Origin of the sequence: Bradyrhizobium sp. WSM1417 (assembly GCF_000515415.1) — a bacterium.
Lineage (GTDB): Bacteria > Pseudomonadota > Alphaproteobacteria > Rhizobiales > Xanthobacteraceae > Bradyrhizobium.
Window position 1 is genome coordinate 4,516,445 of sequence record NZ_KI911783.1, and the last position, 51,506, is coordinate 4,567,950.

66 protein-coding genes and 1 pseudogene (1 of these 67 cut by a window edge) are annotated in these 51,506 nt (G+C 64.2%); 37 read left to right on the forward strand and 30 right to left on the reverse strand.

The features are described 5' to 3' along the window. Window positions 1–107: the end of an ABC-F family ATP-binding cassette domain-containing protein gene (locus BRA1417_RS0121610; RefSeq protein ID WP_018456346.1), read on the forward strand. 1,516 nt of this gene lie to the left of the window's left edge; the window shows 107 of its 1,623 coding nt (coding positions 1,517–1,623); its start codon lies off the left edge, out of view; its stop codon occupies window positions 105–107. Here the strand turns inward: BRA1417_RS0121610 and BRA1417_RS0121615 are convergent. Next, the gene (locus BRA1417_RS0121615; RefSeq protein ID WP_027517608.1) at window positions 104–1,099 is read right to left on the reverse strand and encodes a glycerophosphodiester phosphodiesterase family protein; all 996 of its coding nucleotides are present in this window, start codon (window positions 1,097–1,099) and stop codon (window positions 104–106) included. The two genes, BRA1417_RS0121610 and BRA1417_RS0121615, sit on opposite strands and share 4 nt — an antisense overlap. Window positions 1,100–1,248: 149 nt before the next feature. Between BRA1417_RS0121615 and BRA1417_RS0121620 the strand changes: the two genes are divergently transcribed. Then, window positions 1,249–2,142, forward strand: a complete 894-nt coding sequence (locus tag BRA1417_RS0121620) for an MBL fold metallo-hydrolase (protein ID WP_027517609.1) — start codon at window positions 1,249–1,251, stop codon at window positions 2,140–2,142. On the opposite strand, the gene BRA1417_RS0121625 is transcribed toward BRA1417_RS0121620, so the two are convergent. Together BRA1417_RS0121625 and BRA1417_RS0121630 are read right to left on the reverse strand one after the other, a co-directional pair. Beyond that, the gene (locus BRA1417_RS0121625) at window positions 2,139–3,191 is read right to left on the reverse strand and encodes a type II asparaginase (protein WP_051448491.1); all 1,053 of its coding nucleotides are present in this window, start codon (window positions 3,189–3,191) and stop codon (window positions 2,139–2,141) included. The two genes, BRA1417_RS0121620 and BRA1417_RS0121625, sit on opposite strands and share 4 nt — an antisense overlap. A 286-nt stretch (window positions 3,192–3,477) precedes the next feature. Next, window positions 3,478–3,726 carry a hypothetical protein gene (locus BRA1417_RS0121630; RefSeq protein WP_035968710.1) on the reverse strand — a complete coding sequence of 83 codons (249 nt, stop codon included), beginning with the start codon at window positions 3,724–3,726 and terminating at the stop codon, window positions 3,478–3,480. Between the two features lie 203 nt (window positions 3,727–3,929). On the opposite strand from BRA1417_RS0121630, the gene BRA1417_RS0121635 reads away from it, so the two are divergent. Beyond that, entirely contained in the window at window positions 3,930–4,400 is a 471-nt protein-coding gene (locus BRA1417_RS0121635) for a cupin domain-containing protein (RefSeq protein ID WP_027517612.1), read from the forward strand. A 14-nt stretch (window positions 4,401–4,414) separates the two neighbouring features. Here the strand turns inward: BRA1417_RS0121635 and BRA1417_RS0121640 are convergent, their stop codons facing one another. Continuing rightward, on the reverse strand, window positions 4,415–4,978 hold the full coding sequence (locus BRA1417_RS0121640; RefSeq protein WP_027517613.1) for a TetR/AcrR family transcriptional regulator: 564 nt from the start codon (window positions 4,976–4,978) through the stop codon (window positions 4,415–4,417). Window positions 4,979–5,079: 101 nt separating this feature from the next. Between BRA1417_RS0121640 and BRA1417_RS0121645 the strand changes: the two genes are divergently transcribed. Next, window positions 5,080–5,451 (forward strand): nuclear transport factor 2 family protein, encoded by a 372-nt coding sequence (locus BRA1417_RS0121645; protein ID WP_027517614.1) that lies wholly within the window; start codon window positions 5,080–5,082, stop codon window positions 5,449–5,451. 46 nt (window positions 5,452–5,497) lie between these two features. On the opposite strand, the gene BRA1417_RS0121650 is transcribed toward BRA1417_RS0121645, so the two are convergent. Beyond that, window positions 5,498–6,460, reverse strand: a complete 963-nt coding sequence (locus tag BRA1417_RS0121650; RefSeq protein WP_027517615.1) for an alpha/beta hydrolase — start codon at window positions 6,458–6,460, stop codon at window positions 5,498–5,500. Between the two features lie 143 nt (window positions 6,461–6,603). Here BRA1417_RS0121650 and BRA1417_RS0121655 point away from each other — a divergent pair, with 143 nt between their 5' ends. Both BRA1417_RS0121655 and BRA1417_RS0121660 read left to right on the forward strand, forming a co-directional pair. Further along, window positions 6,604–7,281, forward strand: a complete 678-nt coding sequence (locus BRA1417_RS0121655) for a nitroreductase (protein WP_027517616.1) — start codon at window positions 6,604–6,606, stop codon at window positions 7,279–7,281. A gap of 391 nt (window positions 7,282–7,672) precedes the next feature. Beyond that, window positions 7,673–8,263, forward strand: coding sequence for an NADPH-dependent FMN reductase (locus tag BRA1417_RS0121660; protein WP_027517617.1), 591 nt, complete (start codon window positions 7,673–7,675; stop codon window positions 8,261–8,263). A gap of 3 nt (window positions 8,264–8,266) precedes the next feature. Here BRA1417_RS0121660 and BRA1417_RS0121665 read toward each other — a convergent pair whose 3' ends face one another. The 3 genes from BRA1417_RS0121665 to BRA1417_RS0121675 form a co-directional block, all read right to left on the reverse strand. Continuing rightward, window positions 8,267–10,348: a methyl-accepting chemotaxis protein gene (locus BRA1417_RS0121665; RefSeq protein WP_027517618.1), complete on the reverse strand. Its 2,082-nt coding sequence runs from the start codon at window positions 10,346–10,348 to the stop codon at window positions 8,267–8,269. Window positions 10,349–10,458: 110 nt separating this feature from the next. Beyond that, the gene (locus BRA1417_RS0121670) at window positions 10,459–11,244 is read right to left on the reverse strand and encodes a 2-keto-4-pentenoate hydratase (RefSeq protein ID WP_027517619.1); all 786 of its coding nucleotides are present in this window, start codon (window positions 11,242–11,244) and stop codon (window positions 10,459–10,461) included. Window positions 11,245–11,258: 14 nt separating this feature from the next. Continuing rightward, complete coding sequence (locus BRA1417_RS0121675) at window positions 11,259–11,846, reverse strand: TetR/AcrR family transcriptional regulator (protein ID WP_245286257.1); 588 nt, start codon at window positions 11,844–11,846, stop codon at window positions 11,259–11,261. 124 nt (window positions 11,847–11,970) lie between these two features. Between BRA1417_RS0121675 and BRA1417_RS0121680 the strand changes: the two genes are divergently transcribed. Together BRA1417_RS0121680 and BRA1417_RS0121685 are read left to right on the forward strand one after the other, a co-directional pair. After that, window positions 11,971–12,453, forward strand: coding sequence for a hypothetical protein (locus BRA1417_RS0121680; RefSeq protein WP_027517621.1), 483 nt, complete (start codon window positions 11,971–11,973; stop codon window positions 12,451–12,453). A gap of 32 nt (window positions 12,454–12,485) precedes the next feature. Beyond that, window positions 12,486–13,262, forward strand: coding sequence for a crotonase/enoyl-CoA hydratase family protein (locus tag BRA1417_RS0121685; protein ID WP_027517622.1), 777 nt, complete (start codon window positions 12,486–12,488; stop codon window positions 13,260–13,262). Window positions 13,263–13,270: 8 nt separating this feature from the next. Here the strand turns inward: BRA1417_RS0121685 and BRA1417_RS0121690 are convergent, their stop codons facing one another. After that, entirely contained in the window at window positions 13,271–13,708 is a 438-nt protein-coding gene (locus BRA1417_RS0121690) for a DUF1810 domain-containing protein (RefSeq protein ID WP_027517623.1), read from the reverse strand. Window positions 13,709–13,930: 222 nt separating this feature from the next. Here BRA1417_RS0121690 and BRA1417_RS0121695 point away from each other — a divergent pair, with 222 nt between their 5' ends. The 3 genes from BRA1417_RS0121695 to BRA1417_RS0121705 all read left to right on the forward strand — a co-directional run bounded on the left by BRA1417_RS0121695 (window position 13,931) and on the right by BRA1417_RS0121705 (window position 16,482). Next, window positions 13,931–14,881 carry a DUF2778 domain-containing protein gene (locus tag BRA1417_RS0121695; protein ID WP_027517624.1) on the forward strand — a complete coding sequence of 317 codons (951 nt, stop codon included), beginning with the start codon at window positions 13,931–13,933 and terminating at the stop codon, window positions 14,879–14,881. Between the two features lie 95 nt (window positions 14,882–14,976). After that, a complete protein-coding gene (locus BRA1417_RS0121700; RefSeq protein WP_007609546.1) occupies window positions 14,977–15,234 on the forward strand; it encodes a hypothetical protein in 258 nt (85 codons plus the stop codon). A gap of 156 nt (window positions 15,235–15,390) precedes the next feature. Then, window positions 15,391–16,482, forward strand: a complete 1,092-nt coding sequence (locus BRA1417_RS0121705; protein ID WP_027517625.1) for a TRAP transporter substrate-binding protein — start codon at window positions 15,391–15,393, stop codon at window positions 16,480–16,482. A 155-nt stretch (window positions 16,483–16,637) separates the two neighbouring features. Here BRA1417_RS0121705 and BRA1417_RS0121710 read toward each other — a convergent pair whose 3' ends face one another. From BRA1417_RS0121710 to BRA1417_RS0121735, 6 genes are all read right to left on the reverse strand, one after another. Then, window positions 16,638–17,420 (reverse strand): ABC transporter ATP-binding protein, encoded by a 783-nt coding sequence (locus BRA1417_RS0121710; RefSeq protein WP_027517626.1) that lies wholly within the window; start codon window positions 17,418–17,420, stop codon window positions 16,638–16,640. Beyond that, entirely contained in the window at window positions 17,408–18,463 is a 1,056-nt protein-coding gene (locus BRA1417_RS0121715; protein WP_027517627.1) for a dihydrodipicolinate synthase family protein, read from the reverse strand. Before BRA1417_RS0121715 ends, BRA1417_RS0121710 begins: the two co-directional genes overlap by 13 nt. A 6-nt stretch (window positions 18,464–18,469) precedes the next feature. Continuing rightward, complete coding sequence (locus tag BRA1417_RS0121720) at window positions 18,470–19,291, reverse strand: GNAT family N-acetyltransferase (RefSeq protein WP_027517628.1); 822 nt, start codon at window positions 19,289–19,291, stop codon at window positions 18,470–18,472. Further along, window positions 19,278–20,315, reverse strand: a complete 1,038-nt coding sequence (locus BRA1417_RS0121725) for an NAD(P)-dependent oxidoreductase (protein WP_027517629.1) — start codon at window positions 20,313–20,315, stop codon at window positions 19,278–19,280. The genes BRA1417_RS0121720 and BRA1417_RS0121725 overlap by 14 nt, the downstream gene beginning before the upstream one ends. Window positions 20,316–20,345: 30 nt before the next feature. Next, on the reverse strand, window positions 20,346–21,116 hold the full coding sequence (locus BRA1417_RS0121730) for an ABC transporter permease (protein WP_007609553.1): 771 nt from the start codon (window positions 21,114–21,116) through the stop codon (window positions 20,346–20,348). A gap of 84 nt (window positions 21,117–21,200) precedes the next feature. Beyond that, entirely contained in the window at window positions 21,201–21,848 is a 648-nt protein-coding gene (locus tag BRA1417_RS0121735) for a TetR/AcrR family transcriptional regulator (protein ID WP_007609554.1), read from the reverse strand. A gap of 100 nt (window positions 21,849–21,948) precedes the next feature. Between BRA1417_RS0121735 and BRA1417_RS0121740 the strand changes: the two genes are divergently transcribed. From BRA1417_RS0121740 to BRA1417_RS0121760, 5 genes are all read left to right on the forward strand, one after another. Further along, window positions 21,949–22,965: an ABC transporter substrate-binding protein gene (locus tag BRA1417_RS0121740; RefSeq protein WP_027517630.1), complete on the forward strand. Its 1,017-nt coding sequence runs from the start codon at window positions 21,949–21,951 to the stop codon at window positions 22,963–22,965. Window positions 22,966–23,263: 298 nt separating this feature from the next. Further along, the gene (minC, locus tag BRA1417_RS0121745) at window positions 23,264–23,962 is read left to right on the forward strand and encodes a septum site-determining protein MinC (RefSeq protein WP_027517631.1); all 699 of its coding nucleotides are present in this window, start codon (window positions 23,264–23,266) and stop codon (window positions 23,960–23,962) included. 19 nt (window positions 23,963–23,981) lie between these two features. After that, window positions 23,982–24,797, forward strand: coding sequence for a septum site-determining protein MinD (gene minD, locus BRA1417_RS0121750; protein WP_007591740.1), 816 nt, complete (start codon window positions 23,982–23,984; stop codon window positions 24,795–24,797). Further along, the gene (gene minE, locus BRA1417_RS0121755) at window positions 24,794–25,075 is read left to right on the forward strand and encodes a cell division topological specificity factor MinE (RefSeq protein WP_007591739.1); all 282 of its coding nucleotides are present in this window, start codon (window positions 24,794–24,796) and stop codon (window positions 25,073–25,075) included. Before minD ends, minE begins: the two co-directional genes overlap by 4 nt. A 171-nt stretch (window positions 25,076–25,246) precedes the next feature. Beyond that, window positions 25,247–25,432: a hypothetical protein gene (locus BRA1417_RS0121760; RefSeq protein ID WP_027517632.1), complete on the forward strand. Its 186-nt coding sequence runs from the start codon at window positions 25,247–25,249 to the stop codon at window positions 25,430–25,432. Window positions 25,433–25,460: 28 nt separating this feature from the next. On the opposite strand, the gene BRA1417_RS0121765 is transcribed toward BRA1417_RS0121760, so the two are convergent. From BRA1417_RS0121765 to BRA1417_RS0121780, 4 genes are all read right to left on the reverse strand, one after another. Beyond that, entirely contained in the window at window positions 25,461–25,712 is a 252-nt protein-coding gene (locus BRA1417_RS0121765; protein ID WP_027517633.1) for a hypothetical protein, read from the reverse strand. Window positions 25,713–25,821: 109 nt separating this feature from the next. Beyond that, the gene (locus BRA1417_RS0121770; protein WP_027517634.1) at window positions 25,822–26,211 is read right to left on the reverse strand and encodes a hypothetical protein; all 390 of its coding nucleotides are present in this window, start codon (window positions 26,209–26,211) and stop codon (window positions 25,822–25,824) included. Between the two features lie 92 nt (window positions 26,212–26,303). Next, window positions 26,304–26,534 carry a hypothetical protein gene (locus tag BRA1417_RS0121775; RefSeq protein WP_007591727.1) on the reverse strand — a complete coding sequence of 77 codons (231 nt, stop codon included), beginning with the start codon at window positions 26,532–26,534 and terminating at the stop codon, window positions 26,304–26,306. A gap of 378 nt (window positions 26,535–26,912) precedes the next feature. Further along, window positions 26,913–27,932: a hypothetical protein gene (locus tag BRA1417_RS0121780; protein WP_027517635.1), complete on the reverse strand. Its 1,020-nt coding sequence runs from the start codon at window positions 27,930–27,932 to the stop codon at window positions 26,913–26,915. Window positions 27,933–28,287: 355 nt separating this feature from the next. Here BRA1417_RS0121780 and BRA1417_RS0121785 point away from each other — a divergent pair, with 355 nt between their 5' ends. Next, window positions 28,288–28,905 (forward strand): L,D-transpeptidase, encoded by a 618-nt coding sequence (locus tag BRA1417_RS0121785; RefSeq protein WP_063628391.1) that lies wholly within the window; start codon window positions 28,288–28,290, stop codon window positions 28,903–28,905. Between the two features lie 7 nt (window positions 28,906–28,912). On the opposite strand, the gene BRA1417_RS0121790 is transcribed toward BRA1417_RS0121785, so the two are convergent. Next, the gene (locus BRA1417_RS0121790; RefSeq protein WP_027517637.1) at window positions 28,913–29,341 is read right to left on the reverse strand and encodes a hypothetical protein; all 429 of its coding nucleotides are present in this window, start codon (window positions 29,339–29,341) and stop codon (window positions 28,913–28,915) included. A 179-nt stretch (window positions 29,342–29,520) separates the two neighbouring features. Next, window positions 29,521–29,985: a MarR family winged helix-turn-helix transcriptional regulator gene (locus tag BRA1417_RS0121795; protein WP_027517638.1), complete on the reverse strand. Its 465-nt coding sequence runs from the start codon at window positions 29,983–29,985 to the stop codon at window positions 29,521–29,523. Between the two features lie 104 nt (window positions 29,986–30,089). Here BRA1417_RS0121795 and BRA1417_RS0121800 point away from each other — a divergent pair, with 104 nt between their 5' ends. The 3 genes from BRA1417_RS0121800 (at window position 30,090) to BRA1417_RS0121810 (ending at window position 33,604) form a co-directional block, all read left to right on the forward strand. Further along, window positions 30,090–32,012 (forward strand): FAD-binding monooxygenase, encoded by a 1,923-nt coding sequence (locus tag BRA1417_RS0121800; RefSeq protein WP_027517639.1) that lies wholly within the window; start codon window positions 30,090–30,092, stop codon window positions 32,010–32,012. Between the two features lie 155 nt (window positions 32,013–32,167). Next, window positions 32,168–33,151, forward strand: coding sequence for an SH3 domain-containing protein (locus BRA1417_RS0121805; RefSeq protein WP_027517640.1), 984 nt, complete (start codon window positions 32,168–32,170; stop codon window positions 33,149–33,151). 174 nt (window positions 33,152–33,325) lie between these two features. Beyond that, entirely contained in the window at window positions 33,326–33,604 is a 279-nt protein-coding gene (locus BRA1417_RS0121810) for a hypothetical protein (RefSeq protein ID WP_027517641.1), read from the forward strand. A 19-nt stretch (window positions 33,605–33,623) separates the two neighbouring features. Here the strand turns inward: BRA1417_RS0121810 and BRA1417_RS0121815 are convergent, their stop codons facing one another. Then, window positions 33,624–33,902 carry a DUF3551 domain-containing protein gene (locus BRA1417_RS0121815; protein ID WP_027517642.1) on the reverse strand — a complete coding sequence of 93 codons (279 nt, stop codon included), beginning with the start codon at window positions 33,900–33,902 and terminating at the stop codon, window positions 33,624–33,626. A gap of 140 nt (window positions 33,903–34,042) precedes the next feature. Here BRA1417_RS0121815 and BRA1417_RS0121820 point away from each other — a divergent pair, with 140 nt between their 5' ends. Further along, the gene (locus tag BRA1417_RS0121820) at window positions 34,043–34,222 is read left to right on the forward strand and encodes a hypothetical protein (RefSeq protein ID WP_027517643.1); all 180 of its coding nucleotides are present in this window, start codon (window positions 34,043–34,045) and stop codon (window positions 34,220–34,222) included. A gap of 70 nt (window positions 34,223–34,292) precedes the next feature. Next, window positions 34,293–34,607, forward strand: coding sequence for a hypothetical protein (locus BRA1417_RS0121825; RefSeq protein WP_035968715.1), 315 nt, complete (start codon window positions 34,293–34,295; stop codon window positions 34,605–34,607). Between the two features lie 50 nt (window positions 34,608–34,657). Here BRA1417_RS0121825 and BRA1417_RS0121830 read toward each other — a convergent pair whose 3' ends face one another. Together BRA1417_RS0121830 and BRA1417_RS0121835 are read right to left on the reverse strand one after the other, a co-directional pair. Then, window positions 34,658–35,002, reverse strand: coding sequence for a multidrug efflux SMR transporter (locus BRA1417_RS0121830; protein WP_027517645.1), 345 nt, complete (start codon window positions 35,000–35,002; stop codon window positions 34,658–34,660). 164 nt (window positions 35,003–35,166) lie between these two features. Next, a complete protein-coding gene (locus tag BRA1417_RS0121835; protein ID WP_027517646.1) occupies window positions 35,167–35,832 on the reverse strand; it encodes an O-methyltransferase in 666 nt (221 codons plus the stop codon). A gap of 96 nt (window positions 35,833–35,928) precedes the next feature. Here BRA1417_RS0121835 and BRA1417_RS0121840 point away from each other — a divergent pair, with 96 nt between their 5' ends. The 3 genes from BRA1417_RS0121840 (at window position 35,929) to pdxY (ending at window position 38,175) form a co-directional block, all read left to right on the forward strand. Then, window positions 35,929–36,573: a TetR family transcriptional regulator gene (locus BRA1417_RS0121840; RefSeq protein WP_027517647.1), complete on the forward strand. Its 645-nt coding sequence runs from the start codon at window positions 35,929–35,931 to the stop codon at window positions 36,571–36,573. A 92-nt stretch (window positions 36,574–36,665) separates the two neighbouring features. Further along, a complete protein-coding gene (locus tag BRA1417_RS0121845; protein ID WP_027517648.1) occupies window positions 36,666–37,307 on the forward strand; it encodes an FMN-binding negative transcriptional regulator in 642 nt (213 codons plus the stop codon). Window positions 37,308–37,356: 49 nt separating this feature from the next. Further along, window positions 37,357–38,175 carry a pyridoxal kinase gene (gene pdxY, locus BRA1417_RS0121850; protein WP_027517649.1) on the forward strand — a complete coding sequence of 273 codons (819 nt, stop codon included), beginning with the start codon at window positions 37,357–37,359 and terminating at the stop codon, window positions 38,173–38,175. Window positions 38,176–38,178: 3 nt separating this feature from the next. Here the strand turns inward: pdxY and BRA1417_RS0121855 are convergent, their stop codons facing one another. Continuing rightward, window positions 38,179–39,489 (reverse strand): hypothetical protein, encoded by a 1,311-nt coding sequence (locus BRA1417_RS0121855; RefSeq protein WP_027517650.1) that lies wholly within the window; start codon window positions 39,487–39,489, stop codon window positions 38,179–38,181. A 330-nt stretch (window positions 39,490–39,819) separates the two neighbouring features. Between BRA1417_RS0121855 and BRA1417_RS0121860 the strand changes: the two genes are divergently transcribed. From BRA1417_RS0121860 to BRA1417_RS0121875, 4 genes are all read left to right on the forward strand, one after another. Continuing rightward, window positions 39,820–40,023 (forward strand): hypothetical protein, encoded by a 204-nt coding sequence (locus BRA1417_RS0121860; RefSeq protein ID WP_027517651.1) that lies wholly within the window; start codon window positions 39,820–39,822, stop codon window positions 40,021–40,023. 173 nt (window positions 40,024–40,196) lie between these two features. After that, window positions 40,197–40,451, forward strand: coding sequence for a hypothetical protein (locus tag BRA1417_RS0121865; protein ID WP_027517652.1), 255 nt, complete (start codon window positions 40,197–40,199; stop codon window positions 40,449–40,451). Window positions 40,452–40,700: 249 nt separating this feature from the next. Next, window positions 40,701–40,847: a hypothetical protein gene (locus BRA1417_RS44880; RefSeq protein ID WP_198034846.1), complete on the forward strand. Its 147-nt coding sequence runs from the start codon at window positions 40,701–40,703 to the stop codon at window positions 40,845–40,847. 56 nt (window positions 40,848–40,903) lie between these two features. Continuing rightward, complete coding sequence (locus BRA1417_RS0121875; RefSeq protein WP_027517653.1) at window positions 40,904–41,824, forward strand: DMT family transporter; 921 nt, start codon at window positions 40,904–40,906, stop codon at window positions 41,822–41,824. 21 nt (window positions 41,825–41,845) lie between these two features. On the opposite strand, the gene BRA1417_RS40655 is transcribed toward BRA1417_RS0121875, so the two are convergent. Together BRA1417_RS40655 and BRA1417_RS0121885 are read right to left on the reverse strand one after the other, a co-directional pair. Continuing rightward, window positions 41,846–42,031, reverse strand: coding sequence for a hypothetical protein (locus BRA1417_RS40655; protein ID WP_035968716.1), 186 nt, complete (start codon window positions 42,029–42,031; stop codon window positions 41,846–41,848). 157 nt (window positions 42,032–42,188) lie between these two features. Then, window positions 42,189–42,539, reverse strand: a complete 351-nt coding sequence (locus BRA1417_RS0121885) for a zinc ribbon domain-containing protein YjdM (protein ID WP_027517654.1) — start codon at window positions 42,537–42,539, stop codon at window positions 42,189–42,191. Between the two features lie 199 nt (window positions 42,540–42,738). Here BRA1417_RS0121885 and BRA1417_RS40660 point away from each other — a divergent pair. From BRA1417_RS40660 to BRA1417_RS0121905, 3 genes and pseudogenes are all read left to right on the forward strand, one after another. Further along, window positions 42,739–43,275, forward strand: a pseudogene (locus tag BRA1417_RS40660) (helix-turn-helix domain-containing protein). A 224-nt stretch (window positions 43,276–43,499) separates the two neighbouring features. Continuing rightward, window positions 43,500–44,141: a hypothetical protein gene (locus BRA1417_RS0121895; RefSeq protein WP_027517655.1), complete on the forward strand. Its 642-nt coding sequence runs from the start codon at window positions 43,500–43,502 to the stop codon at window positions 44,139–44,141. A 257-nt stretch (window positions 44,142–44,398) separates the two neighbouring features. Beyond that, on the forward strand, window positions 44,399–44,674 hold the full coding sequence (locus BRA1417_RS0121905; protein WP_027517656.1) for a hypothetical protein: 276 nt from the start codon (window positions 44,399–44,401) through the stop codon (window positions 44,672–44,674). A 119-nt stretch (window positions 44,675–44,793) separates the two neighbouring features. On the opposite strand, the gene BRA1417_RS0121910 is transcribed toward BRA1417_RS0121905, so the two are convergent. Further along, entirely contained in the window at window positions 44,794–45,591 is a 798-nt protein-coding gene (locus BRA1417_RS0121910) for a hypothetical protein (protein ID WP_027517657.1), read from the reverse strand. A gap of 204 nt (window positions 45,592–45,795) precedes the next feature. Here BRA1417_RS0121910 and BRA1417_RS0121915 point away from each other — a divergent pair, with 204 nt between their 5' ends. The 3 genes from BRA1417_RS0121915 to BRA1417_RS45690 all read left to right on the forward strand — a co-directional run bounded on the left by BRA1417_RS0121915 (window position 45,796) and on the right by BRA1417_RS45690 (window position 47,542). Continuing rightward, the gene (locus BRA1417_RS0121915) at window positions 45,796–46,803 is read left to right on the forward strand and encodes an acyl-CoA desaturase (protein ID WP_027517658.1); all 1,008 of its coding nucleotides are present in this window, start codon (window positions 45,796–45,798) and stop codon (window positions 46,801–46,803) included. Window positions 46,804–47,111: 308 nt separating this feature from the next. Beyond that, entirely contained in the window at window positions 47,112–47,330 is a 219-nt protein-coding gene (locus BRA1417_RS0121920) for a hypothetical protein (protein WP_027517659.1), read from the forward strand. Further along, window positions 47,324–47,542 carry a hypothetical protein gene (locus BRA1417_RS45690; RefSeq protein WP_027517660.1) on the forward strand — a complete coding sequence of 73 codons (219 nt, stop codon included), beginning with the start codon at window positions 47,324–47,326 and terminating at the stop codon, window positions 47,540–47,542. Before BRA1417_RS0121920 ends, BRA1417_RS45690 begins: the two co-directional genes overlap by 7 nt. 55 nt (window positions 47,543–47,597) lie before the next feature. On the opposite strand, the gene BRA1417_RS0121930 is transcribed toward BRA1417_RS45690, so the two are convergent. Further along, window positions 47,598–48,641: a hypothetical protein gene (locus tag BRA1417_RS0121930; protein WP_027517661.1), complete on the reverse strand. Its 1,044-nt coding sequence runs from the start codon at window positions 48,639–48,641 to the stop codon at window positions 47,598–47,600. A 219-nt stretch (window positions 48,642–48,860) separates the two neighbouring features. On the opposite strand from BRA1417_RS0121930, the gene BRA1417_RS0121935 reads away from it, so the two are divergent. Beyond that, window positions 48,861–49,157, forward strand: a complete 297-nt coding sequence (locus BRA1417_RS0121935) for an HdeA/HdeB family chaperone (RefSeq protein ID WP_245286258.1) — start codon at window positions 48,861–48,863, stop codon at window positions 49,155–49,157. 118 nt (window positions 49,158–49,275) lie between these two features. On the opposite strand, the gene BRA1417_RS0121940 is transcribed toward BRA1417_RS0121935, so the two are convergent. Further along, window positions 49,276–49,791, reverse strand: a complete 516-nt coding sequence (locus BRA1417_RS0121940) for a ParB N-terminal domain-containing protein (RefSeq protein ID WP_027517663.1) — start codon at window positions 49,789–49,791, stop codon at window positions 49,276–49,278. Window positions 49,792–50,202: 411 nt separating this feature from the next. Here BRA1417_RS0121940 and BRA1417_RS0121945 point away from each other — a divergent pair, with 411 nt between their 5' ends. Continuing rightward, the gene (locus BRA1417_RS0121945) at window positions 50,203–50,859 is read left to right on the forward strand and encodes a DUF4145 domain-containing protein (protein ID WP_027517664.1); all 657 of its coding nucleotides are present in this window, start codon (window positions 50,203–50,205) and stop codon (window positions 50,857–50,859) included. The last annotated feature ends 647 nt before the right edge of the window (window positions 50,860–51,506 follow it).

A 51,506-nucleotide genomic window follows, 5' to 3' on the forward strand; every position in this document is an offset into this window, starting at 1 on the left:
CGAACCGCGTGCTGGAGTTGACGCCCGAGGGCATCCACCAGTTTGGCGGCGGCTACACCGAATATGTCGCGCGCACGGGGCAGGAAGCGCCGGGATTGCGGAGCTAGTTCTTGCTCTTTTCCTTGCCCTTGCCCGCGATCGTGGCGATTGCCTCGATCTCGTTGGTCCAGATCCCGCCGGAATAGCCTTGCGGGAGCCGGGCAAAGAGCTCGGGCGTATCGATGCCGGTGGAGAACTCGCCTCCACTGTAGGGACCGAGCACGAACACTGCGCTGTTCGCGCCCTCCATGCGCGCGAGGAAGCGGTCAGGCCAGCCCCATAGAAAGGGCGCGATATTGATCGGCACCAGCACCATCGCGTTCCGACAGGCTGCCGGCACCAGGCCGGTCCAGCCGTAGCCGATATTGCCGATCAGGCAGCTTCGGATTGCCGCGCGCGAGATCGTGCGAACTTCCGGGGTAAGGCGACGGATCATGTCGATGGGCTCGTCGCCGCCATAAACCATGATCGTCCGGCGGCGCTCGGCCGGCAGCGCGTTCAACACCGTGGCAAGTTTCTCGCCTTCGTGCCCGTCGCGGCTCTTCACGTTGATGAGCAGTTTTCTGTCAGGGAAGGCGGCGAACACCTCCGACAATGTCGGCATCATCCCGATGCCCTTGCCGCGAAACGGAAACGTCTTGCCGCCGTCGGCGGTGTAACCATAGCCGATGTCGAGCAGCTTCAGCCTCGCCATGCTTTGCTCGCGCGTCACGCCGTGGCCATCAGTGCGGCAATCGAGCGTCCAATCGTGGAAGACGGCGAACTCGCCGTCGGTGGTCGGGTGCACGTCGAGCTCGACCACATCCGCGCCGGCGTCGAAGCTTGCCCGCATCGAACGTATGGTGTTCTCGAGGTAGTCGTGTGTCGGCGGCAGCATTTGTGCGGCGGTGCAGGTGTCGTTCTTTACATCGCGCTCGTCGAAGCGCTGCGCCATGCCGCGATGGGCAAGCAGCACCGGCTTGCCGTCACGACGAGGCGCCAGCAGACTCGTGTTGTTGACGTAGACGCCCAAGGCGACGGCGATCACGGCTGCCGTCGCGACTCTCAGTTTCGTGCCCACCGATTCTCCCCCTATTCCGTAATCACCGTCGGCGGCGTTTGGGGTTGATTTGCGGCAATTGTCACGCAAGCGGACGGCTCTGCGCCTTCCGGCTTGAACGGTCCGATGCCGCCCGGTACGCTGCTTTAAAAAGTGGGAGTGGAACGCGCATGAAGCAGCTGCGGATCGGCGACATCACCATCGATGCGGTGATCGAGCGGGAGGGACCGTGGCGGCGGCCGCAGGATTTTTTCCCGGCCTATGACGAGGGTGTGTTCAAACGGCATCTGCCGACGATGGAGCCGGAGGTGTTCGACGCCGCGCGCGGCATGATGGTCATCACCTATCAGACCTTCGTGGTGCGCACGCCGCGCTACACCATCCTGGTCGATACCTGCACCGGCGAGGACAAGGGCCATCCGCCGCCGTTCGATTTTCCCGGCAAGGAGCGCTGGCGCAATGAGCTGTTCGCGCTCGGCATCTCTTTCGAGCAGATCGACTACGTGTTCTGCACGCATCTGCATATCGACCACACCGGCTGGAATACGACCTTGCGCGACGGCCGTTGGGTGCCGACTTTTCCGAATGCGAAATACGTCTTCCACAAGGGTGAATATGCGGCCTGGGAGGCCGAGCACGCCAAGGGCAGCAACCCGCCCGGCACCGTATTTCGCGACAATTGCCTGCCGATTGTTGAGGCAGGCCAAGCGCTGTTGGTCGATGACGATTACGCGCTCGACAACACCGTCACGCTGACGCCGACGCCGGGGCATTCGCCCTGCCATTGCTGCGTGAACATCTTCTCGAAGGGCCAACGCGCGGTGGTGGCCGGCGACCTCATGCATCACCAGATCCAGTGCCGCGAGCCGGACTGGTCGGCCAAGCCGGATTGGGATGCGAAGCAGTCGGCGATGTCGCGGCGGAAGTTTTTTGCTTCCGTCGCGGACACCGACACGCTGATCCTGCCTGTCCATTTTCCGGCGCCGACGGTCGGGCTGATCAAGCCGCTCGGCGCCGCCTTTGACTATCGTTTCAAGCGGGAGGAGGGCGACCGGACGCTCTAGTAAGTATAGAACATCCGCTGGATTTCCTTCGTGTCGGTCGTCTTGGTCAGCGCCAGCATCAGCAGAATACGCGCCTTTTGCGGGTTGAGCGTATCCGAGACGACGAAGTCATGCTCGTCGTCCTTGGCCTCGCCGTTGCGCGCGACGATGCCGTTTCCGACACGGCTGCTGCGAACGATCACGACGCCCTTCTTGCGGGCCTCGTCGAGGGCCGGCTCGACCGCGGGCCGAGCCAGGCTGCCGTCCCCGACGCCGGCATGCACGATCCCCTTGGCTCCGGCGGCGACGAACGCGTCGATCGCAACCCGGTTCATGTTGGCGTAGCCGTAGACGATGTCGACTTGCGGCAGGACATCGAGGCTGGAGATGTCGAATTCGGAGTCTGCGGTGTGCCGGCGTGTCGATTGCCGATAGAAGTACGGCTTGTTGCCCTGCATGTAGCCGAGAAAGCCGAGTTCCGGCGTGCGGAAGGTGTCCGCCGTCGAGGTGTTGTTCTTGGTCACATCGCGAGCCGCGTTGATCTGATCGTTGAGAGCAACGAGCACGCCCTTGCCGACGGCCTCGTCGCTGCCTGCGAGGATCACCGCATTGAAGAGGTTGATCGGCCCATCCGCGCTGATCGCCGTCGACGGCCGCATCGCGCCGACGACGACGACAGGTTTCTTGCTCTTGACGACGAGGTCCAGGAAATAGCTGGTTTCTTCGATCGTATCGGTCCCGTGCGTGATCACGATCCCGTCGACGTCGTCCTGGGCGAGCAGCGTGTTGACGCGCTTGGCGAGCTTGAGCCAGTAGTCATTGTTCATGTTCTCGCTGGCGATCTGGAAAACCTGCTCACCCTTGACGTTGGCCACGGTTTTCAGTTCGGGGACGGCGTTCAGGAGGGTCTCGATGCCCACCGTGGCTGCGGTGTAACCGACCACGGTGGTGCTGCTCGCTCCGCTGCCGGCGATCGTGCCGCCGGTTGCGAGCACCATGACGTTGGGAAGTCCCGGGCCCCTCGCATGCGCGACGTCAAAACTGATGAGCAACGCGAAGAGCACGCTCATTATCGCCATCGTGTAATCACGCACTCGAAACTGCAACATCTCGACCATCCTTTGCTGGAAGATTCGTTGGTGCGCCCCGGTTCGCTCAGCGCTGCATGTTCCGCTAGCCGAGGCACTCTGTCTAGGGTGGCGACGATTTTGCTCTGCGCGCTCGGCGCGTGCGAGAAGAGGCAAACGGTCTTCGCCTCTGTTATTCAGAGACAAAAACGTGGATGCCCGGGACAAGCCCGGGCATGACGAGTTTGTGGAACCGTTGCTCGCTAACTGAGCACCAAAGTCGCAGCGGTCAGGCGCCCATCTCGCACTTCTTCATAAAGCTGTTCTTGGCGGCGCCGGCGAGCGGCTTGCCCTCGGCGCTGACGGCCTTGGGCGCGCAGGCGTCGGCCTTGCACTTCTTCATGAACGAGGTCTTGGCCGCACCAGCCAGGGCCTTGCCGTCCTTGCCGACGGCCTTGCTTTCGCAGGTGTCCTCCGCGAACGCCGAACCCGCCGCAAACGTGGCAATGATCGCAGCGAGGAAAATCCGCTTCATCATGATTGTCTCCCTAAACCAGAAATGGCGCGCGGATTGGAGCCGGGAATCGTGGCGCAATCAAGCTGCATGAGCGCCTGCCGCCCGGTCTTCCTGGCGATTTTCCGACTGCGGGTACGAAAGGGCTGACAGTCTGCTGCACTGCTCGCTGACCGGGACGGGCGATCCTGCTAGCTTCGGGCGAGTTTAGCCGAGGGAGTACCGTGATGGAGACCCTGATTGCGAACATGCCGGATGCCGCTTCTGACCGGCATTCTCACCTTGTTCGGCCGCAAGAGATGGAATGGCAGAAGACGCGCTTTCCCGGCTGCGAGGCCAAGACGTTGCTGTTCGATCGCAGCAGCGGTCTGATGACGGCCTTGATGCGCTTTGCGCCGGGCTCGGCGCTGCCCGATCACGAGCATGTCGGCGTCGAGCAGAGTTATGTCATCGAGGGCACTCTCGTCGACAACGAGGGACCGGCCAAGGGGATTGCCTGCAAGGCCGGCGAATTCATCTGGCGCGAGGCGGGCAGCCGGCATGCCGCCTGGTGCCCGGAGGGCGCCCTGATCCTGGCGATCTTCCAGGTGCCGAACAAGTTCTTCGAAGCCGACGGCCGCGTCGTCGATGCCGCCGGTCAGGATTGGGACGAGACGTGGGGGCACACCGACGTGCAACGGGCGCGGAGCACGCGATAGGGGCTCTTCGCAGCTCAAGTGCCGTCGTCGATGCTTCTGACGAGCATGGTGACCTGAACGGCGATCAGCCGCCGCATCTCCTTGCCGTTCCTGGCGGTTTCGCGCAGCCCCCGCATGCCGAACACCAGGCATCGCGCCAGCACCTCCGGCTCCTCCGCGATTCCAGCGGCCTTCACCTGATCGCGGATGAGATCGGCGACCAAAGACTGGAAGTTGTCGTAGACCTTTCGGACTGCCGGGAAACGGAGGTCGAACAGATCTGCCGAATCGGGATGCGCCTCGATCAGATCGAAGCCATGCGATCCCCAGGATTTGCAGGCGTGGAGCAGCTTGGCATGGAGGCCGTCGAGACGCGCGATTGCGGTCTTGATGTCGCGATGCTTCTGCTCGTCCATTCTCTGGATCACCGCCGCGAACACGGCATCCTTGTCGGGGAAGAGCAAATAGAGCGCCGGCCGCGACATGTCCGTCTTGGCGGCGATATCGCCCATCGTCGTACGGGCATGGCCGTAGCGGGAGAAGACCTCCGTCGCAGCCTCGATCGCGAGCTCCTCTTTCGAAATGCTGGAACGAGCCATGAGCCTCACCGGGGTCGGAATTGAACCTCGACCATATTGACAAAATATCGATAATTGTCAATTTGACGGAAGTGGCATAAGGCCGTGAGAGGTTCTGCGAGATGAACGATGAAGCGCGACTGAAGACCTGGAACACCTATCAGGCGGCGTGGGGACCCATCGATGAGGACGAGCGGCGTCGGCTGCTCGAGCAAAGCGTGGCCGCGGACTGCGTGTATACCGATCCGGGCTCGCAGATTGAGGGACGTGACGCCTTGATGGCGCGCATCGGTCAAACCCAGCTCAAGTTTCCTGGCGCGTATTTCAGGAATGACAGCTTCCTAGAACACCACGAGCAGGGGCTTTTTCGCTGGACCATGTATGATGGCGCCGGTCGCGTGTTCGTCACGGGTGAGAGTTTCGGCCGCTTCGGCGATGACGGCCGCCTCGTTCAGGCGACGGGCTTCTTCGAGGTGCCCGCAGCCAAAGCCTGATCGCTGGCCGGCGCGGCGGTCGATCCTGTCGCTCCCGATATCGCCCTCAGACGCCGCGCGCGAGAAGCGCCTTGAAGTCCGCGCGTGCGCGCCGCGCTTCGGCTCGCGCCACCTCGGAGGCGTCCCCGAGGCCGAAATAGCCGTGGATCAGGCCTGGGCCTTCATGGTGCTTCACCGGCACACCAGCGGCCTCCAGCGCGCGTGCATAGGCGGCACCTTCGTCGCGCAAGGGATCGAACCAGGCGGTGGTGACGATCGCGGGCGCGACGCCGGCAAGCGAATTCGCGCGCAGCGGCGAAACCCGCCAGTCCGTGGCATGCGAGGGATCGGTGAGATAATGCCCGCAGAACCACTCCATCACGGCGCGCGAGAGGAAGTAGCCTTCGGCATTTTCGGCGCGCGAGGGGAAGCGTGCGTTCTCGCGCGCGTCCGCATAACTCCCGAGCACGTCGGTCACGGGGTAGACCAGGAGTTGCGCAGCGAGCTTGATGCCGGCGTCGCGGCAGGCGATCGCGGTGGTGGCGGCGAGATTGCCGCCGGCGCTGTCGCCGGCAACGCCGAGGCGCTTTGCATCGCCGCCAAATTCCGCGACGCGGCCAAACACGTCGCAGACCGCGGCAAAGGCGTCCTCGAACGCGCCGGGAAAGCGCGTTTCGGGCGGGCGGCGATAGTCGACGGAGATAACGACTGCGCCGGTCTCGATCGCAAGGTTGCGGGCCTGCCGGTCGTGGGTCTCGAGATCGCCCGCGACCCAGCCGCCGCCGTGGAAGAACACCACGGTCGGCGCCGGCGTGGTGCCGACCCGGTAGACACGTGCATCGAGCGGTCCGGCGCCGCCTTTCACCTTGATATCCGCGACGATGTCGACCGGCGGCGGCGGTATGGCCGCGCGCGAGGCAGCCAGTGCGCGCAAGGAATCGCGGGCGCTCTGTGGCGTCATCGTCGTGGCATCGCGCATCGGCAGCAGCGGAATGATCTGGGCGATGACGGGATCGAGCGGTGCGGCCATGTTGGCTTTCATGGGATCCTCACAGGGTTCTTGGTCTTGGTTGCGGGTTAGCATAGTTATTGGGCGCCGCATCGGCAACCGCTCGCGTGTTGCCGTGCCAGGGTTTGCAATGCCATGGAATGAACGGGCAGGGAGGTCTTGAGGTGGAATTCGAAACGCTGGTCCAGTCGCGCCGCAGCGTGCGCGGCTTCAGGAACGAGCCGGTGCCGCGCGCGGTGATCGAGGCGATCATCGACAGTGCCAAGCGTGCGCCGTCGTCGATGAACACCCAGCCCTGGCATGTCCACGTGCTCACAGGCGGACCGTTGGAACAGCTGCGCCGACGCAACATGGAGGAGATGGTTGCCGGCGCCAAGGTGAAGCGTGACATCGTCAGCCATGGCGAGTACCAGGGCGTGCACCGCACCCGGCAAGTCGATGTCGCCAAGAAACTGTTCGGCGCGATGGGAATCGCGCGCGACGACAAGCCGATGCGCCAGGACTGGGTGCTGCGCGGCTTCCGCCAGTTCGACGCGCCGGTCTCGCTGGTCTTGACTTATGACCGCGTGCTCGATCCCGGCGCGGTCTGCCATTTCGATCTGGGTGCGCTCTGCTACGGCATCGTGCTCGCGGCCTGGGACCGCGGTCTCGGTTCGGTGATCAACGGGCAGGGCATCATGCGCTCCGACATCGTGCGCGAGGTCGCGAACATTCCGGAGGACGAGGTGATCATGACCTGCGTCGCGATGGGTTATCCCGATGACAACTTTGCCGCGAACGCCGTTCGCTCCGATCGCGAGGGCAACGACGATTTCGTGCGCTACGTCGGATTCGCCGAGTAGCGCAGGCAGAGGAGATTATTCTCTCGCCGAATTTTTTTTGGTGCGGACCGCTTGGCGGCCTCTTGCAATCTCGATCGTGCGGGAGGAACAATGTGCGGACTGAAAGGTTTGATGCTGGCGCGAGGGAATTGACATGCGGCGGCTCGCTAGCCTGGTTCGACGGTTCTTCGGCCCGCGAGTGCGGCGTCCGGTCGATGATGATCCAAGTCTTCCTTTCACACCCGAAGAGTTCGGCCGGCTAATCCGCAGCGGCCGGCACGAGGACATGAAGCTGCTGGCCGAAGGGCTGGCGTGCCGGACCGTTCCGCGCCGCACCAGACATCGCGCCGCGCACTGAGACGCCGCAAGGCAAGCCGCTCGGCGCCTCCTGACTCGTGCTAGACTGCCGCCCATGAGCAATCGTATCCTCGTCCTCTACGGTTCCTACCGTTCCGACCGCATGGGCATACGCCTGGCCAATTTCGTCATCGATCGCCTGCGCGCCCGCGGCGACGACGTCGTGTTCATCGACGCAAAGGCGATCGGCCTGCCGATGCTCGATCGCATGTACAAGGAATATCCCAAGGGCTCCGCACCCGAGGCGCTGGAGAGGCTGGCCGGAGAGATCCGCGGCGCGGACGGTTTCGTCTTCGTCACCGGCGAATACAATTGGGGCATTCAACCAGGCCTGAAAAATCTCACCGACCACTTTCTCGAGGAGTGGTTCTGGCGTCCGGCCGCGATCGTGAGCTATTCGGCCGGCCGCCTGTCCGGCGCGCGTGCCTCGACCGCCTGGCATGGCACGTTGTCGGAGATGGGCATGGTGGTGGTGTCGAGCACCATCGGCGTCGGCCCGATCGCACAGACGCTGTCGGAAGCTGGCGAACCGATCGGCGAAGGCGGCAAGGCGCTCGAGCGTTCGTTCCCGCGCTTCGCTGACGATCTCGCATGGTGGATCGAGGCCGCAAAGGCGCAGCGGGCGCGCAAGGCACCGCCGTATTAGCCCTTACGCCGACCGGACCTCGCCGAGAAAGCGGTCGAACTGTCCGGCGAGATCGCGTGACTGGGTCGAGAGCTGCTCGGCTGCGCCCAGCACCTCTCTTGCGGCCGTGCCGGTATCGTCGGCGGCGCGCTGCACGCCTGAAATGTTGGTGTTGACCTCCTGGGTGCCGCGCGCGGCCTCCTGGACGCTGCGGGCGATCTCCTTGGTCGCCGAGCCCTGCTCCTCGATCGCGGCCGCAATGGCGGTGCCGATCTGGTCGATCTCGCCGATCACGTCGGCGACGTTGCGGATCGCGGTGACGGTCTCGTCGCTCGCGGCCTGGATCGCCGAAATCTGCTCGGAGATTTCGGTGGTGGCCTTGGCGGTCTGGCCCGCCAGCGATTTCACCTCGGCAGCAACCACCGCGAAGCCACGGCCGGCGTCGCCGGCGCGGGCGGCCTCGATGGTCGCGTTGAGCGCCAGCAAATTGGTCTGCTCGGCGATGCTCTGGATCAGCGTGACGACGTCGCCGATCTTCTGCGCGCCTTCGGCCAGCGCACGGGCGGTGTCACCGGTGCGGCGGGCGTTGTCGACGGCGCGGGCTGCGATCTCGGTGGATTGGGCCACTTGACGGCCGATCTCCGAGATCGAAGAGGTCAGCTCTTCGGTGGCGCTCGCGACCGTCTGCACGTTGCTCGATGTCTGCTGTGAGGCGGCGGCGACGACCGCGGCCTGGCTGTTGGTCTGGGCCGCCGTCGAGGTCATCGACTGCGCCGTGCTTTCCATGGTGGATGACGCGCGGGACAGTCCGCCGACGAGCTCGGTGACCTTGGCTTCGAACGCGCGGGTGATCCCGTCGAGCGCCTGTGCGCGGCGCATCTTGCCGTCGTTCTCGGCCTGCTTCTCCGCCGCAAGGCTGTCAGCCCGGATCATGTTGTCCTTGAAGACCCGGACGGCCGCGGCCATCGCGCCGATTTCGTCGGAACGCTCGGCACCGGGAATCTCTTCCGCAACTTCGCCGTCGGCAAGCCGCGACATCCGGGTCGTCAGGCTGACGATCGGGGCGCAGACGCGGCGGCGGACCGTGACGATGAGGCCGGCACTGGCGATCAGCACGGCGAGAAGGCCCGCGAGTGCGATGGTGAAGCTGGTGTGGGCGGCGGTCGAGGCGCCGGCGAGAATCTGCTCGGCGTTGTCGTAAAAGGCGTCGCGGACCTCGATGATGGTGCTGAGGCCGCGCTGCGTGGCGGTGTAATAGGTGTCCATGTCATGTTCGTACTTGCCGCTGACCGCACCCTCCTTCACCAGCTTGAGTTCGCGGCCGAACTCTTCGATGTAGATCGCGTTGAATTTTTCCAGCGCGGCGGCGACGTTCGCCGGGGTTGCAGGATTGCCACGCAACTCCAGCAGCGACATCACGATCTGATCGTTGCGGCCCTGCGAGCGGCTGATCTCGGCCTTCTCGGTGTCGGTCGCCGGTTTCTTGCCGCCGACGAGATTCTTGTGCAGGCTGGAGTTGAAGCCGCCCACGTCGCGCAAGGTCATCGCGATGTTGGCGTAGCTGGCCTGCCGGTAGGCATCGCCGTTGAGGATCGCCATGCGGCGGACCTGCTCGTTGAGCAGCGCGGTCACGCTGGCGTTGAGCACGGCGTTGTCGGCGACGATCTTCTTGGCGGCGTCCTTGCGTGCCTCCGGCGGGCCCGACATCGCCTTGTCGATGGCCTCGCGCAGCGCGGTGAACTTGGAGTTGATGGCGTCGATGTTGCCGCCGGTGGTGTTGCCGTCGTCGAACGGGCCCGGCAGGTCCTTGCGCAACGCGTTCATCGTGTCGCGGGCGGCATCGGTCTGCTTGCGCAGCTTGCCCTGCTCGGCAAGCAGCGCCGGGTCGACGGCGGGAGGGCCATAGAGAATGTTGGTGGAAAAGCCGCGCTCGGGATTGAGGTAGCGCGGGATGTCGCTGACGGCGCGAACGATCGCCAGCCGCCCCTGGGCTTCGGTGATCCGCTCCATCGTCTGGTATTTCGTTACGGCGACGTAGACGGCGAGGCCGCCGCCCACGGTCGAGAGCGAGACGATGGCGGTGGTCAGGAGCGTACCGATTTTCATGATTCTATCCGGCAACTGGCGCGGGAAATTATTGCACGGACAATAGGCAGGCGATGTTAATCCCGGGTTTACGCTCGTGGCCGCCATGCCACGCGTATGCGTCCGTTCGTCTAGGCGTAGGTCGCGCTCACAGTTCCCAAGGGACCAAAATCGGCCACGTAGGTTTCGCCGGCCTTCGGCCGTAACATGCCGGTCAGCGTGCCGGTGGAGATGGTCTGGCCGGCCTTGAGGCCGATGCCGGTCCGTGACAGCTCGTTGGCGAGCCAGGCGAGCGGCACCAGCGGATGATCGATCGCCTCTGCAGCGCTGCCGCGGCGTCTCTCGGCGCCGTTGCAGTTCAGGATGACCTCCTGATTGGCAATGTCGCGGTTGCGCCAGTCCGCGATGGGCTCTCCAAGCACGATCGTTCCCGATCCGGAGCCGTCCGCCATGATCGCGGGCATTGGCGGAAACGCCGTGTCGTGGACGAAACGGCATTCGGCGAGTTCGATGCCGGGATGCAGCGAAACGACGGCATCACCCACCTCGTCCACCGTGTAGGGCTTCGGGCGCGGCGACAGGTCGGCGCCGAGGCGTGCCTGGTACTCGACCTCCGGAATCGGACTGCATTGCTTGACGTGTTCCACGCGCGCGGGCGAGCTCTTGATCAGAGGCGCGAACACCCGCCCATAGATCGGCGTGGAGATGCCAAGCTGGCGCTGGAGCCCGGGCTTCATGCCGGCGATCTTCCAGCCGACGACGTTCCAGCCCAATTCTTCTTCCACCATCTGCGCGACGCGGTACGCGGTGTCGGCATCCGGTGGTACCAGCCGCTCCTCGAGGCCACTTTGCTGCCGGCCCTCGCGGCGCAGATCGGCGAGATGGCGGGCGAGCTCGCGTTGTCGGGAGAAATCCATCGGTGCGTCTCCATTTATCCGGTCGTGCGGGCGAGGGCAGAGGACAGGACCGTCTCCAGCTCCTCTTGCACCTGATCGAGCGCGTCGGCGCTGCGATTTGCGCGGCACATCGCGACCGTGCCTTCGATCGAGGCGACGACGAGTGTTGCAAGCCGCTCCGCGCGTTCCGCGGCCAGTCCTTCGCGCAGCAGGGCTGAGCGCATGATGTGTCGCCAATCAGCGAACACGCCGTCGGCGAGATCGAGCAGTTGCTGCTGCGCTGTCTCGTGGTCTTTGTCGGAGGCTTCTCCGACGTGGCGGTCGACGGCAACGGCGAGCACCGGACAGCCGGCCTCGAAGCCGGTCGCTTCCAGCCGGCGACGCCACGATCCGACGAATGCTCGCAAGCCGCCGATCACGCCGCGTTCGTTCATGGCCTTCTCCAGGGGAATCGAAACCTGCTTGCCGGCAAGGACCACGGCCTCGGCGATCAACTGCCGCTTGCCGTCGGGGAAGTGGTGACCGATCGAGCCGCGCGGCGTCGCGGTATGGCGGACGACATCGCGCATGCTGGTAGCGTTGACACCGTGCCGGCTCATCAGGTCGGCGGCGCCGGCAATCATCTTGTCACGTGTGGTGGTCGTCATCGGAGGTTCCGCAGTTGGGCGTCCCATCTAGACTATGACGCTTGACATAGGCAAGTGGCGCTGGAATATGACAGCTGTCATATTTATGGAAAGGGACGCTTTGACCATCATCACCGTGACCGCACCTGCCGGCCGGCTTGGGTCGGTACAGCGCCGCCGCCTGGCCGAAAGCCTGACAGACGCTGTGCTCGAGCCCGAGATCGGTCAGCATGCCCCCGCCGCGCGAATGGGCTTCCAGGTGCATTTCCATGACCTGCCAGCCGACTGCATGGCAATCGGCGGCAGGCTCCTGTCCGACCAGGAGACGCCGCGCGACGTCATGACCGTCAATATCGCGGTGATGAACGCGGCCTGGCCTGCCGAGCTGCGAGCCGAGGTGATCCGGAATGTGCTGGCGCGGCTTGCGGACGCCTGCGGCATGCAGGCGCCTGCGCCGACCTGGTGGGTCAATTTCGAGATCATCGAGGAGGGAAGCTGGGGATCGCGCGGCGGCGTGCTCTCGATCCTCCAGCTCCTGGATTCCGGCGTGTTCACGCCGGAGCGGATCGAGGCTATCCGCGCGGCCATTCAGCCGCCGGTCTGATGTAGCAACCAACGAATCCGGAGAGAAACGATATGAGCGAAGGTCAGATCCGCACTGAGGTGCACGGCCATGTGTTCAAGATTATCATCGACAACGCCGCGAAGAAGAACGCGTTCACGCCGGCGATGATGGAGCAATTGTCCGATGCGCTGACCGAGCTGCACGACAACGAGGCCTATCGCGTCGGCGTGATTTGCGCCGAGGGCAGGGATTTTACCGCCGGTTTGGACATGCCGAAATTCTTCGGCCCGACTGCGGAGAAGCGCAATATGAAGGAAGGCAATGTCGATCCGTTCGGCCTTGCCAAGCGCTGCCGCAAGCCTGTTATCACCGCCGTGCAGGGCATCGTGTTCACGATCGGCATCGAGCTGATGCTCGCCGGCGACATCGTGGTCGCGGCCGCGGATGCGCGCTTCTGCCAGATGGAGTCCAAGCGCGGCATTGCGCCGCTCGGGGGCGCGCATTTCCGCTTTCTGTCGCGCGCCGGCTGGGGTGACGCAATGTATCATTTGTTCCTGTGCGACGAGTTTTCAGCCGAACGCGCCCACACGATCGGTCTCGTCCAGGAGGTTGTGCCGGCGGGAGAGCAGGTCGAGCGGGCGATGGCGCTCGCCGCCATCATCGCGCGCAATGCGCCGCTCGGCATCCAGGTCACCAAGGAAGCCGCGGCCAAATATGTCGAAGCCGGCGAGGCGGCGGCGATCGCCTATCTCCCGACAATCCGCGATCGCGTGCTTGCCAGTGCCGACGCGAAGGAGGGCATTCAGTCCTTCATCGAGCGTCGCGCGGCCGTCTTTCAGGGGCGCTGATCGACGCGCTATGTCGGCCGATCCAGCTTCGACAGGATCTCCAGCGTGGCGCCGTCGCGCTCGCCCGAAAAATACCGGGCGAGCGCCTCGTCGAAAACGGGTTGGTCGGACACCGCGTCGAACAGCGTCATCGACGAGCGGAATTTGGCGTCATCGGGCGCGCCGAGGATGGCGTTGATGCTCCGGCCCTCGATGGCAAGCACGAGGCGGGTGCATTCGATCAGGCGCGGACCGAGGATGGGGTGGGCGAGATAGGCCTTGGCCTCGGCGCGGGAGGCGATGGCGTAGCGCTGCGACATGGCGCTGAAGCCAAGGCCGGCGACCTGGGGAAAGACGAACCACATCCAGTGGCTCTGCTTTCGGCCCCGGGTCAGCTCCCCCTGGATGTCGCGGTAGACCGGGTCCTGGGCCCGCACAAAGCGTTTGAGGTCGAAAGGATCGGTCATTGGATACCTTAGGATACCCTGGAATGGCTCGTCGGAGCCTTGCCAGACCCTTGCCGGCCGCGATTATGCCTAACTTTTGGCTCCCAATGTGGTAGCTGGTATAGAATCTCCGGGTGGGGGTGGGTCCCCCCGGGGATCGATTTTGGGGAGCTGATGGTTTCCGACCGGGCACAAGCCGAGAGGCTATTGTCGCGCCGCCGTATTGGGCGAGCCGAGACGATATTGCTGTCTCTGGCCGCCGTCGCGCTGGCACTGGGCGCCGCCGCCTGGGTCGCGGATATCGGCGGTTCGGCCTCGCTGGTCACCGCCGCGCTGCCGCCGGGCAATGCGCCTTCATTCGATGATCGTTTCGCTTCTGCTTCCAGCAGTCCGCCCGCCCGCGAGCTCGGCTTGCGGACGCTGGAGCGCTCCGCGGTGAGTGCAGTCCAGCTCAAATTGCGCGACGCCAAGGCGATGCTTGCCCAGAAGCTCCAGGGCGACGACTGGCGCTCCACTCTGACCGACGACGACCGGCATATGTCCGAGGAGACGAGACAATCGCAGCGTGCTGACGCCATCCCGATGCCGCGCTCGCGCCCGCCCCAGGCCGACATCTCCGCCCAGATCGCCTCGAGCCAGGCTTACGCGGAGACCAACCCCAGGGTCGACAACCGCAACTTCTTCGAAAAATTCACCGACAAGATCAGGCTGGCCTCGCTGACGCCTGACAGCGGCCTGTTCGGCAAGGCGCCGGATCTCGCCGCGCTCGGTTACGATTCGCGCACCGCGGTCTACGACATCTCGGCCAAGGCGCTTTACCTGCCGAGCGGCCTCGCGCTGGAAGCGCATTCCGGCATGGGCGCGCTGATGGACGATCCGGAGCACGTCGACCAGCGGATGGTTGGCGCGACCCCGCCCGCGACCTACGACCTCAAGCCGCGCGAAAAACTGTTCCACGGCGTCCGCGCACTGCGCTTGACACCTACCGAAGGCACCAGCGCGCTCGGCCGCGTCGGTCTGCTCACCCACAATTACATGCTCGGGCCTCGTGGCGACTCCAACGGTTGCGTGTCGATCAAGGACTATGATCGGTTCATGAAGGCTTACGACAACGGTGAGTTCAACCGTCTGGTCGTGGTGCCCAGGCTGACCCCATCGGCGACCGCCTCGCAGCGCGCGAGCACTGAGTCCTGATATCTGCGCCTGATATTTGCCTGCCGCGGCGGGGCTGCCGTTTTCCGTTCGTTAAGCCGTCATCGTTCAGAAGCAGCCCATGAGTGATCCGCAAAGTGAGTGATCCGCAAAGTTCCGAGACCCCGCTGCGCACGACGTTCAAGATCAAGCTGAACGGCGACACGCTGGCGATCGCGACCGTCGGCCAGGCCTATCAATTCCTCACCAACTTCAAATCGGTCGAGTGGATGGAATTCCGCTCGCTGCATGAAGACGCGGTCGCAGCGCTCGAGGGCGCCGCCGAGAACGCCATGCTCGTCGTGCAGGCGACCAACGCCGTGCGTGCGCTGTTCGTCAGCGCCAAGCTGCTCTGAGAGCGACACGGGAAATATTTGGGGAGATCCCCGGATTGCGCTGCGCTCCATCGGGGCTTCCGCTCCCAGCTTGAACTCCGCTATAGGAACGGCAATAGCTCGCGAAGATCGCGCTCAAGCCGATACGTTGAAACATAGTTCAGGGAGAGACCCATCATGAAACGCCGTACATTCCTCAAGGGCGGCGCGGTCGCCGGCGCGACGACGCTGGTTGCCGCACCCGCGATCGCGCAAGGCGCGCCCGAGATCAAATGGCGCCTGACCTCGAGCTTCCCGAAATCGCTCGACACCATCTACGGCACTGCGCAAACTTTTGCGAAATATGTTGCCGAGGCCACCGACAACAAATTCCAGATCCAGACCTTTGCGGCCGGCGAGCTCGTCCCCGGTCTGCAGGCGCTCGATGCGGTCAGCACAGCCTCCGTCGACATGGCGCAGACCCCGCTCTATTTCTACATCGGCAAGGAGCCGGCGCTGGCCTATGCGACCGGCGCGCCGTTCGGCATGAACCATCGCCATCAGGAATCCTGGTGGCATTTCGGCGGCGGCGCCGACTTGACCAACGAGGCGCTGAAGCCGTTTAAGGCGCATGCGATCCTCTGCGGCAATTCCGGCACCCAGATGGGTGGCTGGTTCCGCAAGGAGATCAAGACCGTCGACGATCTCAAGGGCCTGAAATTCCGCATCGCCGGCATGGGCGGCCATGTGCTGGCGCGCCTCGGCGTAGTGCCGCAGCAGATCGCGGGCGGCGACATCTATCCGGCGCTGGAAAAGGGCACGATCGACGCGGTCGAATTCGTCGGTCCCTATGACGACGAAAAGCTCGGCTTCCAGAAGGTCGCCAAATACTACTACTTCCCGGGCTGGTGGGAAGGCGGCGCCATGCTGCACATGATCGTCAACGACGAGAAGTGGGCGTCACTGCCGAAGCAGTACCAGGCGATCGTCAACCAGGCCGCCTCGGCCGCGGGCGCCTGGATGCTCGAGAAATACGACAGCGTGAATCCGGCGGCGCTGAAGCGGCTGATCGCCAATGGCGCGGAGCTGAAGGCGTTTCCGCAGCCGGTGCTGGAGGCCTGCTACGCCGCGACCCAGGAGCATCTGAACGAGCTCGCCACCAAGAGCGACCTGTTCAAGCGCACCAAGGAAAGCCACGACGCCTATACGAAAGAGCTGCTGTTCTACACGCAGATCGCGGAGAATTTTTACGACAATTATCTGCTCGGCAAGATGCGCAACAAGACCTGATCGCGCAAACTCCCGCAGGGTGGGCAAAGGCGCACTTGCGCCGTGCCCACCACTGCTTGCTCGACTCACCATGGTGGGCACGCTTCCGCCTTCGCTCTTCGAGCTACGGCGGACAAGTCGCTTTGCCCACCCTACAGCATCTATCGTGCGGTGAGTTAAGCTGCGCCCAAACCGAGCTTCTCGTAAATGCGCCGCGCATAGGCGCCGAACGCGTCCGTGGTCTTCAGCGGCAGCGCCCGCGGGAAGGGCAGGTCGATCGGGAAATAATCGGCCATCTTCGCCGGGCCTGCCGTCAGCACGGCGCAGTGCGAGGACAGGAACACGGCCTCCTGGATCGAGTGCGTGATGAAGATGATGGTCTTGCCGCTCTCGCGCCAGATGCGCAGCATCTCCAAATTCATCTGCTCGCGCGTCAAGGCGTCGAGCGCACCGAACGGCTCGTCCATCAGGATCAGTTTCGGATCGTGGATGAAGGCGCGCGCGATCGCGGTGCGCTGCTGCATGCCGCCGGACAGCTCTCGCGGATATTTCTGCTCGTAGCCGGCAAGCCCCACCAGATTGAGCAGATCGCGCGCCCGCTCGCGCGCGGCCTTCATCGGAAGGCCGACGATCTCGGCCGGCAGCAGCACGTTGTCCAGAATGGTCCGCCATTTCAGGAGCAGCGCCTGCTGGAACACCATGCCGATGTCGCGGGTCGGATCGAACGGGCTTTTGGCATTGCCGATCTTCACCGTGCCGCCGTCGGCGTCGTGCAGGCCGGCCAAGATCTTCATCACCGTTGTCTTGCCGCAGCCGGATGGGCCGACCAGCGAGACCAGCTCACCCTCCTGAACGTCCATGGTGACGTCGGACACCGCGAGGAATTCGGCGCCGCCGCTGCGATAGACCTTGCGGACGCCTTGCAGGCTGATGAAGGGGCTTGAGCTCATGCCAGCCATTTATCCAAGGTTGCGGCCACGAAGGCGTCGTCGCTGAGATCTGAATGCTCGCGAGTGACGCGGTCGATCTCGTCCTTCTGGCCGGGGCTCAGGCCCTCGTTCGCATCGAGGCACCACAAGCCCTGCATCAGGCCTTGCCGTCGCAGTATCTCGTGGCAGCCTGCGATGCAGCCGTGAAAATTATTGGCGACGTCGAAGAATGCGCTGTTGCAATCGGTGACGCGGGCATCGAGCGCGAGCAGATCGGCCGGGACGCTGTCCTTGTGCCGTGCCGCCTTGCAGCGCTCGAACTGCTTGATCGCGCTCGCGGTCCACACCGACCAGTGGCCGAGCAGACCGCCCTTGAAGTAGGTCCGCGTGGTGACGCCGTTGTCGCGCAGATCGAACGGCAGCATCAAATCGAGCAGGATGTGATCGTCATTACCGGTATAGAGCGCGACGCGGTCGAGCGCGCCGGCTGCCGCGACGCCGCGCAGAACATCAAGGGTCCTGTAGCGGTTGAACGGCGCGATCTTGATCGCGATGACATTGTCGATCGAGGCAAAGCGCTGCCAGAACCGGCTCGACAGGACCAGGCCGCCGACCGCCGGCTGAAGATAGAAGCCGACCAGCGGAATCTCGGTTGCGACCGCCGTGCAATGCGCGATGATCTCGTCTTCGGACGCGCCCTTCATCGCAGCGAGGCTGAGAAGCCCTGCGTGGTAGCCGATGTCGCGCGCGGTGCGGGCTTCAGTGGTGGCCTGCCTGGTCGGACCGGCGAGGCCCGCGACCAGCGCCAGCGGACGCTTGGTCCAGTTCGCCGCCGTCTCGGCGGCGAGCTCGAGCACGGGACGATAGAGGCCGACATCGCGGATTGCGAACTGCGTGGTGTGCACGCCGACCGCAAGGCCACCGGAGCCGGCGTCGATGTAATAGCGCGTCAGCGCGCGCTGATGCTTCTTGTCGAGCTGGCGTTCGGCGGTGAGCGCGAGGGGATGCGCCGGCAGCACGGTGCCGTCGGCGATCAGCTTGCGGATCTCGCTGTTGATCTGGCTGTGGTGCATGATGTCCTATCCGAATTCAGGGCCGGCGACGGCGAATGGCATGTCTTCACCCGCGGCAGTGGCGGGGCCGAACCGCATGCGCTGGAACGGCCGTTCGATGCTCCAGCCCGATGCGGTCAATCCTTCAGGGAACGCGGCTTGCGACGCGACGGCGTCGAGCAGCAGCGGCCCGCTCTCCGATCGCGCGATGACATCGACCAGGGTCAGCGCGGCTGCGGCGTCGTCGGCAAACAGCGGGCCGATATGGCGCGCGGTGCGTCCGTCGCGAACCAGCGCGATGGCGCCGTTCGCGGCGACAATGCGTGAGCCGGGACGCTGAGCGAAGTTGGAGAGCAGGGCGGTTCGATCGAGGCCCGTAGCGCGCCGGTCACGCGCGCGGAGCGCGTCGAGCGTCGCGGATGAAGGTGGCTGCGCGGACGCGAACGCGGATTTCACCAGCTTGAGACGGCGCAGTTGCAGCGTCGGCGTGAACCCGAGCGGTCCATAGACGGCAGCACCGTCGGGTGTTGCGTCGAGCCAGCTCGTCAGGCCGTTCCTGCGAGCGGTTTCCAGGCAGGCATCGACGAGGCGCGTTGCAAGGCCGCGGCGGCGATGGGTGCCTGATACCAGCACCATGCTGATCCAGGCGTTTTTGCTGGAGTAGGGCAGCAGGGCCGCGGTTGCCACCAGCCGTCGGCCGTCGCGGATGCCGAATACGATTCCATCGTGCAGGAAAACGCGCCAGTCCTCTTCGGTCTGATTCCAGTGTGCTTCCGTCGACAGCACGAGCCCGGCGATCGCATCGTCGACGCCGAGCTTGATGATGGCCGGATCGTCAGTAGCGTCCATCGCGCACCTCGTATTTGGTGGGCTTGCCGAGGCTCGGCATCGCGCGGGACACCCAATCAGCGGTCCAGGCGATCAGCTGCTCGGTGTCGACGACCGGCAGGCCGAACAGCTCGACCGCCTTGGACGTGTCGGTCAGCCACGCCGCCGGCTCTTCGTTTCCCGTCAACACCGGCGTACGGCCGAACCTGGCGCCGAATCTTGCTGCGAGGTCGCGTACCGACAAAATCTCGTGGCCGCTGACATTGATCGGCGAGGTCGGCGTCGTGCAATGCGCGAGACAGCGCAGCGCCTGGGACGAGGCATCGCCCTGCCAGATGAAATTGACATGGCCGATGCTGACGTCGATCGGCGTGCCCGTGAGCACTTTCGATGCGATGTCGTGGAGCACGCCATAGCGCATGTCGATCGCGTAATTGAGGCGGAAGAGCCGCCCGGGCGTTCCGAACTTGCGTGAAAAATACTCGAACATGCGCTCGCGGCCGACGCAGGATTGGGCGTACTCGCCGGGCGGGTTCGGCGCCATGTCCTCACCCGAGCCTTTGCCGTCGACGGGGACGAAGGGGTAGATGCAGCCGGTCGAGAACGCCACGATCCGCGACGACGGGAAGGCCTGCGCGACCAGTGCCGGCACGTGCGCATTCATCGCCCAGGTCAGCGAGAGGTCGCCCTCCGCGCCGAATTTGCGGCCAGCCATGAAGACGATGTTGGGCGCCTTCGGCAGCGCCTCAATCGCGGTCTCGTCCATCAGGTCGCAATTGATGGTCTCGACGCCACGCGCGTGCAGCCAGTCCTTGACGCCGGCGTCGCTGAAGCGGGCCACGCCGATGACGCGGCGATCGGGCGCTGCGGCTTTGGCGAGCCCCGCCAGCGTCGGCCCCATCTTGCCGGCGACGCCAAGGATCATGATGTCGCCGTCAACCCTGGCGAGGTCGTCGAGCAATGCCTGGGTCGGCCGGCACAGCAGATCGTCGAGAGCAGCGATATCAGGGATGGTCTTCGGCAGTGTCTGGCGAGTGAGGAGCATGGTTGTGGTCCTTGGTCTTGGCTTTGCCGTTCAAGTCGGTGTTGCGTCACCGACCACGAACATGCGTTCGAGGACGAGCACGAAGCCGTAAAGCGCGACGCCGAGCAGCGTCAGCAGCACGACGGCCATCACCATCGCGGGCGTGTCGAGCGACGACTGCACCTGGATCATGAGGTAGCCGAGCCCGCGCTCGGAGGCGATGAACTCGCCGACGATGGCGCCGGCGACCGCCAGGATGGCGCCGACCTTCATGCCGGAGAAAATGTAAGGCAGCGATCCCGGCAGCTGGATCTTGCGGAACAGCGTCCAGCGCGAGCCGCGCAGCGATTTGACGAGATCGAGCAGATCAGGCTCGACCTCGCGCAAGCCCCGCGCGGTGGTGAGCAGGATCGGAAAGAAACAGATGCTGAAGGCGATCAGGATGTTTGGCACGATGCCATAGGAGAACCAGACGATGAGGAGCGGGCCGAGCGCGACCTTCGGGATCATGTTCAGCGTCACGAACAACGGCAGCAGCACGAGGCTGATCAGCGGTGCCCAGCTGAAGATGACGGCCAGCGCGACGCCGACGAAGGCGCCGAGCGCAAAGCCGCCGAGGATCTCGATCGCCGTCACCAGCGTATTGGCGCCCCAGGCGTAGCTCGCGGTTCCCAGCGTCTGGATTGTCGCGAGCGGCGAGGGCAGGATGAACTTCGGCACGTGGAAGGCATCGACCAGGACCTGCCAGAGCACGAGCACGGCGAGGTGCACGATCAGGACGATCGCAAAGCTGCGCGTATTGCGGGCGCCGTCTCCTGTCACCGGTTGCTCCCTGTTGCCGCCGGCCACCTTGCCGCCGGTCGCTAGCCTAACCGTCCTTCCGGGAAGTTTCAACCAGTTGGTTGATTACGGCCGGAGCGAATGCAGCACGAGATCGGCGACGTGCCGGCGGCGGGCGCGGCGCGCGGCCCGGCTCGACAGGTCCTTGCCGAAGATCGCCGATAGCGTCGGCGTGTTCGAGAGATAGAAATAGCTGAGGCCCGCGATGGAGATATAGAGCTGGATCGGGTCGATCCCCTTGCGGAACATGCCGGCGCGGACGCCCTCGTGAAGGATGTGGGACACGCTCTTCACCAGCGGCGAATGCATCGCCTCCAGCCGCGTCGAGCCACGGACGTGGCGGGCGCCGCCGCGGTTCTCGTCGTTCAGAAGCACGATGAAATCGGGGTTTGCCGCGAGGTAATCGAACGAGGCCTCGATCAGTTTCCGGATCGCCTTTTCCGGCGGCAGACCTTCGAGATTGAGCTGGCGCTCCTGTTCGCGGATATCGGCGTAAACCCATTCGAGCACGGCAAGATAGAGCGCGTCCTTGTCGCCGAAATAATGGTAGACGAGCTGCTTGTTGACGCCGGCGCGCTCCGCGATCTCATCGACGCGGGCACCGGCAAAGCCGTGCCGGGCGAACTCCTCGCGCGCCGCGGTGAGCAGCTTCTTGCGGGTGGCGACCGGGTCGCGCCGCTGCGGCACGGTGTCGCCTGAACGTTTTGCGGGCATTTCCAACCAAACAGTTGACAAGTTGAGGGCGGCCTTGTTGCATTGGTATCCTCACAGGGGGAGAGCGACAAGCCGGTCGCGGGCAACGAGGAGAGATGCGATGAAGCGTTTGCAGGCGGCGGGCTCGGCTCTGGCTGTGGCCCTGATGTTCGGTTCACCAGCGATGCCGGCGACCGCGGGCGAGGCGGTCAACCTGATCCTGAACTGGGCGCCGACGGCCGATCACTCGCCGTATTATTACGCAAAGGCGCAAGGCTGGTACGAGAAGGCGGGCATCGATCTGACCATCGAGGTCGGCAAGGGCTCCGGTGTCTCCGCCGCCAAGGTCGGCTCCGGCGGTTCGCCCTTCGGCGTCGCCGATCTCGCCACCATGCTGGTGGCGAAGAGCAAGGGGGCCGACGCTGTTGCCGTGATGAGCGTCTACGCCAACACCGGCCAGACCTTCTACTGGCTGAAGAGCTACGGCGTGAACGGGGTGAAGGATTTTGCCGGACACAAGATCGGCAATCCGCCCGGGGACGCCTCGCGCGTGATGTGGCCGGCCTTCGCCAAGGCTGCAGGGCTTGCGCCCGACTCCGTCGGCTTCGTCAATGTCGGGCCCACGGCGAAGATCGCCGCGCTGAAGAGCCATACCGTCGACATCATCAGCGACTTCTACAACGAGCACGATTTGAAGGTGATCGAGTTCGGAGCCGATCTCGGCTACGTCAACTGGAAGGACATCGGGCTCAATCCTTACGGCAATTCGCTGATCGTCAATGGCGGCTATCTGCAGAAGAACCCGAAGCTGGTCGAGGAGTTCGTGCGGGTCACGCAAAAGGCGTTCGCGACTTGCGTCGCCGACGCCGCGCCCTGCCTGAAGGCGCTGCTCGACCAGGTCTCCGGTCTCGACAAGGAGAACCAGGAGCGCCAGTGGGAGCGCATCAAATTCCTGATGACGGACGAATTCACGACGACGAAGGCGCTCGGCTGGATCGACGGCGAGCGCATGAAGAAGGACTACGATCTGGTCCAGACGTATCTCGGCATGGAGAAGCCGTTCGACGTCACAACGGCGTTCACGACCAAAATGCTCGATCCCGCCATCAAGATGGATGCGAGCAAGGTGAAGAAGTAGGGGGGCTGCTGGTCGCCGCGCCGGCCCCACATTCCGCTGTCATGCCCCGCGCAGGCGGGGCATCCAGTACGCCGTAGCCCATCGGCTGACCCACAACCGTCTCGGCGTACTGGATCGCCCGCCTTCGCGGGCGATGACAGCAGTGTGTTGGGCGAGAGCGTCTGCCTGACGCTCGCTCAACGGCTCGCCGGCTTATCGCTGCCCACCACTCCACGTAACCCCACGGAGAAATTAACCGGCCATTAACCATATCGGCGGCATCGTTAACCATTCAATAACAGGGAACGAGTCGGCCGCTATGGAGGCTGCAGTAAAACCTCAACGCCAAATGGTTCGCCTGCGCGGGCGCTCCTATGTGGCCTTCGTGTTCGTGCCGACGGTTCCCATCCAGGACTGGCTGCAGGAGATCGACACCACCATTGCGCGCTCGCCAGGCTTCTTCGCCGGCCGGCCCGTGGTGATCGACCTGTCTTCGGTCGATCTCAGCCAATCCGGCATCGGCCATCTGCTCACCAGCCTTCAGGACCGCAACATCCGCGTGCTCGGGATCGAGGGCGTGGAGGAGAGCAGGCTGACCCCCATGATGCCGCCGCTGCTTTCGGGCGGGCGGAGCTGCGTGGTCGAGCCGAGTGCGCCCAAGAAGGTTGAGGCAAAGGTCGAGACCAAGCCGACTTCGCTGCTGCTCGAAAGCCCCGTGCGCTCCGGCCAGACCGTGATCTTCCCCGAAGGCGACGTCACCATTTTGGGTTCTGTCGGCTCCGGCGCCGAAGTCGTTGCCGGCGGCTCCATTCACATCTACGGCGCGCTGCGCGGCCGCGCCATGGCGGGCGTGAACGGTCACACGAGCGCACGCATCTATTGTCAGAAGATCGAGGCCGAACTGCTTGCAATCGATGGCTTTTACCAGACCGCCGACGATATCGACGCGGCCCTGCGCGGCAAGCCGGCTCAGGCCTGGCTACAGGGCAACACCATGCGAATTACTGCGCTGAACTGACCAGAAGGAGATTTTTGAGATGGCCAAGGTACTGGTCGTGACGTCAGGCAAGGGGGGCGTCGGCAAGACCACGACGACCGCCGCGCTGGGAGCTGCGCTCGCGCAACGCGGCGAAAAGGTCGTGGTCGTCGATTTCGACGTCGGCTTGCGCAACCTCGACCTCGTGATGGGCGCCGAACGCCGCGTCGTGTTCGACCTCATCAACGTGGTGCAAGGCGTCGCAAAGCTGCCGCAGGCGCTGATCAAGGACAAGCGGCTGGAGAACCTCTGGCTGCTGCCGGCCTCGCAAACCCGCGACAAGGACGCGCTGACCGAAGAGGGCGTGGGCAAGGTCATCGACGATCTGCGCAGCCGTTTCGACTGGGTGATCTGCGACAGCCCGGCCGGCATCGAGCGCGGCGCCTCCATGGCGATGCGCTTTGCCGACGAAGCCGTGATCGTCACCAATCCCGAAGTCTCCTCGGTGCGCGATTCCGATCGTATCATCGGCATGCTCGATTCCAAGACGGTGCGGGCCGAGAAGGGCGAGCGGGTCGAGAAGCACATTCTCATCACCCGCTATGATCCCTCGCGCGCCGCGCGCGGCGAGATGCTGACCATCGAGGACATCCTCGAAATTCTTGCAACACCTTTGCTCGGTATCATCCCGGAGAGCCAGGACGTGCTGCGCGCCTCCAATGTCGGCACGCCCGTGACGCTGTCGAACGCGGAAGGCGCCCCGGCGCGGGCTTACATCGATGCGGCGCGACGGCTCTGCGGCGACACCGTGCCGATGCAGGTGCCGACCGAGCGCAAGGGCTTCATGGACCGCCTGCTGCGAAGGAGGGCCGCATGAGCATGGGTTTGCTTCGGCTTCTCCGCGGCAACAAGGCCTCTGCACCCGTCGCGCGCGAACGGTTGCAGATCCTGCTTGCCCATGAACGCGGACTGCGCGGCCAGCCCGATCTGCTCGGTGTGCTGCGTGAGGAAATTCTCGCGGTCGTCTCCAGGCACGTCACGCTGGACCCGACCAAGGTTATCGTCCGGCTCGATCGCGGCGACGAGGTCTCGACCCTCGAGGTCGATATCGAGGTGCCCAACGATTTCGAGCGCAAGCGCGCGGCGGCCGGGTAGGGATTTCGGCCGCGACGCTTCAGATTTGGGGTGGGTGAAAAGGCGGTCCGCTGGGCATAGCGGGCCGCCTTTTGCGCACTGGCGTGAACGGAACGAGGCCCGGGGCTCAATCGTTGTGAACAACCCGCGGCGGCGCGATGCACCGCGGTTTCGTCAAACGGGAGAACGCCCATGATGACCGAGGTCCAGGTCCACACCGTCGCGCGCCAGATGTTGGAACAGCACGGTTTTGCGGCGATCGCGAAGGCCGCGGAACAGGCCAGGGCTTGCGAGGGCCGCGGCGAGGCCGATGAGGCCAAAGAGTGGCGTCACCTCGCCGACGCGATGAAGATCATCCGCGGTCCGCACCAGAGCTGACACTCCCGCGCGTCAAGGCTCCCCGCGTTCAACGCTCCCCGCGATCCGCGCCCTGCGGTGATGTGCGATGCTGCGTCTGCGGCTGGGAGCGCTCGCCCGTTTCCTTGCAGGGCAGCGGCTCCCACGAGCCGTCCGGCGCCTGCTGATAAGCGCTGCACGATGACGACGAGGTCGATTTGTCCTCGCCCTTCTGGGCGTCGGAATTCTTCGCCAGCACGGGCGCAGTCAGGATCGTGGCGACGGCAAACGCCACAGCGAGAAGGACATGGTTGATCCGCATGGGGCTCCCCTGTTCGAATTCGAAGAGAGCCGCATGCTGGCGAGAATTGTGACGATTATTGGCCGAGGCAAAAGTTCCGGCGCGGCGTGCTTAACGCCGCGCGACAACGCTAGCCGCCCTTGCTGCGGATCAGGCCGGCGAGGTTAGTCTTCTGGGCCTCGCACCAGCTGGGCATGCCGAGGCGGCGTTGGTTGAGGTCGGTCGCCTGGGTGGCCACCGCGACCTCGGCCATCAGATCGTCGTCCTGCTTCTCGCCCAATTTGCCGCCGGTGTGCATCCAGGCGATCGCCTTGCGGACCTTCTCGGTGGTGCCTTCGGGCAGCTGCATCTGCTCCGCCTTCTGCACCAGATCCTGGTAGACGACATCAGTGCCGGGACATTCGACCTTGGCGGCGAAGGCCTGCAAGACCAACGTGACATAGGTCGAACGTGGATGGTCGGCCGCTTGGGCCGGCGCTGCCAGCAGCAACAGGGCCGTCATCAGAAAACCAGTGCGCATCCTTGGTACCTCCCCGAATTTTCGAGAAGGCTAGCGGCTGCCGCGCCGGTCTGCAATGGGGATAGCGTGCGGCTGCGAAGACGGCCGGCGGGCTAGCGCCGCCAGGCCGGCACCGGATCGAGCGGCGTGCGATAGACCTCTTTGTGATCGCGGTCGGTGACGCGCACAGCGCAACCCTTGCTTTGCAGCTCGGGCTTCACCTGCGACAGCTCGGTGGCCAATTGAACAGCGCGATCAGAGGCGACCTCGATGTCTTCGAGGATGATGCCGCCCTGGTTCTTGAACTCTTCACCAACCACGAGATCGAAGGAATAGTAAGGCATCCGAATTCCCCGGTGTGACGAATTGAGCTTCGGGTGGACGTTTCAACACATGACCGATGGTACCACTGAGTCGATGTTTATCGAATGAACGGCGCGCGCAATCTCTGTGCTTATGGCGCAGAAATGATGTGCAGCATTCAAGCGTGTTAAGATTTTATTAAATATGTCGGCGTGATCATGGGGCATGGAATTGCAGCAGAACCGGGCTCCGGGAACCGGCAGCTGCAAGAGAAGGCCGCCGGCATAAATCCCGACGGCCTTTTCTCTTGATCGCAAACGATCGAACCGCCGCCTCCCGTAGTCATCCGGAGTCAACGCATCACATCGACTCGGACAGCATCGCTGGCGCGACGCGTCGTGTCGTCGCGTGACGATGGTTCAGCGCAGCGGCATTGGCGGGCGTACGACGGGTCCGTCGTCATCGGCAACGGCTTGCGTCGTCATGGCAGCTGGCGGTGGGACTGCTGCAGCCTGCGAAGGCGGCGGCGGAGCGAGCGGCGCGGGCGGATAAGCCGGCATGTAGGTGTGCGACACGACCGGCTTGGGCTTGCGAACCGGCGGCGCCGCTGGTCGCGGCGGCAGCGCGGACATTTGCGCGCGCGGATCGACGCGCGGCTTCGCATCGGCCACCGGCTTCGGCGCGGGCGGCTTCGCCATCTCGCGTGCCATCTGCTCCTGCCCGGCCTTCAACTCGGCGATGTTGGCCTTGAGCTGCTCGATCTGTTGCGCCATCGCGGCGAGATCGCGCGTCATCGACTGCACCGATTGTACAGGATCGGGTTGTGTTGCCGTGGGCACTGCTGCTGCAACCTGGGTTGCAGGCGGAGCCGCAGATTGATCGACCGCTTGATCCGTTGTGGCTTGATCCGCTGCGGCCTGGTCCGCAGGCGGCGCAGCCTGTGCGGCGGCGAGCGGTGCCGTCTGCGACGTCGAAGGCAGCAGCGACGCCAATGCCGGCGTCCATTCGGTGAGCATCTGTCTTGCGGTGTCGCCATGTTTTTCCCAGGCGATAGTGGCGCCCGCGCTTCCGCCCGCAAACAGCATCGTGACGAACGCGCCGCGCAGCCATTTGCCGGCCGAGGACCGCTTCTGCCGGCTGAGACCATCACCGGCCGCAACGCGCACGGCGGTGTCGACCGACGGCGCTGCCGCCTGCGGCTCCACGAGGGGACTGAACTTCGGCTCCGGATTCGTTCTGGATTTCAGCGTGAACGCCGGATCTATCTTGGGCTCCGGACGGGCCGTGATCTCAGGCGCGAGCGCGGGCGCGACGCTGAGAGGGCGCGAGGCCAGCACAATGTCAGGCGAAATCTGCACGGCGTCGTGCGGGTCGTTGTTCGTGACCGTGTCCTTCACGATCTCATCGACGATTTGCCGAGAGTTCAGCGTCGCGAGCATCGCAGCTCCTTTGAAGCCTGGGTATTTTGAAGCCCAGGTGTTGAGTAGTTGAAGTGTTGGCCGTCCGCATTGGCGCGAGCAGATCCGTGAGGTGAGCCCATCCAATTCCCCGAGGCCCAAGCACATGACGCACGAGTCCAGCCGGGTTTGACCAAAGCAAGGCGAGGGGATGGAGACTGTGCGACGCTCTTGCGCCGTTTGTGGTGATGGAACCCGGTTGATCAAACACGCGCAATTGTTCCGCAATGCCTTGTTTTCAGCACGATTTTGGCAGCATCTGGCGTTGCTGGGGGTGCTGCTATCGCTATCGGGGCCGGCGGTGCCAAGATCCTTATTCGTTCTATTCGTCCTTGCCATGCTTCCGTTGGGCGGCTGCATGCAGACAACGCTTTCGCCATCGACAGATGCGAGCATGACGCCGCGCGACCGGCAGTTGCTGGCGCATACGCCGTACGCGCAGGCGAACGTGCCCGAGCAATATCTCCGTCACATCGTCGATTATCCGCGCAAGGAGCAGCCGGGCACGATCCTGGTCGATACCGATGCGCGGTATCTCTATTTCGTGCTGCCCGAAGGCAAGGCGATCCGCTACGGCGTTGCGGTCGGCGAGGAAGCCATGGCGTTCTCCGGGGTCGCGCGGGTCGGTCGTCTGGCGGAATGGCCGGACTGGGTTCCGACGGCGGACATCCAGGCGCGGCTCGGACCCTATCCGGCGCGCGTGCCCGGCGGTCCCGCCAATCCGCTCGGCGCGCGGGGCATCTATCTCTATGCCGGCAACAAGGACACGCTCTACCGCATCCACGGCACCAACCAGCCGGAATATATCGGGCAGGCGATCTCGTCCGGATGCATCCGGATGCGCAACGAGGACGTGATCGATCTCTATGACCGGGTGAAGCTCAATTCAATGGTCGTGGTGCTGCCGCCAGGACAGAACGCGCAGGTCGAGGCGCGGCCCAGTTGGCGCGGGTGAGGTCGCCCTAGTTCTCGGGACGGGCAATGCGCCATTGCAGCGTCGTGGCATTGCCGTTGGCCTCGCCCGGCGCCTTGTCGGCCGGCGAGGTGTAGAGCGGACGATAGCGATATGCCCACATCTTGCTGCCGTCGTTGCGGTTGATCACGGTGAAGTCGCCGATCGCCTTGGCATCCGCCGTTGCGGATAGCGGAACCCAGCTCTCGACGCATTTGCCGTTGCAGTTCGATGTCTTGCCGGTGGTATCGCGCTCGTAATAGTAGAGCGTCATGCCATTGAGGTCGACGAGCGTGGGGCCCTGCTTGGTCAGGATCACTTTCGCCGGTGAGGTCGCGGGCTTCGGCGGAGGAGGGGCATCGCCGCCGCCACGGCCATTCGCGAGCGCCGGAGCGGCCGAGAGCGCGATCGCCGCCGCCGCAATGAGGAACCTGAACATCCGAAACTCCAGACCGGCAAAGTTAATCGCGCGTTAAACGCCGAATGCCGCCGACCGTAACAGCCGAAGGTTAGTTCCTGGTTTCGCGATCCTGCGACAATGAGGGGTAGAATTACGGGGCTTTCTGTCTTGGCGCGTTTTCTTGACGCGAACCGGTATCCACTTCGCTCGAAAACGCTCTATGCCTGCACCTCGCGCAATGGGGCGCGGCTGAGCTCGTTGCCGGCGGCGATGGCCTTGTGCAGGAGGCGCATCAGCTCCTCACCTTCCTTCGCGCTGAGGCCGCGCAGCATGATGCGTTGCGCGGATTCGACAGCCGGTGTGATCTTGCGCAGCGTGCGGCGGCCTTCGTCGGTGATCTCGAGCTCGCGGGCACGACGGTCGCGGCGCGAAGCGCGGCGCTCCGCGAGTCCCTTCTGCACGAGGCGGTCGATCACGCCGGTGATGGTGGTGCGGTCGTAGGCAATCAATCCTGCGAGCGTCACCTGGTCGAGTCCCGGATTGGCCTTGATGGTCGCGAGCGCGGCATATTGCACCGGCGTGAGGTCGAAGCCGGCATCCCCGACCTCGGCCAGAAACACCGCCACCGCGATCTGCTGGAATCGGCGCGCCAGATGTCCGGGCATGTCGTTGTTGTCTTTCACCGAATTTCTCCGTTGGGGCGGGACGGCCGGGCATCGTTGACAACTATACTGATAGTCAGCATACTGAGCAATATCCAAACAGAACGTTTCCGGGAGAGGTGCTCATGCAATTCCATCTCAATGGATTTCAGCCGGGCGACCCTGAAATCGCAGATCCCGCCGCGCGCATTCAGCCTTCTGGCGCAACGGGCGCCGCGCCTGAAGAGGTCGATGTCCTCATCGTCGGCTGTGGCCCTGCGGGCCTGACGCTCGCGGCCCAGCTTGCGCAGTTTGCTGACATCAAGACCTGCATCGTCGAGCAGAAGCCGGGCCGCTTGCTGGTCGGTCAGGCCGACGGCATCGCATGCCGCACCATGGAGATGTTTCACGCCTTCGGATTCAGCGAGCGCGTCCTGAAGGAAGCCTGCTGGGTGAACGAGACGACATTCTGGAAGCCGGACGAGCGCATGCCGGAAAATATTGTCCGCAGTGGCCGGGTGCAGGACGTCGAGGACGGTTTGTCGGAATTCCCTCACGTCATTCTCAACCAGGCGCGCATCCATGACGGCTTTCTCGATGCCATGCGCAAGGCGCCGGCCAGGCTCGAGCCCCATTACAGCCGGCGCCTGCTCGACCTTCAGGTCGATCCGGCCGCGGGTCCCGCCGACCATGCTGTGACGGCGCGGCTCGAACGGGTCGATGCCGAGAACGAAGGCAAGATCGAGACGATCAAGGCGCGCTACGTCGTCGGCTGCGACGGCGCCCGCAGCACGGTGCGCAAATCGATCGGTCGCGAGTTGCTCGGCGATTCCGCCAATCATGCCTGGGGCGTGATGGACGTGCTGGCGGTGACCGATTTTCCCGACATCCGCTTCAAGGCCCTGATCCAGTCGGCAAAGGACGGCAGCCTGCTGATCATTCCGCGCGAGGGCGGTTACATGGTCCGCCTCTATGTCGAGCTCGCCAAGCTCGACATCGGCGAGCGCGTCGCCAACCGCAACATCACCGCCGATGACGTGATCGCGAAGGCGCAGCGGATCCTGAAGCCGCATACGCTCGACGTGAAGGAGATCGCGTGGTGGTCGGTCTACGAGATCGGCCAACGACTGACCGACAAGTTCGACGACGTGCCGGAGACCGAGGTCGCGACGCGGCTGCCGCGGATATTCATCGCCGGCGATGCCTGCCACACCCACAGCCCGAAGGCGGGGCAGGGCATGAACGTCTCGATGCAGGATGCCTTCAATCTCGGCTGGAAGCTCGCTGCCGTTTTGCGGAAGCAGTCTGCGCCGAGCCTGCTGCATTCCTATTCGGTCGAGCGCCAGGCGGTTGCGAAAGAGCTGATCGATTTCGACCGGGAATGGGCGGGGATTCTTGCGTCCGCCGCCAAGGCCGGCGGCGCCGATGCCGCCCAGACGCAGGACTATTTCGTCAGGCACGGTCGCTACACCGCGGGCACGGCGACGCATTACCGCCCGTCGGTTCTGACCGGCGCTACGTCGCACCAGCGTCTCGCGCAAGGCTTCGTCATCGGCACGCGCTTTCATTCCGCACCGGTGATCCGGCTTGCGGATGCCAAGCCGGTGCATCTCGGTCACGCAGCGCCCGCGGATGGCCGCTTCCGCATCTACGCTTTCTCCGGCGCGGAAGATCCCGCAGCAGCCGGTTCGGCCATTCGCGCCTTGTGCAATTTCCTATCGGAGGCCGGGGAGTCGCCGGTCCGGCGTTACACGCCCGCGGCCGCCGACATCGACAGCGTGATCGATCTGCGGGCGGTCTTCCAGCAGGATCATCGCGAGCTCGCCGTCGAGGCTATGCCCGCGCTGCTGCTTCCGCGCAAGGGCCGCTACGGCCTGATCGACTACGAGAAGATGTTCTGTCCGGACCTCAAGAATGGTCAGGACGTTTTCACCATGCGCGGTATCGATCGCAAGGCCGGCTGCATGGTCGTGGTGCGGCCGGATCAGTATGTCGCGACCGTGCTGCCGCTCGATGATTTTGCTGCGCTTGCTGCGTACTTCGACGGCTTCATGCTGCAAGTGAATTGACGGGCCGGCGGCGCCCTTAATCGCTGTGTCGATGAACGGCGAATGAATATTGAACCGCGCGCGGCATCCGTCTCGATCTTTTGGCGGATGAGACCTTCGTACGCGGAACGCCCGTTCCGCTTGCGCGTTCCGACTCGAAAGAGGAGGACTACGCCATGAAATTCCGAAACGTGTTGTTAGCCGCATTGCTGCTCGCCCCGACCGCCGCACTGGCCGCACCGGGCATGGTCACCGTCTCGACCGGCCTGCGCGCCGGGCCGGGGCCGGGCTTTCCGCTGGTCGATCGCATCCCCGAGGGCGCCCGCGTCGACATCCATGGTTGCCTGCGCGGCAACGCCTGGTGCGACGTGAGCTTCTCGGATGACCGCGGCTGGGTGTCGTCGCAATATCTCGAATATCTCTACCGCAATCACTACGTCTATCTCCCCGACTATGTCGACGAGATCGACGTGCCAATCGTCCCCTTCGTGCTGACCTCGTACTGGTCGAGCTATTATCAGGGGCGGCCCTGGTATCGGCGGCATGCCCATTGGAATAGCTACTGGACTTCGCATCAGCGCAACGCGATGCGGATGACGATTGATCCGCGCGCGGCTCGGATCGGCCGCGCAGCAACGCGCGATGCGGCGATCGCACTCGGGCGCAACGGCGCCAACGCCAACGGGAATGTTAAGGGCGCGGCCACGATCTCCGGCCGTGATGCCATAACGTCACGACACGACGCCGCGATGGCCAGGCACGAGAATGCGGTGACGACGGACCGGAGCCGTGCGGGACGAAGCGACCGCATCGCGCATGAGCGGACCAATCTTCAGGCCCGCAATCCGCGCGATGCACAGGCCCGCATCATGCACGAGCAGGCTGCACACCGCGCGGCTGTGCCTGCGCAGCCGATGGCGCGCCCGCATGAGGCGCCGCGTGTCTCAGCAGCACCGGCAAGCCGGCCCGCGATGCCGCATGTGGCTCAGCCCAACGTCAGCCACGGCTCGCCGATGAACGCTCATGCCCAAATGCCGGCGCCGCGCGCGGCTGCGCCTGCGATGCCGCATGGCGGTGGCGGCGCTCCTCACATGAACGCCGCACCGCGTGGCGGCGGTGCGCCGGCCGGCGGCCCGGGTGGCGGCCACCAGAAGCACTAGCGTTGCCAACGAAAGCCCGGCCCTCGCGCCGGGCTTTCTGCTGAGGCCGGACCGGGTTCCGTGCGCGTACAATTTAAGAAAGTTCTTCGCGGGCAGATTTCATCGATCGTAATATGTCTACTCAAAGCTGTAAGCATTCCACTCGGGGCAGCGGGGCACGGGAGGATGACGACGATGAGACAGAACCAGGCGGAGACGCGCCGCCATAATGTCGCGAAGCGGTCGATGACCAAGGAAGCCAAGCAGCTGTCCGGCCTGATTGCTGGATTGCGTCAATCTCTCGAGGTGATTCACAAGGAGCGATCGAGCACCAAACTCTCCGGCGCCGAGATGGGCCTTCTCGACGAACGCCGCAACAATTTGTTGCTCACCATCGCAGCCCTCGACGACCGCCTCTCGGCGGTGCAGGGGCTGATCGATCTTGGCCGCCCCCACATCATTCGCGTCCACTGATCGGAGCGCAGACCTGATGCTATCGGCTTCGTCGCGGCGGCGACGGAACCTGGCTCAGCTGCCGGCTCTGCGTGGCATAAGGATTGGCATAGCACTGGGCGGACTGCCCGGAAGCGGTCGCGGCGCACTGCGCGATCGTCGCAAAGCTGCAATCGATGCTGCGGCCGTCGATGGTGTAGATCTCGATGCAGACGGGATGGCGCGGATCGTAGGTCTGCGCCGCTGTGGGCGCCGCGCCAAGCAGGCCCGCACCAAACAAGCCCGCGAGAAGCAGAATCGCATTCATGATGCGGCGCACGATCGGACCTCCTTCGCTCGGCCGGAACAAAGCACAATGCTGCCGCGGATGGCACCAAATTGCCACGCTCCCGGCGAATTGCCGCCAAAGCCCGCTGCCACGACGAGAGTGGGTGCAGGGGCAACGCAAGGGGATGCGCATTGGCCTACAAGATGATCGCAGAACGCGACAATGAGAAGTGCAGCTTTGCCCGCGAGAGCCGTCTGCTCATCGTGGCGAAGGCAAAGGTTTGGGCAAGCGAGGGGTGGAAGGTCGTCATCACCGACCAGGACGGCAAGGCCTACGCGCCGCCCGAGTTCGATCAGCTATTGGCGGCCTGACCGCAAGACGGGGCTGGGGACGATATTGATTTCGCCATTTCGACCGGGGCGCGACCTGATCGCGCCCCTTATGACTCTTGCAGCCGCGGCCGTCCTGACGGCGACATTTGCCGCCGCGCAAAATCTCGATGCCGGCAAGTCGCCGCAAAAGCTTTTCGCCGATGGTTGCGCGACCTGCCATCGCAGCCCGCGCGGTCTTGCCAAGGGGCGCTTCAACCTGACGCTGTCCTGGTTCCTGAAGGACCATTACGCAACCAGTTCGGACACAGCCAAGGCGCTTGCCGCTTATCTGGAATCGGTCGACACGGCGCCGCCGCGAGCTGCGGCCAAGCCTGGCGCGAAGCGATCCGGGCCGCGTGCTCCCAAACCGTCGCAAAGCCAGTAGGCGCGAGTCGGCTGTCGGACAGGGCGTCGCGAAGCTGAAGGCCGCCGGCATCAATGCACCTTGGCCGCCGAGAACAGGTTGATGATCACGACCCCGGACACGATCAGCGCGATGCCGACGAAGGCCGCAGCGTCGAGCATCTGGCGAAACAGCACGAAGGAGACCGTTGCAGTCAGGATGATGCCGACCCCGCCCCAGATCGCATAGGCGATGCTCAGGGGGATGACCCGGATCGCGACCGACAGCGCGTAGAACGAGGCGACATAGAACAGCACCATCGCCAGTGTCGGCCACAGCCGCGTGAACTGCACGGATTGCTGGAGGAAGGCGGACGCCGCGACCTCGAGGACGATAGCCAGGGCAAGCGCTGCGTAGGCATTGAAGGCGGAAGTCATCACGGGCTCGGGCGTATTGTGCAAAGAAAGATACCGCACGGTACGGGGAATATGACGTTTGCCTGGGTCCAGCTATCACGCGTCAGTGACGAGCCTGCGACACGGCGGACCGCAGCACGAAACCGCCGCGCGATGGTTCGCGCGGCGGCTCATTGGTGGTGGCGTTAGTTGATCCGCACGGAGAGTTCGACGTCCTCGGCAAAGGCCGTGGACATGTAGCCGCTTCCGGGCATGCGCATGCGCGCCAGATAGTCGGGGCTGTCGTCGGCGTTGTCGGCGACGATGATCGCGGCCGGCCGGAGATGGCCTTCGACCAGATCCAGGATATCGGGGTAGAGCGCCTTGGCGCCGTCGAGTAGCACGAGATCGATCGTATCAGGCAGATCGACTCGAAGCATATTCAGCGCGTCGCCTTCGCGGATTTCGACGAGATCCAGCAGCCCGCCGGCCGCGAGGTTCTCGCGGGCCCGGGCCACCTTGGACGGTTCGAATTCGCTGGTGATGAGGCGACCGCCGCCATTGTCGCGCAAGCCCGCGGCAAGGTGCAGCGTCGAGATGCCGAACGAGGTGCCGAACTCGACGATCGTTTTGGCGCGGGAGCTGCGTGCGAGCATGTAAAGCAGCTGACCGGTCTCGCGGGAGACCGCGAGCGGTGCGTCCTTCAGCCGCCCGTAGAGGTCGCGGTAAGCGGTCTTGCTCCGCATCATCCGTGCGCGGTCGGCGTCGGTCACATCGGCGAAGGCGGCTCGCATCGCGACGCGCGCCGCTTCGTCCTGGTCGAACAGACGATCGAGCAGTGGCGCAAGTGATGTGATGGTCGGGGTGGTCATGTGTAGTCTCCAGATGTCCCGCGAGGCGAGTGCTTGCGTGAGAATTGAAATACGACTAATTCGTCGCATTCGCTATTCGCATTGTCCGGGGGCGCCATGGCCGATCGCCGAAGCCGTTCAGTTTCCTCACGAAAACAGCCGCAGCAGGCCCGCTCGAACGAGCTGGTGGCGGCCATTCTGGATGCGGCTGTTCAGGTCTTGGCAGAGGAGGGGGCGCAGCGCTTCACGACAGCCCGGGTGGCCGAGCGAGCCGGGGTGAGCGTCGGGTCGCTCTATCAATATTTTCCGAACAAGGCGGCGATCCTGTTCCGCCTCCAGAGCGACGAGTGGCGGTGCACGAGCGAGCTCCTGCGCGGCATCCTGGCGGATCGGGCGAAACCGCCACTGGTGCGGCTGCGCGCGCTGGTCCACGCCTTCCTTCGTTCCGAGTGCGAGGAGGCTGCGATCCGCACGGCGCTCAGCGACGCCGCGCCGCTCTATCGCGATGCGCCCGAAGCACACGACGCGCGGGCCGCCGGTCAAGGCATCGTCGCGGCCTTCATGCGGGAGGCCCTGCCCAAGGCGCCGGATGCGACGCGGGAGCTTGCCGGCGAGCTGATCAAGACGACGCTGAGCGAGGTCGGCAAGCAGTTCTCGGAGACACCGCGCAACGAGGCGGAGATCGCGCGTTACGCCGACGCAATGGCCGACATGTTCTGCGCCTATATCGATGAGCTTGCGCGGCGGCGAGATCATTCCTGACATCCGCATTTGCGGGCCAATATCGCTTCTGATCTGACCGGATCATGAGTTAGCCTCGATTTGTCCTCTAGCCCGCTAACGAGCGCCCCGCCATGCATGTCCTCCGCCCCCAATTCCGCGTCGAGGAGCAGCAAGCGCTGGAATTCGCGACCCAGCGCGGCTTCGGCATGATCGTCGCGGCGGATGAGCGCGGTCCGCGCGCCTCGCATGTGCCCTTCGTGCTGGAGCAACGTGAGGGGCGTGCGATCGTCCAGATCCATTTCACCGCCAGGAATCCGCTCGTTCCGCTCGCGGATGGCGTGCGGCGCTTTCTGCTGATCGTTGCCGGCGATGACGCCTACATCTCCAACGACTGGTATTCTTCGCGCGACAACGTCTCGACCTGGCTGTACGAGGCCGTGCACTTGTCGGGGGTGGCGCATCTGCGCGGGGTCGACGAGAACCGCGGGCACGGCGATGCGCTACTCGCGGTCGCCGAAGCGCGGCTGCCGAAGGCGCCCTGGGACCTGGCGCAGATGGAGCCGGACAAGCGCGAGACCATGTTGGCCACAATTCGTGTCATCGATCTCGTGGTGGATACCGTCGAGGGGCAGGCCAAGCTCAACCAGCACAAGATCGATGCGGATCACGTCGCGGTCGTGGACCGGCTGGCGCGGTCGGAGGAGAGCGGGCATCGGCGGCTGGCGCGGAAGATGCAAGCGCTGCGGCCGGGGCTTGGATATGATTTTTCGTGATCCGGGCGACCCTTGTCTCGCTTGACGATTACTCCTACGGACCTCTTTCATGCTCGTCATCTCCATTCAAAGCCAGGTGGTCCACGGCCATGTCGGCAACAGCGCTGCCGCCTATGCCATGCAGGCGGAAGGCGTGAATGTCACCGCGGTGCCGACCACGCTGCTGTCGAACCATCCGCGTTATCCGAGCGTGCGCGGGCGGGTGCTGGAGACCGAGCTCGTTGCAGATCTGCTGAGAGGCGTCGAGGAGCGCGATCTCGTCGACGAGGCCGCGGTCCTCGTCACCGGCTATCTCGGTTCGTCCGGCAATGCCGCCGTCGTTGCCGATTTCGTCGAGCGGGCGCTGACCCGCAATCCAAAGCTGGTCTATCTCTGCGATCCCGTGATCGGCGACGACGGCCGGGTCTATGTCGCCGACGGCATCCTGGACGTGGTCCGGCACCGGCTGCTGCCCGCCGCCAATCTGACCACGCCGAACCAGTTCGAACTCGGGCTGCTCGCAGGCCTCGACATCGCGGATGCGCAAGGTCTGCGCGCGGCGTGCGCAGCGCTGGCCGGGACCGGCCACATCGACGTGGTCGCCACCGGTTGCACGCTCACTGATACAGCGGAAGGGCAGGTGGAAACGATTCTGTGCGCCGACGGTCAGTTGTCGCGCTTTGCGACGCCGCGCCTGCCGATCCGCCCCTCAGGCACCGGCGACCTCCTCACCGGCCTGATCGCGGCGCATCTGGCGAAGGGCGCAGCGACCGAGGCGGCGGTGCGGCTCGCAGTCGAAACCATCTTTTCAGTGCTGGTGCGCACGCAGGAGGCCGGCACCGTGGAGATGCGGCTCGTGCCGTTGCCGACGCCGGGACGGAAGCTGTGATACTCAGGTCGCGCGCTTCGCGGCCGATTGCGCTGATTTCTGCGGCTTCGCCAGGACCTTCTGCTCGCGCGTCGCCTGTGCCTTCGCCTTCGGCAGCTTCGCGCTTGCCACGGCCCGCGCTTTCCTTGGCTTGACGTTGGCTTCCTTGCGGTCCGACGTGCCTCGGCGCGAAACGTATTCCGTACCGTCGACCGGACCGACATGCGGGGGATCGCGGCCGAGATAGGGTCGGCCGATGCCGAGCGCCTTGCCATTGGCATCGACCCACTTCCACAGCACCTCGGTCGAGACCCAGCGCTGCGCGCGGTTGTCGCCCTTGGTGCTGACGATGTCGGCCGCCATGCCGTGCCCGTAGCCGCCGCGCGTGCTGCCGCCGTGATAGGAGCGGTCGGAGGCGGCCTTCAGGCCGCTTGCGATCGACTGGCGATAGTCGTCCCGGAACGCGCTGGTGATACCAGGCGAAAGCCCGGCAGCCTCAGCCGCGAGCAACGTGCGAAACAGCTTTCGCTTGAAACTCTTGTCCATGCCGCCGATGACGTAGTCCATCATCGACATGCCGGCGCGGTCGGCCGCCTTCGGATCCTTCCAGCCAAAGTCCTCGTCGACCAGTTTCGTGAAGCTGCGCATCACGGTCACCATCTTGCCCTTGCGCTTGACGGTGACGGCGCGGCGATCTGTGACCTTGATCGAGTCTTCCTTGGCCGTGCGCTGGTAGAGCGCCCAGAGATACCGGTCGATACAGGCTTCCATGACGTAGCATTCGTCGAGCACCGCGGTCGTGTCCGCGGACGGCGAGGCCTTGCTCGCGGCAGGCGCGGGGCCGGTCGCGATCGTCGCGGGCGACAGCGCGTCCGTCGTCACGATCTCGGTGGGATCGGCCGAGGCGAGCTTAATCACGGGCTCCGACGCGGGAGCCGGAGCAATCTCGATGGCGACTGGTGTCGGGTCAGGCGAAATCTGCGGCGCGAGCGGCGCTTCGGTCGGCAAGATCAGCACCGGGTCGGCCGAGGCGAGCTTGATGGCCGGAGCTGGCGCCTCGGGCGCTGCCGCTTCAGCGGGTACGATAGACGGTGTCGCAGCGACGGCGGCCGCGATAGCGGCGGTCAGGGCGACGCCGTCCTCGATGGAAGCAGCGTGCGGGATGTCGGCGAGGTCGAGCCGGCTGAGATCCTTCGCGCGCGAGACGGCGGAAGCATTCGCGCCGCTGTTCTCGATGAGGGCAGGGGCATAGGCGGACAAAGAGAGCGCCAGCCAGCCGGCGAGAACCGCCGAGGGGCAGGAGACCGCCACCAGAAGAGACCGCCGATCATTCATGATCCCTGCCTCCAAACGGTTCTGTCGAACCTCGTCTTCTCCGAACAGTCTGACCAGACAGTCTTTGACCAAACAGTCTTGCACGAAAAGGCACGCCGCGCGTCGATTGTTCGGAGGACGGTGTGGCGGCGCAATGGCGCAATTTGGGGAAATGGGGCTTTTCGAGCAGGTGTTGCGCGGGGGCAACGCAGGTTCCATTGCGGTTCCAAGGGCGCTTGCTCGCAGGCGTTGTACAAAATTCGATAAAGGCGAATATTTGGCGCGGGCCGCCGTGGCAGTGTTTCGCCGGCACGTTGGGCAACCTTGTCACGGCGAGCGCGTTAGGCGCGCATGACGCATTCCTCGCTTCGTCCCATGGACGCCTTCGACCCCACCGAGCCCGCCATCCTGCACGACCAGCTCTCCGATACGATTATCACCTGGACCGCTGAGCAGGCTGACGATTTCAGGCGTGCCAGCCGGCCGGGCGAGGGCGGAACCGTGATCTGGGAGGCCTACGTTTTCGACGGCTGGGGTCATGTGCTCGGCGGCTGACCGCCGCTCTCACAAAAGTGTCATGTCGCAGACGGCGGTGATTCGGCCAAAGCCTTGCGCGCATTAAACATATTGCCATGCACCGGGCGCGTTGTTGCATTGCAACAACGCATGTCGCAATGCAGCAAAATGCGCTTAGATGTGCTCCGAACTTTCCATCAGGAGCATCACCAATGAACAAGAAGATTCTGTCGATCGCCGCCGCCATCCTGACGATCGCGGGCAGCACCGCGGCTTTCGCCGCCGAGCTGCCGACTTATGAGGCCAACGGCTTTCCGGTCTCCCCGATGCAGGTGCGCGTGCTCGGTGCCGCGCACGTCGAGCAGCAGGCCTCGGCGCCCACTACTGTCGCTTCGGTCCACCAGGCGCGCGTTCTGTCGCCGCGCAAGGTGAAGACGGCTGACGTCACGACGGGCAGCGCCCGCTGATCTGGGGACGCCACAAGCCAACGTCAAGCCAACGTGATGCAGGCTCGTTTTTTTCGCGAGCCTGCGTGGACCGCGTTCCCTTTCGGGAGCGCGGTCTTTTTTTTGGCGCGGCGAGTCATGATCACATGCGGTTGTGTACGGCCGTTCAAAGCGAGTGTGATCTCTTTAATAGTTGCTTTGCAGATCGCGGCGCTTGATGCGGGCGCCGCTTATTGAGCAGCCAAGAATCATTTTCATAATGGAGTAGTCATGCCCGTTGCACAGAAAGCCGTTGTTGCAAGCGTCTCGCCGCGCGCGTTCATTCTCAAGCACATTGCGTTGTTCGCAGCCGCCGCGCTGTTCGTGTTCGTGCTCAGCCTGACCTATGGGCTCGATCTCAGCCCTGGATTTTTCTAGCCAGATCTGCAGCCGCGTGGGTTGAGCCTCGTCGCTTGCTGACATAAGCCTTGCTGATGGATCAGCGGACGAGCGGCGCTGACGCTCTCACTCAGAAAAGCGATGCGGCGCCGGCGCTTGTCGGCGTGCTCTGTGGCCTCGCCGCGGCGCTGTTCTGGGCGCTCGGCTTTGCCGGCACGCGGCACGGCCTCAAGGTCGGCTTCACGCCGGTCGATCTGCTCGTGCATCGCTATGTCTGGTCCGGCATCGCGTTCCTGCCGCTGGTGATACGCGGCGGAATCTCCGATCTCTGCGGCATCGGCTGGGGCAGGGGCCTTGCGCTGATGGTGCTCGGCGGCCCAGTGATGTCGCTGATCTCCTACACCGGTTTTCTGTTCGTGCCGCTCGGCCATGGCAGCGTGATCCAGCCCTCCTGCGCGACGCTCGGCGGCCTGCTGCTCGCGGCCTTGTTCCTGAAAGAGCATGTCTCCGCGTCGCGCATCGCCGGCGCCTTCGTCATCGTCGGCGGGCTCGGCGTGATCGGCGCGGAATCGATCGGCCATATCGGCGCGGACGGCGTGCTCGGCGATCTCACCTTCGTGCTGACCGGATTGATGTTCGCGGGTTTCGGCGCGCTGGTGCGCCACTGGCGTGTCTCCGCCGTGTCGGCCGCGCTCGTCATCAACGTGCTGTCGCTGCTGCTGCTGCCGATCTACCTCATGACCGGTGGGCTCGCGCGGATCGCGGCGATCGGAATTGGTGAGAACGCCATCCAGGCGCTGGCGCAGGGCGTGCTGGCGGGCCCGGCTGCGCTTTATCTGTTCGCCGTCTCGGTGCAGCGCCTCGGCGTCGCCCGCGCCGCCGTTGTCCCGGCCTGCGTGCCGGCGTTGACGGTGCTCACCGGCTGGCTCCTGCTCGGCGAGCCGCCGACACTATTGCAGACGGCGGGATTGGTGACGGTGCTGTGCGGATTCTATCTGGCGCAGAGGCAGCGATAGACCGCGGCCCCTAAACGGCGCTTACCATTCGATGGCGGTGAACTTGACGCCGCGGCCGGTCAGCTCCCGCCCGAGCCGCTCGGCGCGATCGCTGGCGGATTTGCCGAGCAGCCGATACCTGCCTCCGAGCGCCTTGTCGGCGGCAACCTGATGCCGGATGTTTTCGTACAATCGCAAGACGGCCTGATCGCTCAGATTGTCGAACATGTCATCGGTCGGGTCTGACCCGGTCGCGTCCCCTGTTGGCGGTCCTCGCAGTGCGGCCTCCCAAGACTTGTTCGTGCGGATGTCGACTGATGGGTAGCCGGCTGACGCAGCAGCGTATGTCCACTTCTGAACATTGCGACATACGGCTGGCCCCGGCTTACGCCTTCCTCACGAACTCCGATTTCAAATTCATCGCGCCGATGCCGTCGATCTTGCAGGCGATGTTGTGGCCGTCGGTGGCGTCCTGCAGGCGGATGTTGCGGACCTTGGTGCCGCCCTTGACGACGGAGGAGGAGCCCTTGACCTTGAGATCCTTCATCACGATGACGCTGTCGCCATCAGTGAGCGCATTGCCGTTGGCATCGCGCACGCCGGCCTCCTGAGTGGCGTCCGCGGCGGTCTCCGCCGTGCCGCTCCATTCGTGGCCGCATTCCGGGCAGACCCAGAGGCCGCGATCCTGATAGGCGTGCTCGGAGTTGCAGGTCGGACATTTCATCGCGTCGGTCATGATTCGCCTCGTCGCCCGTCACGGGCGCGCCGCACGCTTTCCGCCGGAAAAAGATGGATTGGGAGCAAATCCTTTACCATGGCTTTCAGTCCTGGTGGAACCCTTGGAAACTTAGGAGTTCGGGAAAAATTCTACGGTATCGAGGTCCGGGTTTACGCGGCGTCCGTTCGACGTTGCCGCGGAAGGGAGTGTTCTGGTCATGAGCGAGCATCGCGCCGCAGTCAGACATCACACGCTGCGCACCGGCATTGTCGAGTTCGACAACGGCACCGGCAAGATCATCAGCGCGCCCTGCACGATCCGCGATGTCTCGGGCACCGGCGCGCGCCTTGGCCTCAACGCCTCGCTCTGGGTCGCCGAGCAGTTCACGCTGGTCTTCAGCAGCGGACTGCGCAAGGACTGCCGGGTGGCCTAGCGCAAGGGCAGGCTGATCGGCAGCGCGTTCGCGGACGGCTATGCGAGTGCCGACGAGCAGGCCGTGATGATGACCGCGGACGAGCAGTCCCGGCACCGGCTCGGGATCGGCGCGCGCCTCAGGGCTGCGCGCGAAAAACGCGGCTACACGCAAGGTCAGCTCGCCGAGCTCATCGGCGCCACGCCGGCCTTCGTGTCGCTGGGCGAGCAGGGCCTGGCGGACATTCCGCTGTACCAGCTGATGCACATCGCCGATCTGCTGATGGTCGGTCTCGACGGGCTCGTCGCGGGGCCGGCGCCCGAGGATGTCGACGCGGCGTAGGTAGCGACCCGCCAAAATAAAAACGTCGAAAACAACCCCATGCACAGTAGAAATCCCGAGGGATTTCAGTGTGTTGGAAATCCGAAAAAGCGTTGGTGTTGGGCCGTAGCGTCCTGCATCGATTTCGGCGATACCGAATCGAATTTGACTCGTCGGGCAAAACAGGGGCATGATGTCATCGTGGCGAAGGTTCGTGTGATGGCCTCGCCGGGCCGTGGGGCGACATGCCGAAGACACCAAAAAGAAAACTGAAGACCTACCAGACCTCGCTCGGCTTCTACGACCAGGCGATCGCCGCGCCCTCGATGAAGGCGGCGCTGGACGCCTGGGGCGCCAGGTCCAATCTGTTTCATCAGGGCGCCGCGAAGGAGACCGACGATCCCGACATCGTCGCGGCGACGATGGAGAAGCCGGGCGTGGTGCTCCGGCGTCCGGTCGGATCGGACGGCCCGTTCACCGAGCATTCCGGGTTGCCGACCGATCTCGCTGACGACGAGGCCAAGCCCAAACGCAAATCGAAGTCCAAGCCGAAAAAGAGTCCTTCAAAGGCTGCAAAGCAACCATCCCGCAAGGTCGACGATCAACAGGCGCGCAAGGCCGCCGCGGCGTTCGAGAAGGAAGAGCGGCGGCGGGAAGCCGAGCGCCGCAAGGAGGAGGCGGCCCGCGCCAAGGAGCGCGCGCGCCGCGACAAGGCGGTCGCGAGTGCGCAGGCCGCATTGGACGAGGCGAGGCGGGAGCACGAAGCGCGGGCGGAGGCGATCGAGGCGGAGCGCGCCGCGCTGGATGAGCGCGCCGAGGCGGAGCAGAGCCGGTGGGACAAGCAGAGGATGAAGCTGGCGGAGGCGGTGCGTCGCGCGCGGGAGTAGGGCGCGGGTCGGAAGCGCGTCGTGCCGTCACTTCTCCGTCATTGCGAGCCAACGGGTCCGCGCGAAGCGCGGCCCGATGACAGGCTCCGCGAAGCAATCCAGTCTCGCCGGCGAGACAGTCTGGATTGCTTCGCTCCGCTCGCAATGACGGGTGGAGAGTCCGCCGGAGCCGACGCCGATCATTCAAGCAAGAGGATCGCAAATTCGCTTGCCTTGCCTGGCGTCCTTTTGCACTCTGGCGGCAAGGAGACAAACGCATGAAGATCATGACTGTCGCGTGTGCGCTCGGAACCGCCTTGGTGCTGTGTAATCTCGGGATATCGGATGCCGAAGCCCGGGCGCGGAAGGCCCGCGTGGTGGATGAACAACGGTTGAGGGTGGATGTCCCGGTGCTCAGGCCGACGCCGTGGGATTACAATATCGTTCCGCGCTATCGTTATCGCCCGGAAGACGACCGGGTCGATCCCTATGGTCCGCCGCTGGTGTCGTCGTATGTCCGCTACGAGGGCTGGCGCTGGCCGTATTGGTGGTGAAGGCCACCGACGGACGCGGAATTGATTGGCGCCTGTAGCCCGGATGAGCGAAGCGATATCCGGGACGTTACCGCAGCATTCCCGGATGTCGCTTCGCTCATCCGGGCTACGCTCCTTTGCTAACCGCCGTCATCCGCAGCAAGTCGCACAAACTGCCGCTTCATTGCGTTGACCCTGGCGACATAGCTTGCGACGAGGTGATCGCCGCAGCGCTCGTCGGCGATCATCTGGAACTTGCGGCGCGCATAGGCCGTGGCGGGGCCGGCGCCGCACAGATGGATGAAGGCGGCGAGATCCTGCCGCTCGCGCGCACTCGCCTTCACATCACCCGCGCGGGCGAGGACATCGGCGACATTGCGGTCGAGATACACCGATGCCAGCTCGATGGCGTGGCTCGGGATCGCGCGGACATAGAGGAAGGGCGAACCGCAGCCGGCTTCCGTGACCGCGTTGCTGCGAATACAGAACCGCGCGGCGTCGGCGTAGGCTGCGTCCAGCATCTGGAACAGGCCGACGGCGCTGGAGGCTGGCCGGTAGATCGCGAGCGGATTAAAACTCCATCGCCAGCGCCAATAGGTGCGCGCGAGCGGATTGCCGGATGTCTCGACCTGCGCCAGCGCGGCCAGCAATTCGGGCGTGATCGTCGCAGTTGAATGCTTGCGGAACAGCGGCCCGTATTGCCGCCAGGTCTCCGATGGCTCCTTGTCGAGTGCGTGGCCGACAAGAACGAACAGCTCGGTCGGCTTGCGCATGGTTTGATAGGCGATGTTCACGAGCACGATGACCGCAAGCAGCATCGCCATGCCGCCCGCGATCCGAACCATCCGCGGTGCGCGCGCGAAAGTCTTTCGCAGCCAACGCGCGCGTCGCCTGAGCTTGCGAAGGCGGGAGAGGAGGGGCTTGCTTCGTCCTGGCATCGGTCTTGTGGGAGTGCATCGCGGAGGCTTTGCACCTGGTTAACGCTGTCACCAGGCCTTGAAGTCCGGCTTCTTTTCCCTCCGGTCGCGCATTTCAAGTCGCCGCTCCGTACTCCCACGGCAGCTCCAATCCTTGATGGAAATAACCCGAGGTTGTACTGTGCGCCGCAACAGGGTTAATTTTGTGTGAATGGATCGGCTGGAATGACCGTGATCGAAAGCGTGGTGTCGGCGGAAGCTGCGGAGCGGAAAATGCCGCCGGGCGTGCTGGTCGAAGGTCCCGTGGTCGAGGCCAAGTTTCGCGATTCCTACATCTCCTTCGTCATCATGATCGGCGGATCGATCGCGGCGCTGGTCTGGGCCTTCTGGCAAGGCATCGGCTGGGTGGAGGTTTCGGTCTTCGCCGGCACGTTCGCGCTGTCCACGGTCGGGATCGGCTTCATGCATCGCTACTTCGTGCACCGCAGCTTCCGCTGCGGCCCGGTGATGCGGACGCTGTTCGCGGCCATCGCCACCATGGCGGTGCAGGGCTCGATCCTGAAATGGGTGAGCAATCATCGCCGGCATCATCTGCACTCCGACAAGCCCGGCGACGTCCACAGCCCTTATTATGACGGCGACGGCAACCCCTATGTCACCTTCGCCAAGGGGATGATGCATGCGCAAGGCGGCTGGGTGTGGGACCAGGCCACCACCGATGCCGGATATTACGCCAAGGACATCCTGGCCGATCCGATCGCGATGTTCTTCACCAGGACGCGCTGGTACTGGTACGCGCTCTCGGCGGTGATCATTCCGGGCGCGATTGGCTACGCCTTCGGCGGCGTGCACACCATGACCGGCTGCATCCTGTTCTCCGGCCTGTTCCGCAGCTACCTCATGACCATGGCGACATCACTGGTCAACTCGGTCTGCCACAGCGACGGCCGCTACGGCTACCGCCGCTTCGATCTCGACGACGGCACCACCAACGAGTTTGTGACCACGATCCTCACCTTCGGTGAAGGCCTGCACAACAACCATCACCGGTTTCCGCGCGACGCCTACATTTCGCACGCCTGGTACGAGATCGACATCAACGGCCTGATCATTCTGGGGCTGGGGAAGCTCGGCCTCGTGCACGACATTTTCGCGGCCGGAAGCCGGGCTGTTCGCTCCGGAGATCCAGAAGACGGAAAGCGTCCGGTGGCAGATACGGAAGCGATGGTCTGATGCGCGCCTGTAGCCCGGATGGAGCGTAGCGCAATCCGGGAATCCTGCCGCGAGCACCGTCCCGGATTTCGCTGCGCTCCATCCGGGCTACGGTCCTTAACCGCCGCAAGCCGCAGAAACTGCTGCTTCCGTGAAATCCAAACATGAGTTGTGTTCGGACGGAACTCTGGCCCAATGGGGCCGTTAAGTCCGGGATCCCCGAGCGTAGCGAGATCGAACCTCCGATCCTCGCCTGAGTAAGAGCGCAGTCGCGTTGTCAGCGCGGCTCGGCGCGAAGCGTGCTCCGTGCGTATCAACCGGAAACCTTCATGAACAGCCCCGATGTTCGCAATGCCATTCAGATCGACCGCGGCTCCAGCCTGGCGATCTGCAATGAAAAAGGCGACCGCCTGCGGATCAAGCTTCGGGGCGAGCACGACCCATTGCCGCAACATCTGACGGCCCTGGTCGACCGGATTGCGCAGATCAGCAGCCATTCGAACCAGGCGACGCTCGTGATGACCTCCAGATCGGATCCAGCATGCTAGATTTTTCGAATGCATCTTTTACGCCTGAAACCATCGGCATCATGAAAACTGCGCTGGACACGGCGGTTGCGTCACTGCCGGCCCCGGTCAGCTCTGCGCATGTCAAGTCGATCGCGGAAACAATCCTTCGCACGGCGAAGGAGGGCGAGCGAGACCCCGCTGTCCTAGAGCGCATGGCGTTGATGGAGCTTCAGATCTCGCCGCGTGATTGATGCGGGTCCGCAAGCTTGCGTGCTGGCGCAGAACTGCTCGCGTTGCCCTGCGGGCTCACCAATCCGGATCACCGTAATAGGGATCGACCATATAGGGCGGGGGCATCCAGGGCCCTCGCGACGGTCGGGGCCGCCGCGGTGCGGCCGCTTGCACATGCGGCCGTGCAGGCGCAGCGGTCTCGTTGGTAATCACGCTCCGCGCGGCGGGTTTCGCGGATGCAGGCGCGGATGAAGATGCGGATGACGTCGTCAGCTCCTTTTGCAGCGCCTGGACCTGTGCGGCGAGGCGTGCATTGGCCGCCGCATCTTTCTCTTGCGCCGCCTTGAGCTGTTGAATGGTGTCGGCCTGCTCGCGCAGCGTCTGCTCGTTGCGGCTTTTCAGTTGCTCGAGCTTTCCGTTGATGTTCGCGAGCTCGCTGGTGATGGTCTTGAGCGATTGCGCGAGATCGGACGACGACGAGTCAGGGGCTGTGGCGCCCGTTGTTGATGCGTTGGGTCTTGAAGCGTCAAACCCTGCATTGCTCTCCGTGTCCTTGCCGGCCGGCGGCGCGGGCACCGTGCCGGGCTCATCCGCGGCAGCGAGCTGCACTGCCGGCGGTTGCGCTGGACTTTCAACCGCGGCCGCTTGCGGAGGCTCAGTCGCGGCGGGCGGAGCCCATCGCGCCATGATCGACCTGCTCATGGACCTGGCCTCGTCGCGATATTGCGAAGCGAAGGCGACACCGAGAACGCCGATCGCCAGCACGAGACCAACCAGAGCGCGCCGCATGGGCCGGTCTCCCTTGAGGCCTTGATTACGAACCCTGCTATCCGGCGCCGGCGCCGCGGCCTTGGGGGTCTTGTCCTCGGGAATCTTGTCCTTGGGAGCCTGGACAGTCTCCGCACCGGCGCTTGCTCGCGAGACCCGCGGGCCTTCGTTGCCGCGTTCCATTCCGGAAACCAGCCGGTCCAGCCGCGCCAGGTCTTGCTCTGCGCTCTTGATCCGGTCGTAGGCCCGCGCCAGCCCGCCATCGGCTCGCCCTGCGTCCGGGTTGGAGGCCTCAGGCTTGGGGGCGTCAGGCTTGTGGTCGTCAGGTTTTGGGTCGTTCGTCTCGGGCACCGATGCGCTCTCGATCCAGTCGGGCGTCAATGGGAGTGCGGCAGTCCGATCGGAACGATAAGACTCGCCGCGATCCAACACAACGCGCGTGCGGAGGAGAAATTATGGCGAGGCCTCAGGGTGGGGCGGTCGCGGGGTATGCAACGGGCGCCCTTGATCTGGATCAAGCATGCAGCGCCCGACCGTCGCCACCGTGCAGACATTCATCGGAAGGAAAACATGATTCAGACAAGAGCGATCATCCTTGGTGCCTTCGCGGCCCTGCTGCTGGCCGTGCCGGCCAAGGCCCAGGTGCTGGTCGACGTTTCCAAGATCAGCTGCGACCAGTACATCACCCAGCGCATTACCCACATGCAGACCGTGAACGTCTGGCTCGCCGGGTTCTACGCCGGCCGCCGCAACAATCCCGTTGTGGACACGCAAGCGCTGAACAGGAACGGCAACAAGCTCTCGCGCTTCTGCGAGTCGCATCGCGAGATGCCGCTGCTCGACGCGGTCGAGGCCAATACGAAGTAGGGGCGGAGGGGGCGCGGGCGTTTGCGTTCGTGTCGGCCTGACCATGTCGCGCATTACGGCGACGCGCATGGAATCTACATCGACAGGTGAAGTGCACTGTCACCGTCATCGCCGGCCATCAATAGCGACCGCCGTGGCCCTTTTGCTGCGTGATCCAGTCCGACAATGTCTTCGGTGTCGATCCCACGGTCCGGCCCGGTGATGCCTTCGGATTGTCGCGCACGCCTTTCGTCGGACGGGTGCGCGGCGCTTCCGTTCCGTTGATGCTCTTCGAGCCAGCCATAGATGCTTCCGCAGCTTCCTTCTCGAGGCGCAGCTGTTTCAATCGCGCCATCTTGAGGCGCTCTGCCTCGACTTCGGGTCGCTCCGACAGCAGCGGCCTGTGTTGAGCGACCTCCGCCGGGACGACGACACCGAGAATGGTCGTCTCGCCGAGCGCCTTGCAGGCTTCGAGCCGATGCAGTCCCTCGACCAGAACGAGGCGGTCTCCGTCGAGCCGGACGGAAATGGGTTCCTGTTGTCCGATGTCCAGCATGCTTTCCGCGATCTCCCCGACGATCTCGGGCTTGATGGCCTTCTTTTGCTTCGTGGGAACGAAGATCTTCTCGATCGGGAAGCTTTCGGGTTTGGGCATAACTCGACTCCGCTTCTACCGGGGCGGTCGGAACCAATGCCGGTGGTGACGGGAGTCTAGAAGGGAAGGGCTCGACCGCAAAGGCAATTCGGCGGCAGGATGTGTTGATGAGCAACGAAGGGCCGATCGACAGGACGGTGAGGGTGAATTTTAGCGCACTGTCACCGCAATTCCCGAAACGACAACGATTGGTCCCTAGTCCTCCAAGAGTTGAGTGCAGTGTCACTGTAGTTGGAGCCCACGTTTAGCGAGCGCCCAATAGCGCGCCTCTTCTTGCAGGTACCTGCAATTCGGCTCTAGAACCATGCAGGGCTGGGGAGGCGCGAGTTGAGGAAGCATTTGTGGAAGGGAGCGCTCAATGGATCTGGTTGGCCATTCCTCCCGTGTCCGAAGTGTAGCGGCGACCTGCGCATGCTCAAGGAGGCGCTCAAGACTGAGGTCCCAAAGTACGCAAGGAGCATAGACTTCAATCCCAACACGCCGGAGCGCTTCACGATGATCCTGCAGTGTGCACGGTCAGGATGCGGGGAGGTAGTTGCGGCCGCCGGGGAAGTATGGACCGAGCCGGAGGCCAATCATGAGAATGAGGTGGAGTGGGTGAGAGGCTACAGGCCGCACTACATGCGTCCTGCACCACCACTCATCGAGGTACCCAAGAAGACGCCGGCCGAAGTGGTGAAGGAGCTGAAGCTGTCCTTCGAGCTGTATTGGGTGGACTACAACGTGTGCGCATCCCGGCTACGTACCAGCCTGGAGCGGATGATGGACCACTTTGGTGTCACGAAGACACGCATTCATAAGAAAGACCCAGCCAAGCCCGGCAAGCGCAGGATGCTCGACCTGTCTGCACGCATCGACATGTTCGCGAAGAAGGTTGGTACCAAGGAGCACTCTGACACCCTGCATGCACTGCGTACTATCGGGAACCTGGGTGTACACAGCTCGAAGGTGTCACAGGCTGCAATGCTCGATGCGTACCAGCTCTACGAGATAGCTCTGGAGGACCTGTTCAAGGACAAGGGCGAGAGCACCAAGGACATCATCAAGAGGCTCAGGGCTCATAGGTAGGTTGCATCAAGTACGGTACCAAGATGGTGTCAGAATGCCCATAATTGTCTTACTGGGTGACACCAAAGCTTCTGGAAAGGCCGGTACAGGGGTTGTACCGGGTAAAAACCCGCACTACAAAGAGTCAACAAGAAGTTGACCGACTCAATGAGTCAACGCAGCGGGAGGACGACGTACGGTGGTCCATCTTAATCAGATGGTAACATGTCCCCAGCGAGGCTCTGGCGAGAGCGACTCGCCATTGAACCCTCAACTCAGTTTCGCCGACCGAACCTCTGCCTGGTCGGCACATCAGATTTCTGGGTAACCCCAGAAATGGCAGAGGGGCCGCCCTTAGGCGACCCCCCATCTTACGTCGGACTACGACTCCTGGGCCGCCTTCAACGGCTCGGGAGTCCCCGACAGTGAGAGCAGACGCTCTCCCAACGCCCGAACCGGAACCGCATATACGCGATCACGAAGACGGGCATGTGCACGGGACAAGTCTTCAAGAGACCCTCCTATTTCACCGAGTGCGGCCTGAGCCCGCACGCCCCTTGGGGGCCTGTTGTCAGAGCCCCAAGCCTGTGATGAAGGAGCTGGGACCAGGACGAATCGGTGAGTGCACAAGTCGAAACTACTAAAAAAACAAGAGTCACCGTAAGGCA

Excerpts from the sequence above, each read along its gene's own strand:
- BRA1417_RS0121620 (WP_027517609.1), top strand. The coding sequence starts at position 1,249 with ATGAAGCAGCTGCGGATCGGCGACATCACCATCGATGCGGTGATCGAG.
- BRA1417_RS0121625 (WP_051448491.1), bottom strand. The coding sequence starts at position 3,191 with ATGAGCGTGCTCTTCGCGTTGCTCATCAGTTTTGACGTCGCGCATGCG.
- BRA1417_RS0121630 (WP_035968710.1), bottom strand. The coding sequence starts at position 3,726 with ATGATGAAGCGGATTTTCCTCGCTGCGATCATTGCCACGTTTGCGGCG.
- BRA1417_RS0121635 (WP_027517612.1), top strand. The coding sequence starts at position 3,930 with ATGGAGACCCTGATTGCGAACATGCCGGATGCCGCTTCTGACCGGCAT.
- BRA1417_RS0121640 (WP_027517613.1), bottom strand. The coding sequence starts at position 4,978 with ATGGCTCGTTCCAGCATTTCGAAAGAGGAGCTCGCGATCGAGGCTGCG.
- BRA1417_RS0121645 (WP_027517614.1), top strand. The coding sequence starts at position 5,080 with ATGAACGATGAAGCGCGACTGAAGACCTGGAACACCTATCAGGCGGCG.
- BRA1417_RS0121650 (WP_027517615.1), bottom strand. The coding sequence starts at position 6,460 with ATGGCCGCACCGCTCGATCCCGTCATCGCCCAGATCATTCCGCTGCTG.
- BRA1417_RS0121660 (WP_027517617.1), top strand. The coding sequence starts at position 7,673 with ATGAGCAATCGTATCCTCGTCCTCTACGGTTCCTACCGTTCCGACCGC.
- BRA1417_RS0121665 (WP_027517618.1), bottom strand. The coding sequence starts at position 10,348 with ATGAAAATCGGTACGCTCCTGACCACCGCCATCGTCTCGCTCTCGACC.
- BRA1417_RS0121670 (WP_027517619.1), bottom strand. The coding sequence starts at position 11,244 with ATGGATTTCTCCCGACAACGCGAGCTCGCCCGCCATCTCGCCGATCTG.
- BRA1417_RS0121675 (WP_245286257.1), bottom strand. The coding sequence starts at position 11,846 with ATGATTGCCGGCGCCGCCGACCTGATGAGCCGGCACGGTGTCAACGCT.
- BRA1417_RS0121685 (WP_027517622.1), top strand. The coding sequence starts at position 12,486 with ATGAGCGAAGGTCAGATCCGCACTGAGGTGCACGGCCATGTGTTCAAG.
- BRA1417_RS0121690 (WP_027517623.1), bottom strand. The coding sequence starts at position 13,708 with ATGACCGATCCTTTCGACCTCAAACGCTTTGTGCGGGCCCAGGACCCG.
- BRA1417_RS0121705 (WP_027517625.1), top strand. The coding sequence starts at position 15,391 with ATGAAACGCCGTACATTCCTCAAGGGCGGCGCGGTCGCCGGCGCGACG.
- BRA1417_RS0121710 (WP_027517626.1), bottom strand. The coding sequence starts at position 17,420 with ATGGCTGGCATGAGCTCAAGCCCCTTCATCAGCCTGCAAGGCGTCCGC.
- BRA1417_RS0121715 (WP_027517627.1), bottom strand. The coding sequence starts at position 18,463 with ATGCACCACAGCCAGATCAACAGCGAGATCCGCAAGCTGATCGCCGAC.
- BRA1417_RS0121720 (WP_027517628.1), bottom strand. The coding sequence starts at position 19,291 with ATGGACGCTACTGACGATCCGGCCATCATCAAGCTCGGCGTCGACGAT.
- BRA1417_RS0121725 (WP_027517629.1), bottom strand. The coding sequence starts at position 20,315 with ATGCTCCTCACTCGCCAGACACTGCCGAAGACCATCCCTGATATCGCT.
- BRA1417_RS0121735 (WP_007609554.1), bottom strand. The coding sequence starts at position 21,848 with ATGCCCGCAAAACGTTCAGGCGACACCGTGCCGCAGCGGCGCGACCCG.
- BRA1417_RS0121740 (WP_027517630.1), top strand. The coding sequence starts at position 21,949 with ATGAAGCGTTTGCAGGCGGCGGGCTCGGCTCTGGCTGTGGCCCTGATG.
- minC (WP_027517631.1), top strand. The coding sequence starts at position 23,264 with ATGGAGGCTGCAGTAAAACCTCAACGCCAAATGGTTCGCCTGCGCGGG.
- minD (WP_007591740.1), top strand. The coding sequence starts at position 23,982 with ATGGCCAAGGTACTGGTCGTGACGTCAGGCAAGGGGGGCGTCGGCAAG.
- minE (WP_007591739.1), top strand. The coding sequence starts at position 24,794 with ATGAGCATGGGTTTGCTTCGGCTTCTCCGCGGCAACAAGGCCTCTGCA.
- BRA1417_RS0121760 (WP_027517632.1), top strand. The coding sequence starts at position 25,247 with ATGATGACCGAGGTCCAGGTCCACACCGTCGCGCGCCAGATGTTGGAA.
- BRA1417_RS0121765 (WP_027517633.1), bottom strand. The coding sequence starts at position 25,712 with ATGCGGATCAACCATGTCCTTCTCGCTGTGGCGTTTGCCGTCGCCACG.
- BRA1417_RS0121770 (WP_027517634.1), bottom strand. The coding sequence starts at position 26,211 with ATGCGCACTGGTTTTCTGATGACGGCCCTGTTGCTGCTGGCAGCGCCG.
- BRA1417_RS0121775 (WP_007591727.1), bottom strand. The coding sequence starts at position 26,534 with ATGCCTTACTATTCCTTCGATCTCGTGGTTGGTGAAGAGTTCAAGAAC.
- BRA1417_RS0121780 (WP_027517635.1), bottom strand. The coding sequence starts at position 27,932 with ATGCTCGCGACGCTGAACTCTCGGCAAATCGTCGATGAGATCGTGAAG.
- BRA1417_RS0121785 (WP_063628391.1), top strand. The coding sequence starts at position 28,288 with ATGCTTCCGTTGGGCGGCTGCATGCAGACAACGCTTTCGCCATCGACA.
- BRA1417_RS0121790 (WP_027517637.1), bottom strand. The coding sequence starts at position 29,341 with ATGTTCAGGTTCCTCATTGCGGCGGCGGCGATCGCGCTCTCGGCCGCT.
- BRA1417_RS0121800 (WP_027517639.1), top strand. The coding sequence starts at position 30,090 with ATGCAATTCCATCTCAATGGATTTCAGCCGGGCGACCCTGAAATCGCA.
- BRA1417_RS0121805 (WP_027517640.1), top strand. The coding sequence starts at position 32,168 with ATGAAATTCCGAAACGTGTTGTTAGCCGCATTGCTGCTCGCCCCGACC.
- BRA1417_RS0121810 (WP_027517641.1), top strand. The coding sequence starts at position 33,326 with ATGAGACAGAACCAGGCGGAGACGCGCCGCCATAATGTCGCGAAGCGG.
- BRA1417_RS0121825 (WP_035968715.1), top strand. The coding sequence starts at position 34,293 with ATGACTCTTGCAGCCGCGGCCGTCCTGACGGCGACATTTGCCGCCGCG.
- BRA1417_RS0121830 (WP_027517645.1), bottom strand. The coding sequence starts at position 35,002 with ATGACTTCCGCCTTCAATGCCTACGCAGCGCTTGCCCTGGCTATCGTC.
- BRA1417_RS0121835 (WP_027517646.1), bottom strand. The coding sequence starts at position 35,832 with ATGACCACCCCGACCATCACATCACTTGCGCCACTGCTCGATCGTCTG.
- BRA1417_RS0121840 (WP_027517647.1), top strand. The coding sequence starts at position 35,929 with ATGGCCGATCGCCGAAGCCGTTCAGTTTCCTCACGAAAACAGCCGCAG.
- BRA1417_RS0121845 (WP_027517648.1), top strand. The coding sequence starts at position 36,666 with ATGCATGTCCTCCGCCCCCAATTCCGCGTCGAGGAGCAGCAAGCGCTG.
- pdxY (WP_027517649.1), top strand. The coding sequence starts at position 37,357 with ATGCTCGTCATCTCCATTCAAAGCCAGGTGGTCCACGGCCATGTCGGC.
- BRA1417_RS0121855 (WP_027517650.1), bottom strand. The coding sequence starts at position 39,489 with ATGAATGATCGGCGGTCTCTTCTGGTGGCGGTCTCCTGCCCCTCGGCG.
- BRA1417_RS0121860 (WP_027517651.1), top strand. The coding sequence starts at position 39,820 with ATGACGCATTCCTCGCTTCGTCCCATGGACGCCTTCGACCCCACCGAG.
- BRA1417_RS0121865 (WP_027517652.1), top strand. The coding sequence starts at position 40,197 with ATGAACAAGAAGATTCTGTCGATCGCCGCCGCCATCCTGACGATCGCG.
- BRA1417_RS44880 (WP_198034846.1), top strand. The coding sequence starts at position 40,701 with ATGCCCGTTGCACAGAAAGCCGTTGTTGCAAGCGTCTCGCCGCGCGCG.
- BRA1417_RS0121875 (WP_027517653.1), top strand. The coding sequence starts at position 40,904 with ATGGATCAGCGGACGAGCGGCGCTGACGCTCTCACTCAGAAAAGCGAT.
- BRA1417_RS40655 (WP_035968716.1), bottom strand. The coding sequence starts at position 42,031 with ATGTTCGACAATCTGAGCGATCAGGCCGTCTTGCGATTGTACGAAAAC.
- BRA1417_RS0121885 (WP_027517654.1), bottom strand. The coding sequence starts at position 42,539 with ATGACCGACGCGATGAAATGTCCGACCTGCAACTCCGAGCACGCCTAT.
- BRA1417_RS0121895 (WP_027517655.1), top strand. The coding sequence starts at position 43,500 with ATGCCGAAGACACCAAAAAGAAAACTGAAGACCTACCAGACCTCGCTC.
- BRA1417_RS0121905 (WP_027517656.1), top strand. The coding sequence starts at position 44,399 with ATGAAGATCATGACTGTCGCGTGTGCGCTCGGAACCGCCTTGGTGCTG.
- BRA1417_RS0121910 (WP_027517657.1), bottom strand. The coding sequence starts at position 45,591 with ATGCCAGGACGAAGCAAGCCCCTCCTCTCCCGCCTTCGCAAGCTCAGG.
- BRA1417_RS0121915 (WP_027517658.1), top strand. The coding sequence starts at position 45,796 with ATGACCGTGATCGAAAGCGTGGTGTCGGCGGAAGCTGCGGAGCGGAAA.
- BRA1417_RS0121920 (WP_027517659.1), top strand. The coding sequence starts at position 47,112 with ATGAACAGCCCCGATGTTCGCAATGCCATTCAGATCGACCGCGGCTCC.
- BRA1417_RS45690 (WP_027517660.1), top strand. The coding sequence starts at position 47,324 with ATGCTAGATTTTTCGAATGCATCTTTTACGCCTGAAACCATCGGCATC.
- BRA1417_RS0121935 (WP_245286258.1), top strand. The coding sequence starts at position 48,861 with ATGATTCAGACAAGAGCGATCATCCTTGGTGCCTTCGCGGCCCTGCTG.
- BRA1417_RS0121940 (WP_027517663.1), bottom strand. The coding sequence starts at position 49,791 with ATGCCCAAACCCGAAAGCTTCCCGATCGAGAAGATCTTCGTTCCCACG.
- BRA1417_RS0121945 (WP_027517664.1), top strand. The coding sequence starts at position 50,203 with ATGCTCAAGGAGGCGCTCAAGACTGAGGTCCCAAAGTACGCAAGGAGC.